Below are 57,353 nucleotides of genomic sequence, written 5' to 3'. Positions count from 1 at the left end.
CTGGCCGACGCCGTAGCCGAGCACGGTGGAACCGACGCCCGCGACCAGCGCGAGGGCCTCGGTCAGCACACCGCCCGGCGACAGTGCCCGCACCAGAGCGCTGGGCACGGTCGAGCGCAGGTAGCCGCGTTCGCTGGCCAGTGCCCGCCGCCGTCCGGCGTGGCGGGCCACCGTGGCCTTGGACAGGCCCTCCGCGTAACAGCGGGACCGGAAGTAGGACCAGGTCGCCCGGCCGCCGGGCACGTGGTGCCTGACCGCCGCAGCGGGTTCGTAGTACAGCAGCGCCCCCGGTCGGCGGTCGGCCAGCCGTAGGCACAGCTCGGTCTCCTCGCAGCCGAGCGGGCGGGTGCCCACCCGCCCGAGGTCGGTGCGGAAGCCGCCGGCGGCGAGTATCTCCGACCGCCGGAAGGACATGTTGGCGCCGATGAAGTTGCGCACCGGCGCGGGTCGTTCGGGCAGACCTCGGTAGGAGCAGCCGACCACCCAGTAGAACTCGGGCGGGAACCACCGCGGGCGGCCGGTCTCCCAGGCCGGGCGGACCAGCCCGCCCACGCCGAGCACCCGGGGGTCGCGGTACCCGGCCAGCAGCCGCTCGGTCCAGTCCGGGTCGGCCACCGCGTCGTCGTCAAGGAACGCGACCACGTCACCGTGGGCGGTGTCCGTGCCGGTGTTGCGGGCACCGGAGAGGCCCTGCCGCTCCCGGTTCTCGACGATGCGCACGCCGGTCAGCTCCGCGGCGGCGCGGGCCACCAGCTCGGGGCAGTGGTCGACGACCAGCACGATCTCGTCCGCGGGTCGCCGCTGGGCGAGGACCGATCCGATCGCGGCCCGCAGGTCGTCCCACCGGTCGAGGGTGTAGGTACAGACGATCACGGTCAGGCTGGGCTCGGTCGCGGTCCTCATCGCGGGCCCCCGGTGGCGTCGGTGCGCGGCAGCCAGCGCCGCAGCAGGAGGAGGAGCGGCACGGCGATCGCGCACTGGCCCAGCAGCCAGGCCCAGCCGACGCCGCTGACACCGAGTACCGGGATCAGGACGGCCGCCAGGACCAGCACCAGGACGCACAGGGTGCCCTGGAGCGCCACCACCCAGCCCATCCGCCGCCGGGCGCGGGCCACGTCGACGGCCACGTCCACGACCAGGTTGGGCAGGGCGGACAGGATCAGCAGCCGCAACACGGTGGTGCCGTGGTCGGCGTACTGGGCGCCGAAGAGGGACAGCAGCCAGGGCGCCACGAACACCGCCACGAAGACGGCTCCGGTGAGCAGCACGCCCGCGTGGCGCAGCACCCGGCGGCCCTGCTCGGCCACCCGCCAGGGCGCACGGGCGGCCTCCACCAGCAGCGAGCTGCCCATGTTGAGGGCCACCAGGTAGAAGGTGTAGGAGACGGACCAGGCCAGCGCGAAGTAGGCGTTCTGCTCGGCGCCGAGCTGGGAGAGCACCAGCAGCGGCACCACGCTGTACGCGGTCAGCCGGCAGAGCGAGCCGACGTAGTCCGCGACCGCGTAGCGCGCGAAGCTCCGCTGCGGCGTGCCGACCGGCTCGGCCCGCTGGTGGGCGGGCACGGCGTGCCAGAAGAGGTAGAAGTTGGTGATCACCAGGGAGATGATCAGCGCCCCGCTCCAGGAGAGCAGGATGCCGGTCTCCAGCGCCAGGAACGCGCAGCCGACCAGCAGCCCCGCCTTGGCCGCCGCGAAGAGCGCGTTCTCGATCAGCACCCACTTGGGGTGGCGCAGCCCGGTGAGCGCTCCGTCCTGGAGGACGAAGAGCGAGTAGCCGGCGGTGGCGGCGACGAACGCCGCCGCCACCACGGGGCTGCGCAGGAAGGCGAGGGAGGGTGCGATGAGCGGAATCAGGGCCAGGAAGGCCACCGCGGCCAGGGTGCTGGCCGCGATGCTCGCGACGTAGGAGCGCAGCACCAGCCGACGGGTACGCCCGGCGGCGGTCGGCAGGAAGCGCATCAGGGCGTCGCCGAGGTTGAGCTGGCCGATCCCGGACAGCAGGCTGGCGGCGGCGAGCGCGGCGGCGCTGCGGCCGACCGTGTCGGCGCTGTACCAGGCGGTGGCACCGATCCAGAAGGCCATCCCCAGGACGGCCGTGACCAGCGAACTGAGGGTCAGTACGTGTCCGTTGCGCAGGAGCGGCTCGCTGACCCGGGTGGCCCGGAGCCGGGCGCGCACCAGAGTGCGGTAGGAGCACTCGCAGGGCAGCTCCGTCGGGCAGCCGCAGCCGATCGTCCGGATGGTCGGGTCCGTTTCGGACGTGCTCACGGCCATGGCGTCATCACCTCGTCCGGGGGGTCGTCCGGCTGCGGAAGAGACTGTGGAGGTAGCCGATCGGGCCGTAGAGCAGCCCCTGGAACTCCAGCCGCGAGAGCCGCGACGAGCGGGAGCCGAGGCCGGCCGACGTCCGGCGCCCGCGGGCCCGGGAGGCGGCGTAGGCGATGCCGCGAGGCGTTCTGCGCAGCAGCTCGGGCAGCATCCGCGGTTCCCGGACGGCGGCCGCCACGAGGTAGGCGCCGAGGCCCGCGCCGTAGCCGTAGGCCTGGTTGAGCAACGCCTCCTCGGTCTGCCGGTGCCGGTGCCAGACGATGGCTTCCGGCTGGTAGACCAGCGTGTGGCCGTTGGCGATCACCTGGAAGAAGGCCAGCAGGTCGTGACCGCCGTACGCCGGGCTGCCCGTCCCGATGAGCGGGTCGAAGCCGCCGAAGGCGCGCAGGACGTCGGTACGGAACGCCATGTTCGCGCCGGAGCCGAACTTGCCCGCGGTGAACGGGAAGAGACGATCGGCGGGCGGCCTCCGCAGCGACCAGGACCTGGTCGCGAAGCCCTTGTCGAAGCTGCCGTGCTCGTGGAGAGCGGCCTGGGCCGGGGTCTCCAGCTCCGCGGGCAGGATGAGGCCGGTGACACAGCCGACCCGGTCGTCCGACCGGAAGACCTCGACGAGCGTGGAGATCCAGCGCGGGTCGACGAGGGTGTCGTCGTCGGCGATGGCGATCACCTCGCCGCGGGCGGCGGCGAGCGCCCGGTTGTGCGCCCGGGCCACGCCCGCCACCGGCTCACGCAGGTAGCGGACGCGGCCGGCGTACCCGTCCCGGATCAGTCGTTCGGCGGCGTCACTCGACGGGGCGCTGTCCACGACGATGACCTCGACGTGCGGATAGCCGTTCCGCAGGACGGAGTCGAGGCACTGCCGCAGCATGTCCTCCCGGTTGTGGGTGGCGACGACCACGCTGACCGTGATCGGGCCCGCGGGCACCCGGGCGCGGCCGACCCGACCGGGCCGCGCCGCGGGTGTCGCGGTGGACAGGGCGGGAACGGGGAGTTCCCGGTGGGCGGCGTCGACCAGCGCCCGGCGCAGCGCGGCGCTGTCGCCCGCTGTTCCGGTGGCCGTGACCAAGCCGAGCGGGTGTCCGTGCAGCCGCACCAACGCCAACACGCGGCCAACCGGGTCGACGGCGCCGAGACCACCGGGCGAGTGCAGCCCGCTCGGATCGTCCAGGTCAAGGTCGACGACACGGACGGGGGTGTAGAGCGAGTCGCGGGCGGCAGAGCGCGGGCAGGCAGCTGCGGTGCGCCGGTCGGAGCCATTCATCGTCGCTCCTCCGCGGAGGCGGCCGCCGAGGACCGGGCGCCGGGACGCTCGGTGATCAGGGTCCTCAGCACCCGGCGGCCGTCGGAGACGGCGTGCAGGTGGGATCGACCACTGCGGCGGGGGAGTTCCAGGCTCGGCACCTCGGCGATCCGCAGTCCGGAGCGCAGCGCGTGCGCGATCATCTCGGCCTCGATCTCGAAGCCGGAGGAGCGCAGGTCGAGCGCGTCCAGGAAGGAGCGGCGGAAGGCGCAGTAGCCGTAGCACAGGTCGGTGAGTCGTGCGTCGTACAGGCGGTTGACCACGGCGAGCAGGGCGCGGTTGCCGAACGAGCGGACCTTGGTGAGGTCCAGCGAGCCGCCGCCGGCGATGCACCGGGAACCCTTGACGAAGTCGAAGCCGTGGTCGAGGAAGTGGAGGAAGTGCGGGATCTCGCCGGGCCACATGGAGCCGTCGGCGTCCATCATGACGATGTACTCGCCGCTCGCCGCGGCGAAGCCGGTGCGCAGGGCGTTGCCCTTGCCGGGCCCGCTCTGCTGGACGCTGCGGACGGTCGGCAGGCAGTGCCGGGCCATCGGGACGGTGGCGTCGTCGGAGGAGCCGTCGACCAGGATGACCTCGTCGACGCAGCGAGGGATCTGCTCGAACACCCAGGGGATGTTGCGGGCCTCGTTCTGGGCCGGGACGACCAGGGTGACGCTGTGGCTACTGGCGACGCCGTCCCCGGCGCGGCGCATCGGCCGCCGGGCGGCGACCCGGTCCTCGGCGCGGCGCTGCGGCCGTCTGGCCGCGGCCCGGTCCTCGGCGCGGCGCTGCGGCCGGCCGTCGTGGTCCGCGGACGGAACGACGTGGGGGGGCAGGGTGGTGCTCATCGAGGGCGGCCTCTCGGAAGGAGGCGGCGGGCGGCGCCGGAGCACGGCGCGGCCCCTGGTGTGACGGGGCGGGCCCGGTCGCGCGACACTGGCGCGCGGGGGGCAGGGCCCCGGGAAGGAAACCCCGGAGGGGCTGCCGAAACGGTGGAGAGCGGCTGGGGTGGCCCGGGTGAGGGGTGCGCCGCCGGCTCTCGGGCGCCGAAGCGCCGGTCTGTCGAACTGGCCGAATGTGCTTCCCGTACCGGAGTACGGAGTGTGCCAGGGCCTCATCGTGCCCAGGTGACCGGCGCCACGTCAAGTGGTTTGTCCGGATTTTTCCATCTTTGATCGGCTGGGTCTTCGTCACCGGGCCCGGCCGGCGGCCGCCGCACGGCCTCCCCGGGGCCACCACCGGGCACCGTCCGCCCGCCACCGCGAACCCGCCACCGGACCCGCCCCCGGGGGCCACCCCGATCCGCCTCGGATCAGCCACCGATCAGCCGCCGACCGGCCGGCCCTCCGGCTCCTCGGCGATCCGGCGGGCGATCTCGGCCGGCCGCACCGGCCGCCCGAAGTGCCAGCCCTGCGCCCAGTCGCAGCCGATGCCGCGCAGCCGCTCGGCGTCCCGGCGGGTCTCCACGCCCTCGGCCGTGACGGTCAGGCCCAGCGCGTGCGCCATCGACACCAGCCCGCTGACGATCCGCCAGCCGGTGGCCGCGTCCTTGGTCGGATCGTGCAGGTCGCCGACGAAGGAACCGGCGATCTTCAGCCCGGAGACCGGCAGGTCACGTAGATAGGCGAGGTTGGACCAGCCGGTGCCGAAGTCGTCCACGGCGAGCGAGACGCCCTGGTCGACCAGCCCGTGCAGGGTGCGCAGCGCCTCGTCCTCCGGACCGACCACGGTGGACTCGGTGATCTCCAGCTGGAGCCGGGCCGGGTCCAGGCCGGTGGAGTCGAGGATCCGGCCGAGGTCGGTCACCAGGGCGGCGCTGCGGGCCTGACGGACCGCCAGGTTTACGTTCAGCTGCGGCGCGTCGTCGCCGAACCGCTTGATCCAGTCGGCCGCCTGGCCGCAGGCCTGCTCCAGCACCCAGCGGCCCAGCGGCATGATCAGGCCCGTCTCCTCGGCGGTGGTGACGAACTCGTCCGGGCCCAGCACGCCGAGCTGCGGGTGACGCCAGCGCACCAGCGCCTCGACGGCGGCGAGCCGGCCGTCGGCCAGCGCGTACAGCGGCTGGTAGTCGATGAAGAACTCGCCGCGGTCGAGGGCGGCCGGCATCCGGACCGAGACCGCGTACCGGCTGACCGCGCGGGCGTTCTCCTTGGGGTCGAAGAGCGTCCAGCGGCCGCGGCCGGCCTCCTTCGCCCGGTACAGCGTCAGGTCGGCGGCGCGGACGGCGGCCCCCGGCGTGGTGGTCGAGACACGCCGTTCCAGCACGCCCACGCTGGCGCCGACGGCGAGCTTGTGATCCCCGATCAGGACGGGCCCGGCGAGCGCCTTCAGCACCGTCTTGGCGGCGGCGACGGCCTCCTGCTCGCCCCGGCAGTTCTCCAGCAGCACGACGAACTCGTCGCCGCCGAGGCGGGCGACGAGGTGGCCGAGCGGGGTCAGGGCGGCCTTCAGCCGGGTGGCGACGGCGGCCAGCAGCTGGTCGCCGGTGTCGTGGCCGAGGCTGTCGTTGACCACCTTGAAGCCGTCGAGGTCGACGTAGCAGAGGCCGAACCGGGCGCCCGGATCCGGCTCCTCGAAGAGCTTCTCCAACCGCTCGAAGAAGGCGGCCCGGTTGGGCAGCCCGGTCAGCGGGTCGTGGGTGGCCTGGTGGCGCAGCCGCTCCTGGAGCCGGTAGCGGTCGGTGATGTCCTCCAGCATCGCCACCTGGTACTGCGGGTGGCCGTCGTCGTCGCGGATCAGCGAGACCGTGAGGTGGGTCCAGACCACCTCACCGTCCTGCCGGTAGTACGGCTTGTCGACCTGGAAGTAGTCCCGCTTGCCGCTGATCAGCTCCTCGTACGCCTCCCAGACGCCGGGGGTGTCCTCGGGGTGGACGAGGTCGCCGACCCGGCGGCCCCGCATGTCCTCCGGGGCGGTCCCGAACAGCTCCTGGAGCGCCTTGTTGACGGCGAGGATGTTGCCCTCGGTGTCGCCGATGCCGATGCCGATCGCCGCACTCTCGAACAGTGCGCGGAACCGGGCCTCGGAGGCGCGCAGCGCCCGCTCGGCCTCCCGGCGGGCGGTGTCGGCGGCGGTGCGGATGGCCTCCTGCTCGCGCAGGGTCCGCTCGCGCAGGGCGGCCGCCCAGCCGGCCGCGAAGGCGCCGCAGAGCGCGGGCCCGCGGTCGTCGGTGGCGGGCTGTTCGTGGAGCAGCTCGACGGCCCGGGCCAGCACCACCGGGTCGGTGAAGTGCGCGTCGACGAGTTCGGCGCCGGCCTGGGTGGCCAGCAGCGGCTCGAACGGCTCGCCCAGCTGGGCGCGGTGGAGCAGCGCGGCGGTCCGGGAGACCAGTCTGCCGAGCTGGCCGGGGTGGACCGCCGTACCGTGGTCGCCGGAGAGCAGCCGCGCCCAGTCCTCGTGGAACCGTTCGGCGGTGCCCGGTACCGGCGCTTCGTTCACGGGCGGAACCCCACGCCCGCCATCCCGGTCATCCGCTCGGGATGGCGGCCGACCGCCTCGGGCTGGTCGGGGCGCCACTGCGGCAGGTAGACCACGCCGGGTTCGACCAGCTCGAAGCCGGCGAACATCGCGGTGATCTGCTCGCGGGTGCGCATGGTCAGCGGGGTGGGCGTCATCCGGTAGAGCTTCTGGTGGTCCTCGGCCTGGTCGGGGCGGCCCTCCAGGGAGGCGTGCGAGAGGATCAGCGCGCTGCCCGGCGGGAGCGCCTCGCGCAGCACCGCGAGCAGCTTCCACGGGTCCTCGGAGTCGCTGACGAAGTGCATGACGGCGACCAGCAGCACGGCCACCGGCTCGCCGGCCGCGAGCAGCGCCGTCACCTCGGGGCGGCCGAGCAGGTCGTCGATGTCGCGGACGTCGGCCTGGACGACGGAGCAGTCCTCGTCGTCCGCCAGCAGCAGCCGGCTGTGCGCGACGGCGACCGGGTCGCGGTCGACGTAGACCACCTCGGCCTCGGGGCGGATCGCCCGGGCGATCTCGTGCACGGTGCCGAAGGTCGGGATGCCGGAGCCGATGTCCAGGAAGCGGGTGATGCCCTGCTCGGCGGCGAACTGCACCGCGCGGCGCAGGAAGGCCCGGTTGGAGCGCATGATCTGGGGCAGCTCCGGCCAGAGCGCGATGGCCTGGCGGGCCATCTCGCGGTCCACCTCGAAGTTGTGCGAACCGCCGAGGTAGTAGTCGTAGACCCGCGCGGCGTTCGGTTTGTCCAGGTCCGTGCCCTCCGGTACCCAGTTCGGTCGCCGCATCCTCGGGACTCCTTCGCTCCGGTTCCGGTAAACCAGCAGCCTTCTGGGACAGCTGGTTCTGATGAGACTACAAGCACAAAAGATCCTCCTCTGCACGCCGAACGCGTGCAAGCGGAATCGCCCGGTCCTGCCGACCGCGCACCACGGCCGGAGAATGGATCCGATGGCCGGACGCATCGAGGACTACGCCCTGATCGGCGACCTGCAGACCGCCGCCCTGGTCGGGCGCGACGGGTCGGTCGACTGGCTCTGCCTGCCCCGGTTCGACTCACCCAGCTGCTTCGCCGGCCTGCTGGGCGACCGGCAGCACGGCGCCTGGCGGCTCGCCCCCGCCGGCGCCGCGCAGTGCTCCACTCGCCGCTACCTGGGCGACAGCCTGGTCCTGGAGAGCGAGTGGCACACCGCCGGGGGCATCGTGCGGGTGACCGACTTCATGCCCCAGCGCGGCCGCGGCGGGCAGCGCTCCCCGCAGCTGATCCGGATCGTCGAAGGCGTCGAGGGCAGCGTCCCGGTCCGCGGCGAGCTGCGGCTACGGTTCAACTACGGCCGGATCGAGCCGTGGGTCCGCCGCACCGGCCGGCACCGGGTCGCCGTCGCCGGGCCCGACTCCGCCTGGCTGAGGATCCCGCCGGGGGTCCACACCTACGGGTCGGACGGCGTCACCGTCTCCGACTTCACCGTCACGGCCGGCACACGCGTCCCCTTCGTCCTCACCTGGCAGCCCTCCCACCTGCCCACCTCCCCGCGCACCGACCCCGAGGAGGCCCTGCTCGCCACCCTGCGCGACTGGCGGCTCTGGGCGGCCGGCTGCCGCTACCGCGGCGAGTGGCGGGAGGCCGTGCTGCGCTCGCTGCTCACCCTCAAGGCGCTCGCCTACGCGCCCACCGGCGGGATCGTCGCCGCGCCCACCGCCTCGCTGCCCGAACGGATCGGCGGCACCCGCAACTGGGACTACCGCTTCTGCTGGCTGCGCGACTCCTCGATGACCCTCTCCGCGCTGCTCCGCGGCGGCTTCCGCGAGGAGGCCGCGGCCTGGCGCCGCTGGCTGCTGCGCGCCATCGCCGGCGACCCGGGCGACCTGCAGACCGTCTACGGCGTCGCCGGTGAGCGCGTCCTCGGCGAGACCTCCGCCGACTGGCTGCCCGGCTACGAGGGCTCCCGGCCGGTCCGGTTCGGCAACGCCGCCGTCGACCAGCTCCAACTCGACGTCTACGGCGAGGTGGTGGACACCCTGCACCTGGCGCTGCTGGCCGGCCTGCCGATGGAGCGCCACGTCTGGACCCTGCTGCGGGCCCTGATGGAGTATCTGGAGGAGCACTGGCGCGATCCCGACGAGGGCCTCTGGGAGGTGCGCGGCGAGCGGCGCCACTTCGTCCACTCCAAGGTGATGTCCTGGGTCGCCGCCGACCGCGCGGTGCGCCTGGCCGAGGCCACCGGACTGCCCGCGCCGGTCGCCCGCTGGCGGGCGATGCGGGACGCCGTGCACGCCGACGTCTGCGCGAACGGGTACGACCGACGGCGCGGCGTCTTCGTCCAGCACTACGGCGGGCAGGGGCTGGACGCCGCCACGCTGTTCGTCGTCAAGAGCGGCTTCCTGCCGCCGGACGACCCGCGCGTGGTCCGCACCGTGGACGCCGTCCGGGACGGCCTGGACCACGGCGGCCTCGTCCTGCGCTACCGGGCGCACCGGCGCACCGACGGCCTGCCCGGAGGCGAGGGCGCCTTCCTGGCCTGTTCGTTCTGGCTCGCCGACGCGCTCGTCGCCACCGGCCGGCGGGCCGAGGCCCGCGAGCTGTTCGCCCGGGTGGTCGGACTCGCCAACGACCTCGGCCTGCTCTCCGAACAGTGGGACCCGCGCGCCCGCCGCCAACTCGGCAACACCCCGCAGGCGTTCACCCACGTCGCCCTGGTCAACACCGCCTTCGCCCTGACCGAGGCGCCGTAGTCCCGGGCTCGGGGGCGCCGGGGCCAGCGCCGCGGCGGGGCGAAGGTCGCCTGCCGCGGCACTAGAGTGCGGCCGTGGACCTCAACCACTACCGGTTCCGTGGCGGGTGGCGGCTGGCCGCGCCGCCGGCGGCCGTGTACGCCGCGCTCCAGGACGTCCCCGGCTACCCGCTCTGGTGGCCCGAGATCCGCTCGGTGCGGCAGTTCGACCCGGACACCGGCGAGGTGGTGGTGCGGGCGCTGCTGCCGTACCGGCTGGTGATCGCACTGGCCGCGGTGCGGCGCGACCCGGCGGCCGGCGTGCTGGAGGTCGCGATGCGGGGCGATCTGGTCGGCTGGTCCCGCTGGACGGTCGAGGCGGACGGCGCCGGCACCCGCGTCCGGTTCGAGGAGGACGCCCGCCCCGGCCGGGCCCTGCTCCGGCGCCTCGCCCTGCCCCTGCACCCGGTGTTCCGCGCCAACCACGCGGTGATGATGTACCGCGGCCGCCGGGGCCTGGCCGCCCACCTGGCCGCCCACCTGGCCGCCTGCACGACCGGGCCGTGACCGGCGGCGGCGACTCCCCGAACGAACCGGCAGGACCCCGCGGTCCGGCCCCGCACGACCGCCCCCGGTGAACCCACCGGATCGGACCGCCCGTTGAACGGGGCAGGGCGCACCCGGCGCCCCGTGACCCCCGGGAGTCCCCATGCGCACGATGAAGCGCACCGCTCAGAACGCAGGTCTGGCCCTCGCCGGCGGCCTGGCCCTCACCGCCTGCCTCGCCACCCTGACCGGCGGCACCGCCGCGCAGGCGTCGCAGACGTCGGTGCCGCGCGCCGGGGCGACCGCCACCAGCCATCCGACGCTCGCACCCGCGTTCACCCTGTGCTCGCGCGGCAGCTACGCGTCCTACGCGGTGTTCCCCAAGCGCGACAACCTGAGGACGGCGACCGCCGGGCCGGGCACCTGCGTCAGCCAGTCCCTCAAGGGCCAGACGCACGAGCAGGTCGTGCTGTACGGCATCCACCCCGACGGCAGCTCGTTCAAGATCGCCAGCGACTCCTTCGACACCGCCGAGGGCGAGCGCGTCAACACGCTCAACACGCCCGACGACAACGACTGGGAGACCTTCTAACCGGTCCGCGCGGGCCGGTCCGCCCGGCCGAACAGCCAGCCGCGCAGCAGGCGCGTCACCACCGGGAGGGCCGCGTACGTCATCAGCGCGCTGATCAGCGGCGCGGTGACCAGGGCCCGGACCGCCACCGGCAGGCCCGCCAGGTGTGGGGTGAGCAGCAGGTTCGCGGTGACGGTGAGCGGCGCGATCGCCACCGTGGAGGCGACCGCCATCTTCCAGCGCACCGGCGGGCGGCGCTTCGCCGCCGACCGGGTGGTGGCGAACCAGCCCTCCATGCCGAGGATCTCGCGCCGGTGAACCTCGTGGTGGTGCCCGTCCGCCGCGGCGAAGCAGGCCGCCCGGGCCGGCGAGTCCTGCCAGGAGCGGAACGCCGCGCCGTCGCGGAAGTGCAGCAGCAGGTGCCAGGGGTCGTCCGGCCCGGCCGGGCGCAGCAGTCCGGTCCCGAGGTTGCCCCGGTGCCCGGCGGCCGCGGCGAGGATCCCCTTCGCCCAGCGCTCGAACGCCTCCTCGTAGCCGGGCTCGACCCGCCGGGCCACGAACAGCGTGACCTCGTCGTCCGGCCCGCCCCCGGCCTCCGGGCCCGGCCGCGCCGCCGTGTCCGTCCGTTCGCGCAGTCCCATGAGTGCCGCCCTTCCCGGTGTCCCCGTGTGTGCCGTGCGTCCCGTGTGTGCCGTGCGTCCCCGGTCGCGGCCGTCCCGCAGCGTATGACCCCGCCGGGGGCCCGCGCCCGCGACGACCGCTCCTCGGGACGCGGTCGGGGGCGCCGGGCCGGCGGTGCCCGCGCCCTGGTGACCGGCCGGGCCCGGGCGGTTAGCGTGACCCGGGACCGACCCCACCGCCGCCCGGGAGGCCCGCCATGACGACCCCGTCGGACGATCCCGGCGCCGACCGGCCCCTCGGCCCTCCCCTCGCGCCTCGCCAGGACCGGCCCCAGGACGGACCCCGGGACCGGCCCCTCGACCGGCTCTTCGAGCAGCCCTTCGACCGGGCCGGCACCGGGAGCAGCAAGTGGGCCCGGACGTGCGGCGGCGCGGCCGGCGTGATCGCGATGGGGCTGGCGGACATGGACCTGCCCGGGCCGCCGGCCGTCGCGGCGGCGCTGCGCCGGCGGGCGGTGCACCCGGCCTACGGGTACACCGTGTGCGATCCGGCCGGACGGTCGCTGGTGGCCCGCTGGTACCGGGAGCGGCACCGGGAGGAGATCGACCCGGCGTGGGTGCTGCTGCTGCCGTTCGGGCCGCGCACCGCCGTCCGCCTCCTGCTGGAGGCGGTGCGCCCGGCCGGGCCGGTGCTGTTCCCGACGCCGGAGTGGGGCGGCTTCGCCCAGCTCTGCCGGGCCGCCGGACTGCCGTACCGGGAGCTGCCGCTGGCCCGGGACGACGCCGGCTACCGGCTGCCGCTCGACGCCTTCGCCGGGCAGCGGGCCGGGGCGGTGCTGCTGAGCAGCCCGCACAACCCGTCCGGCCGGGTCTGGACCGCGGCGGAGGTCCGCGCGCTGGCCGGGGTGGCGGCGGGGGCCGGCGGGGTGCTGATCTCGGACGAGGTGCACGGCGACCTCACCCACCCCGGCCACCGCCACCCGGTGGCCGTCGCGGTGGCCGGGCCGTACCGGGAGCGGACCGTCACGCTCAACTCGGTCGGCAAGACCTTCAACACCTCCGGCGTCCCCAGCTGCTTCGCACTCGTCCCGGACGCGGCGCTGCGCGAGCGGATCACCGGGGTGATGGCCGGGTACGGCCTGTGGGAGGGCGGGCTGCTGGAGCAGGTGGTGCAGGGCGCGGCGTTGCGCCACGGCGGCCCGTGGCTCGACGCGCTGCTGAACCACCTGGCCACCGCCCGGAACCGGTTGACCGGCCTGCTCGGCGCCGCCGTCCGCTCCGCGCCCGAGGCCTCCTACCTGCTCTGGCTGGACGCCGCCGCGCTCGGCCTGCCGCCCGCCGGCGCCCGGGCGGCGCTGCTGGAGCGGTGCGGTCTGGAAGCCTCCGACGGCGCCGATTTCGGCCCCGGCGGCGAGGGCGCGCTGCGGCTGAACTACGCGCTGCCGGAGCCGGTGCTGGCGCAGGTCCTGCACCGGCTGGAAGGGCTCCGAACGGGCCGTATCACCCCTTTGCACCGCCTCTGACCTGCGACGACATCTCTTCACAAGATGTTTGTGGAGCGCCCCGGCATGGTCCGTAGCAGACTGGGCAGGGTAGACCGGGCCGCAATCGTGATCCCGAGGATGGTGAGTCCGGTGATACCCGTTCGCCCGACCAGCCCGACCAGCCCGACCGCCCGGCGCAGCGCCGATCCGCCCCCCGGCGGGGTGACCCCGCTGACCGAATCGACGGCGCGTCGCCATATGGCCGGTGTCTGTTTCAAGATCGGACCGCCCCGACTGGTCGGTGTCGAGGTCGAGTGGTTCGTCCACGACGACCGATGTCCGACCCGCCCCGTCCTACCGGAGCGGCTGCACGCCGCACTGGAATCGCTGCCGCTGGGCGGCGCCGACGGGACGTGTCTCCCCTCCGGTGCCCGCCTCACCCTCGAACCCGGTGGACAGGTCGAGCTCAGCTCCCCGCCCGCCGACGGCCTCACCGCCTGCGTCGACGACACCCGGCGCGATCTCGCCACCCTGCGGGCCGCCTTCGCGGCCCAGGGTCTGCGGCTCACCGGAACCGGCACCGACCCGCTGGCCCGTCCTCGTGCGATGGTGCTGGACCACCCGCGCTATCTGGCGATGGAACGATTCTTCGACTCGGCCGGACCCTGGGGCCGGATCATGATGACCGGGACCGCCTCGGTACAGGTCTGCCTGGACGCGGGGACCGCCGACGGCCCGCACGCGCTGGACCGCCGCTGGCGCCTGGCCCACCGGCTGGGGCCCGTCCTGGTCGCCGCCTTCGCCAACTCCCCCCTGCTGGACGGCAAGCCGACCGGCCACCGGTCCACCCGGCAGATCGTCTGGTCCAGGATGGACCCCACCCGCACCCTCGCACCGGCCCCGGACCACGGCGATCCGCGCGAGGCCTGGACCAGGTACGTGCTGGACGCCGAGGTGCTCTGCATCCGCCGCCCCGACGGCCTGCCGTGGACGGCGCCGGCCGGGCTGACCTTCACCGACTGGCTGCGCGGCGGCGGCGAGCGCCCACCGACCCTGGCCGACCTGGACTACCACCGCACCACGCTCTTCCCGCCGGTCCGCCCGCGCGGCCACCTGGAGCTGCGGATGATCGACGCCCAGCCCGGCGACGGCTGGATCGTCCCCGCGGCCCTGGTGACCGCGCTGCTGGACGACCCGACGGCCGCCGACACCGCGCTGGCCGCGCTGGAGCCGCTGGAGTGCGCCGACGGCCCGCGCCCGCCGCGCAGCGACGCCTGGCGCCGGGCCGCCACCCTGGCGGTGGCCGACCCCGCGCTGCGCCGCGCCACCCTCGCCTGCTTCGCCGCCGCCGACGCCGCGCTGGGCCGCCTGCCCGGCGCCGAGCGGCTGCGCACCGCCGTCGCCGAGTTCGCCGAGCGCTACCCGGCGCGCGGCCGCTGCCCGGCCGACGACCAGCTGGACGCCCTGCGGTCCGGCACCCGACGCACTCCCCCGGAGGAGGCCGCACCATGATCGACGACGCCCGCCCGACCGGCTCCCGCACTCCCGGGGCGACCGGTCCCGGGGCCCCGTCCACGGCCTCCGGGGCCCCCGCCCCCACGTCGGCTCCGCTCGCGTCGGCCGCCCTCAGCGCGCCGGCGGACCTGCCGCCGGCGGTCCTGCGCGAGGCGATCGCCGCCGAACTGCTGGCCGCCCGCACCCGCACCGCCGCGCTGACCGACTGCGTCGAGGACCACGACCTCACCGCCCAGCACTCCCCGCTGATGTCCCCGCTGGTCTGGGACCTCGCCCACATCGGCAACCAGGAGGAACTCTGGCTGCTGCGCAACATCGGCGGCCGGGAGCCGATGCGCCCGGAGATCGACCCGCTCTACGACGCCTTCGAGCACCCGCGCGCCGAACGCCCGCGCCTGCCGCTGCTGCCGCCCGCCGAGGCCCGCGCCTACGCGCACGACGTCCGCGGCCGGGTCCTCGACCTGCTGGAGGCCAGCCCGCTGGAAGGCACTCCGCTGCTGGACGCCGGCTTCGCCTTCGGCATGATCGCCCAGCACGAGCAGCAGCACGACGAGACCATGCTGGTCACCCACCAGTTGCGCCGCGGCGAGCCCGCGCTGGCCGCTCCCCCGCCACCGCCCGCACCGGCGGACGCGGCCGCGCTGCCCGCCGACGTGCTCATCCCGGCCGGCCCGTTCACCATGGGGACGGACACCGAGCCCTGGGCACTGGACAACGAGCGCCCGGCGCACCGGATCGACCTGCCGGCCTTCCGGCTCGACACCACCCCCGTCACCAACGGCGCGTATCTGCGGTTCATCGCCGACGGCGGCTACGACGACCCGCGCTGGTGGACGGCGGAGGGCTGGGAGCACCGGCAGCGGGCCGAGCTGACCGCCCCGCTGTTCTGGCACCGCGAGGGCGGCCAGTGGCTGCGTCGCCGGTTCGCCGCGGTGGAGCCGGTGCCCGAGGACGAGCCGGTGCTGCACGTCAGCTGGTACGAGGCGGACGCCTACGCCCGGTGGGCCGGGCGGCGGCTGCCGACCGAGGCGGAGTGGGAGAAGGCCGCCCGGCACGACCCGGCCACCGACCGCTCCCGCCGCTACCCCTGGGGCGACGGGCCGCCCGCGCCGGAGCACGCCAACCTCGGCCAGCGCCACCTGCGCCCGGCCCCGGCGGGCAGCTACCCGGCCGGCGAGTCGCCGTACGGCGTACGGCAGTTGATGGGCGACGTCTGGGAGTGGACGGCCAGCGACTTCGACCCCTACCCCGGCTTCCGGGCCTGGCCGTACAAGGAGTACTCGGAGGTCTTCCTCGGCCCCGAGTACAAGGTGCTGCGCGGCGGCTGCTTCGCCGTGGCGCCGGTGGCCTGCCGGGGCACGTTCCGCAACTGGGACTACCCGATCCGGCGGCAGATCTTCGCCGGGTTCCGCACCGCGGCCGACGTGGCGGTCGACTGATGTGCCGCCATCTCGCCTACCTCGGCGAACCGGTGGCGCCCCGGGAGCTGCTGGTCGAGCCGCCGTTCGGGCTCCACCGGCAGTCCTGGGCCCCCCGGATCCAGCAGTACGGCACGGTCAACGTCGACGGCTTCGGCCTCGGCTGGTACGCGGACGGCGACGAGACGCCGGCCCGCTACCGGCGGGCCGGCCCGATCTGGGCGGACGCCTCGTTCGCCGACCTCGCCCGGGTGATCCGCACCCGGGCGCTGCTGGCGGCCGTCCGCTCGGCGACCGAGGGCTGTGCGGCGGGCGAGCACGCGGCCGCGCCGTTCACCGCCGGCCGCTGGCTGTTCAGCCACAACGGCGCGGTGGCCGGCTGGCCGGACAAGCTGGACGCGCTGGCCGGTCGGCTGACACCGGCCGAGCTGCTGGAGCTGCCGGCCCGGACCGACTCGGCGCTGCTCTGGGGTCTGGCCCTGCGTCGGCTGCGCGCGGGCGCCGGCCTCGGCGAGGCGCTGGCCGGCACCGTCGCGGACGTGGCCGCGCACACCACCGGCCGGCTCAATCTGCTGCTGACCGACGGCCACGCGATCGCCGCCACCGCCTGGGGCGACACCCTGCACCACCGGAGCCTGCCGGGCGCGGGCGTGCTGGTGGCCTCCGAGCCCTACGACGACCACCCGGACTGGACCGTCGTCCCGGACCGCTCGCTGCTGCTGGCCGGGCCGGACGGCGTCGCCGTCCGCCCGCTCTGAACCTCCGCCACTCCTCTCCCCTTCACTTTTTGAACAGAGGATCCATCTGTCATGAGCACCTTTGATCTCACCCGGCTGCTGCCCGCCGACCACTTCAGCACCGCCCTGCACCACGACGTGCGGCAGGGGCTGACCGCCGATCCCAAGTGGCTGCCGCCGAAGTGGTTCTACGACGCCCGGGGCAGCGAGCTGTTCGAGGAGATCACCAGGCTGCCGGAGTACTACCCGACCCGCGCCGAGCGGGCCATCCTCACCGCCCGGGCCGGCGAGATCGCCGCCGCCACCCGGGCCCGCACCCTGGTGGAGCTGGGCTCCGGCTCCTCGGAGAAGACCAGGCTGCTGCTGGACGCACTGCGCGACCTCGGCACGCTGGACAGCTACGTCCCGGTGGACGTCAGCGAGAGCGCGCTGACCGGCGCGGGCGAGTCGCTCGCCCGGGAGTACCCGGGGCTGTCCGTGCACGCGGTGCTCGCCGACTTCACCGCCCGGCTGGGCCTGCCGCCGCAGGGCGGACCGCGCCTGGTCGCCTTCCTCGGCGGCACTCTCGGGAACCTGCTCCCCGCCGAGCGGGCGGCCTTCCTGAGCGGCCTGCGCGCCGCGCTCGACCCCGGTGACTTCCTGCTGCTCGGCACCGACCTGGTCAAGGATCCGCGGGTGCTGGTGGCCGCCTACGACGACGCGGCCGGGGTGACGGCGGAGTTCAACCGCAACGTGCTCAACGTGCTGAACCGGGAGCTGTCCGCCGACTTCGACCCGACCGCGTTCGAGCACGTGGCGCTCTGGGACCCGGAGCGGGAGTGGATCGAGATGCGGCTGCGCTCGCTGCAGGAGCAGACCGTGAAGATCCCGGCGCTGGGCCTGCCGGTCCACTTCGAGAAGGGCGAGGAGCTGCGCACCGAGGTGTCGGCCAAGTTCCGCCGGGAGCGGGTGGCCGGGGAGCTGGCCGCGGCCGGCCTGCGGCTGAGCCACTGGTGGACGGACCAGGAGGGCCGGTTCGGGCTCTCCCTGGCCTCTCCGGTCGATGAGGTTTGATAGTTCACTTTACTAATAAGCAACGGGACTTGTCGGGCATCCCACGTACAACACTTGAACATTGACGCGTTACGATCGCGCTACCAAGCTCAGCGTTGAGTACCAGGAGTCAAGATCGTGAGCGTCACCCAGCAGCCCTCGGAGCCCGTGGCGGCGGAGGCCCGATCCTCCGACCGCCTCGGCTTCGTCGTCTTCATCACCGCCGCCGCGGCCCTCGGCGGGTTCCTGTTCGGCTACGACAGTTCCGTGATCAACGGCGCCGTCTCCGGCATCCAGGAGAAGTTCGGCGTCGGCGACGGCGTCACCGGCCTGATCGTCTCGTCCGCGCTGCTGGGCTCCGCGGTCGGTGCCGCGCTGGCCGGCCGGTTCGCCGACCGGTACGGCCGGATCAAGGTGATGAAGGCGGGCGCCCTGCTCTTCGCGGTGAGCGCGGTCGGCTCGATGCTGCCGTTCGCCGCCTGGGACCTCGCCTGCTGGCGCGTACTGGGCGGAGCGGCGATCGGCATCGCCTCGGTGATCGCCCCGACCTACATCGCCGAGGTCGCACCGACCCGCTACCGGGGCCGGCTGGCCTCCTTCCAGCAGGCCGCGATCGTCCTCGGCATCGCGATCTCGCAGCTGGTCAACTGGGTCCTGGCGGACGCCGCCGGCGGCGACACCCGCGGCCGGCTGCTCGGTCTGGAGGCCTGGCAGTGGATGCTCGGCATCTGCGTCGTGCCGGCCGCCGTCTACTTCGTGCTCTCCTCGATGATCCCCGAGTCCCCGCGCTACCTGATCTCGGCCGGCCGCCTGGACGAGGCCCGGGCCGTGCTCGGCGAGGTCGAGGGCGGGAACTCCGACACCGACGCCCGGATCGCCGAGATCCAGGGCCTGATCGCCTCCGACCACCGGCCGCGTTTCGGCGACCTGCTCGGCGGCCGGTTCGGCCTGCTGCCGATCGTCTGGGTCGGCATCGGCCTCTCGGTCTTCCAGCAGCTGGTCGGCATCAACGTGATCTTCTACTACTCGTCGATCCTGTGGCAGTCCGTCGGCATCGACCAGAGCAACTCGCTGCTGATCAGCTTCATCGGCTCGGTCATCAACATCCTCGGCACCGTGGTCGCGATCCTGCTGGTGGACCGGATCGGCCGCAAGCCGCTCGCCCTGATCGGCTCGGTCGGCATGGCCGTCGCCCTGGCCGCCTGCGGCTGGGCGTTCTCCTCGGCCACCGGCAGCGGCGACGACGTCTCCCTGCCGGACCTCCAGGGCACCGTCGCGCTGATCTCCGCCAACGCCTTCGTGCTCTTCTTCGCGATGTCCTGGGGCGTGGTGGTCTGGGTGATGCTCGGCGAGATGTTCCCCAACCGGATCCGCGCCGCCGCCCTCTCCGTCGCCGCCTCGGCCCAGTGGATCGCCAACTGGGCGATCACGGTGTCGTTCCCCTCGCTCTCGCGCTGGAACCTCTCCGCGACCTACCTGGTCTACGCGGCCTTCGCGGCGCTGTCGGTGGTCTTCGTCGCGAAGTACATGAAGGAGACCAAGGGCGTCCGCCTGGAGGACATGGGCTGATCCGACAGTCGGACCTTCGGCCTCCGCACCCTAGCGCTGTCGGCGCGGGTGCGGGGGCCGAATCGTTCACTCTCTGCGGCGGGGCGCACACCTCCGGTACTCCTGTTCGGCAGGAGGGATGTGTCCTTGATCTTCGACCGGCTTCGCGCCCGCAGCATCCGCAGCACCCGTCGCCCCGTGCCGGTACCGGTGGCAGCACCGGTACCGGCACCGGTCGGCGGCTGCCCGTTCGCCCACGCGCACCCGGCGGCCGGGCCGCCGCACGGGCCCGAACCCCTGTCCGCCACCGTGCCCGCCACCGTGCACGGCACCGGTGTCCGGCACCGCGTCGACGTGGGGCTCGCCGGCCCGGCGCGTCCGGTCGACCCGGACCGCCGGCTCGGTGCGGGGCCCCGCACCGAGCCGTTCACCGACCCCGCCGCGGCCGCCGACGCCGAGCACTTCACCGACCCCGACGCCGCCGCCGACTTCGTCCGCCAGTTCCACCGCGAGCAGCCCGGCGCCGGCGACCCGACCGGGCGGGTGCTGGCCGTCCTGGACGAGATCGACCTCACCGGCACCTACCAGCACACCCCCGCCGAACTCGCCTACGGCGCCAGGCTCGCCTGGCGCAACGCGGCGCGCTGCATCGGCCGGCTGTACTGGCGCAGCCTGGTGGTGCGGGACCTGCGGCACCTGAGCTCCGCCGACGACATCGCCACCGAGTGCTTCGAGCATCTGCGGGTGGCCACCAACGGCGGGCGGATCCGCCCCGTGGTCTCGGTGTTCGCCCCCGACCGCCCCGGGCGCCCGGCCGCCCGCATCCTCAACCAGCAACTGGTCCGCTACGCCGGCCACCCCACCGGGCACGGCTTCGTCGGCGACCCGGCCGGCGCGCAACTGGCCGCCCGGGCCCGGGACCTCGGCTGGAAGGGCGGCGAGGAGCGGTTCGAGGTGCTGCCGCTGCTGGTACAGGAGCGGCCCGGCGCCCGGCCCGAGTGGTACGAACTGCCCGACGACACCACCCTGGAGGTCGAGCTCACCCACCCCGACCACGCCTGGTTCGCCGAGCTGGGCCTGCGCTGGTACTCGGTGCCCGCGATCAGCGACATGACGCTGGAGATCGGCGGCGTCCGCTACCCCACCGCCCCGTTCAACGGCTGGTACATGGGCACCGAGATCGGCGCCCGCAACCTCGCCGACGCCGACCGGTACGACATGCTGGCGACCGTCGCCGACCGGCTCGGCCTGGACACCTGCAGCGACCGCACGCTCTGGCGCGACCGGGCGCTGGTGGAGCTCAACGTGGCGGTGCTGCACTCGTTCGAGGAGGCCGGGGTGACGATCGCCGACCACCACACCGAGTCGGAGCGGTTCCTGAAGCACGTCGCCCAGGAGAAGCGGCTCGGGCGGCCCACCCCCGCCGACTGGAGCTGGATCGTGCCCCCGGTCTCCGGCGGGCTGACTCCCGTCTACCACCGGTACTACGACCCGGTGGACCCGTCGCTGCGCCCCGCCTTCGTGGCGCGCGAGCCCTGGTGAGGCCGCTGCCCCGGCCCGTCCACCGTCCGCTCGTACCGCAGCCGCAACCCGTCGAGGAGCGCTTCGAGCCCGGTCTCGAAGGCGCCCTCGTCGATCGCGCCGCGGTGCTCGGCCAGCCGGTGGGCCTCGCCGAGGTGCGGGTAGTCGGCGGCGTCGTACAGCCCGGCGTCCTTGGGGAAGCCCGCCGCGAACGAGGCCAGCGCCGAACCGGTGACGAAGTACCGCATCAGCGCGCCGATCCGGGTGGCCTGCCCGCGCGGCCAGCCGGCCGCGACCAGGCAGCCGAAGACGGCGTCGGCCAGCCGCAGCGCGTTCGGGCGGCGGCCGGGGCCCTGGGCGAGCACCGGGACGATGTTGGGGTGCGCGGCCAGGGCGGCCCGGTAGGAGCGGGCCCAGTCGCGCAGCGCCTGCGGCCAGGGCGCCCCGGTGGTGAACATCGACAGGTCGACCTCGCCCATCACGCTGTCCACCACCGCGTCCAGCAGCTCGTCCTTGGTCGCGACGTGGTTGTAGAGCGAGGGTCCGCTGACCGACAGTTCGGTGGCCAGGCGGCGGGTGGAGAGCGCGTCCAGCCCCTCGGCGTCGATGAGCCGCAGCGCGGTGGCGACGATGAGCTCGCGGTTGAGCAGGGGGGTGCGCGGGCGGGCCATCGTCGCGGTTCCTCCGGTCGGGTGGGGTGAGGACCGATTCTGGCAGGCGCCTCTTCCCAGCGCGGCCCGGTCGGGTTACAGTCCCGGTAAAACTTGCAGCGCTAGTTTACCGAAGAGTCCGCCGAAACCCGACGAGGTGCCGTCATGAATCTGGAGCTGTCCGAGGAGCAGACCGCCCTCCGGGACCTCGCGGCCGCCTTCACCGAACGCGAGATCGTCCCGCACGCGGCCGCCTGGGACCGCGCCGAGTCCGTCGACCGGGCGGTCATCGGCAAGCTCGGCGCGATCGGCCTCCTCGGCCTCACCATCCCCGAGGAGTACGGCGGCAGCGGCGGCGACCACCTCGCGTACTGCCTCGCCCTGGAGGAACTGGGCCGCGGCGACTCCGCCGTGCGCGGCATCGTCTCGGTCTCGCTCGGCCTGGTCGCCAAGTCGATCAACGGTTACGGCACCGAGCAGCAGAAGCGGCACTGGCTGCCCCGGCTCACCTCCGGCGAGGCGCTCGCCTGCTTCGCCCTCACCGAGCCCGGCACCGGCTCGGACGCCGCCAACCTCACCACCCGGGCGGTCCGGGAGGGCGACGACTGGCTGATCAGCGGCGCCAAGATGTTCATCACCAACGGGACGTGGGCCGACCTCGCCCTCGTCTTCGCCCGCACCGGCGGGCCGGGGCACCAGGGCATCACCGCCTTCCTCGTCCCGACCGACCTGCCCGGCTTCAGCCGCACCGAGATCCACGGCAAACTCGGCCTGCGCGGCCAGGCCACCGCCGAGTTCGCCCTCGACGCCGTCCGCGTCCCCGACGAAGCCCGGCTCGGCGAGGTCGGCAAGGGCTTCACGGTGGCGATGGCCGCGCTGGCCAAGGGCCGGATGTCGGTCGCGGCCGGCTGCGTCGGCATCGCCCGGGCCTGCCTGGAGGCCGCCGTCCACTACGCCGGCGAGCGCGAGCAGTTCGGCCGGCCGATCGCCTCGCACCAGCTGGTGCAGGAGCTGCTCGCCGACATCGCGGTGGACGTCGAGGCCGCCCGGCTGCTCACCTGGAAGGTCGCCGACCACATCGACCGCGGCCTGCCGTTCGCCACCGAGTCCTCCGTCGCCAAGCTCTACGCGAGCGAGGCCGCCGTCCGGGCCGCCAACAACGCGCTCCAGGTCTTCGGCGGCTACGGCTTCATCGACGAGTACCCGGTCGGCAAGTACCTGCGCGACGCGCGGGTGATGACCCTCTACGAGGGCACCAGCCAGATCCACAAGCTGCTCATCGGGCGTTCGCTCACCGGCGTCAACGCCTTCTGACATCCGTCAGAGCATCCGTCCCCCCTTGGATAAGGAGCCCGACGACGTGCGTCCTGTCTACTTCGCCGCAGCCCGCCGCACACCCATCGGCCGGCTGCGCGGAGCGCTCGCCACGGTCCGCCCGGACGACCTCTCGGCCACCGTGCTGCGCGCCCTGCTCGCCGACGTCCCCACCCTCGACCCGGCCCGGATCGACGACGTCTACTGGGGCGCCGCCAACCAGGCCGGCGAGGACAACCGCAACGCCGCCCGGATGGCCGTGCTGCTCGCCGGCCTGCCCGACAGCGTCCCCGGCGCCACCGTCAACCGGCTCTGCGCCTCCGGCCTGGAGGCCGTCACCCTGGCCGCCCGGGCGATCGGCTCGGGCGAGGCCGACGTGGTGCTGGCCGGCGGCTGCGAGTCGATGACCCGCGCCCCCTTCGTGCTCCCCCGGCCCGACGAGGCACTGCCGCACCGGATCGAGACCTTCGACACCCGGCTCGGCTGGCGGCTCACCAACCCGCGGATGGCCGACCTGCACGGCGTGCTCTCGATGGGCGAGACCGCCGAGGAGGTCGCCGCCCGGTACGGCATCACCCGTGAGCGCCAGGACGCCTTCGCGCTCCGCAGCCACCGGCTGGCCGCCGCCGCACGCAAGGACGGCCACTTCGACGCCGAACTGATCCCGGTCGAGCGGCCGGACGGCGTGACCGTCCACCAGGACGAGAGCATCCGGGAGGACACCGGCCCGGAGAAGCTCGCCCGGCTGAAGCCGGCCTTCCGCCCGGGCGGCACGGTGACGGCGGGCAACGCCTCGCCGATGAACGACGGCGCGGCCGGCCTGGTGCTGGTCAGCGAGGACGTCCTGAACGAGCTGGGCCTGCGGCCGCTCGGCCGGTACGTGGCCGGCGCCTCGGCCGGGGTGCACCCGGACGTGATGGGCGTCGGACCGGTGCCCGCCACCCGCAAGGCCCTCGGCCGGGTCGGCTGGTCGGTCTCCGAGCTGGAGGAGGCCGAGCTCAACGAGGCCTTCGCCGCGCAGGTGCTCGCCAGCATCGACCAGCTGGGCCTCGACCCCGAACTGGTCAACCCGACCGGCGGGGCGATCGCGCTCGGCCACCCGCTGGGCGGCTCCGGCGCACGCATCCTCACCACCCTGCTGCACCGGATGCGCCGCAACGGCACCCGGCGCGGCCTGGCCACCATGTGCGTGGGCGTCGGCCAGGGCACCGCCGTCCTGGTCGAATCCGCCTGAACGCCGAGGCGGACACCCGGCCCCGGCGGCCGCCGACTCGCGGCCGCCGTCCCGTTCTCACCACGAAGGAGTTGCCGTGACTCGATTCACGGGGAAGGTCGCCGTCGTCACCGGTGCGGCGCAGGGCATCGGCGCGGCCACCGCCCGGCTGCTGGCCCAGGAGGGGGCAGCCGTCGCGGTGGTCGACCTGACCGCCGAGCGGGCCGCCGGGACGGTCGAGGAGATCACCGCCAAGGGCGGCACCGCGCGGGCGTACGGCTGCGACGTGGCCGACTACGACGCGGTGGAGGCGGTCTTCGCCGAGGTCGCGCGGGACCTCGGCGGAGTGCACATCCTGGTGAACAACGCCGGGATCACCCGGGACAACCTGTTCTTCAAGATGACCAAGCCCGACTGGGACGCGGTGCTGACGGTCAATCTGACCAGCGCCTACAACTGCAGCCACGTGGCGCAGAAGTACATGGTGGCGCAGAAGTACGGCAAGATCGTCTCACTCAGCTCGCGCTCGGCGCTCGGCAACCGGGGCCAGGCCAACTACGCCGCCGCCAAGGCGGGCATCCAGGGCCTGACCGCCACGCTGGCGATCGAGCTGGGCCCGTTCAACATCAACGTCAACGCCGTCGCCCCCGGCTACATCGCCACCGCGATGACCGCCGCCACCGCCGAGCGGGTCGGCGCGACGGCCGAGGACCACCAGGCGGAGGTCTCCGCACGGACGCCGCTGCGGCGGGTCGGCCGGCCGGAGGAGATCGCCTCGGTGGTAGCCTTCCTGGCCAGCGAGGACGCCTCCTACGTCAGCGGGCAGACGCTGTACGTCAACGGTGGGGCACGCTGATCATCGCTGACGTTTCGTCAGAAGGCCGTCCCCGGCCGTGGGTTACCTTCGCCTGGGACGGCCTTTACCCTTTCCGGTGGCCAGGCGCGACCATGCCCACGGGTACGAAATGACTATGGCATGATCATGCGGCTCTCGATGGGATGGCCGGACCGCCCCGACCGGACCAGGTCGGGCCCTGCGTCCCAAGGAGTCCCATGGGCAGCCCCGCCACCCTCCGCCGCGCCCTGGCCCTGCTCGCCGTCGGGGCCACCGCCCTCACGGCCGGCACGCTCGCCGTACCGGCCGCCCACCCGGCCTCCACCACCGGCCTCGCGGGCGTCCACGTCCGCCCCGCCTCGGCCGGGCACATCAGCGCCGTCGGCCGGAACGCGCCCCTGCCCACCTCGCAGTGCGTCAGCGAGATCGGCATCCACTGCTACTCCCCGCTGCAGTACCGGACCGCCTACAACCTCGACCCGCTGTACCGGGAGGGCATCACCGGCAAGGGCCGCACGATCGTCATCGTCGACTCCTTCGGCTCACCGACCATCCAGCACGACCTGGAGGTCTTCGACAAGCAGTGGGGCATCCCGGACACCCAGGTCGAGGTGGTCAAGTGGGGTGACGTCCCGGTCTTCGACCCGACCGACCCCGACCACACCGGCTGGGCCGGCGAGAGCACCCTGGACGTCGAGTACGCCCACGCCGTCGCCCCCGACGCCCACATCATCCTGGTCGAGACCGGCGTCTCCGAGACCGAGGGAACGACCGGGCTGCCCGAGATGATGGACGCCGAGAAGGCCCTCATCAAGGCCGGTCGCGCCGACGTCGTCTCGCAGAGCTTCGGCGCCACCGAGAACACCTTCCCCGGCTTCGAGAAGGGCGACTTCAGCTCCATCACCGGCCTGCGGTACGCCTTCCAGGAGGCCGCCGCGCACGACGTCACCGTCCTCGCCGCCTCCGGCGACACCGGCGCCACCGACTACCAGACCAACGGTGAGGACCTCTACCCGCACAAGGTCAACTCCTGGCCGTCCGCCGACCCGCTGGTCACCTCCGTCGGCGGCACCCAGCTCAGCCTCGACGACGCCGGCCGGCGGACCGGGCCCGACCAGGTGTGGCACGACCGCTACGGCGCGGGCGGCGGCGGAACCTCTGCCGTCTTCGACCGCCCCTGGTACCAGGCGGGCGTCGCCGGCGTCACCGGGAACCACCGCGGCACGCCCGACCTCAGCATGAGCGCGGCGGTCGACGGCGCCGCCTGGACGTACGAGTCCTACGACCCGACCTCGGTCGGCTGGCACCTCACCGGCGGCACCAGCGAGGCCACCCCGATCTTCTCCGGCGTCGTCGCCCTCGCCGACCAGCTCGCCGGCCACCGCCTCGGCCAGCTCAACTGGCGCCTCTACGGCCTCTCCCTGCTCCCGCAGCAGTGGAGCGGCCTGGTCGACGTGACGGCGGGCGACAACTCCTGGGACACCGTGACGGGTTACCGTGCCACCAAGGGCTACGACCTCGCCAGCGGCCTCGGCACCATCGACGGCGCCCGGTTCGTCCACGCCATCGCGGGCCGGTAGCAGCCCCGACCGTCCGGTGCGGCGGCGCCGCGCCGGACGGCCAGAGCCGGTCCGGGACGACGGGTTTCGGGTCAGGTGGTTTCGGGGCGCGGGGCCGCGAGTTGGGCCAGGTAGCGTTCGGCGGCGCGCAGCTTACGACCGTCCCGGCCCGGAAGGTGGGCGCGCAGCTCGATGATCTCGGGGGCGATCCGGATCGCCTCCGCCCGGTCCGCGATCGCCCGCCAGCAGGCCTCGGCGTTGGTGGCCGCCTGCTGGGTGTCCGGGTGCTCGGGGCCCTGCGAGCGCAGCAGCGTCAGGGCCACCTCGCGGTAGATGTCCGCCGCCTCGACCGACTTCCCGGCCAGGCGGCACACGTGTGCGCGCACCTGCCGGACCTGGAGGACGGGCGCTGAGACGGCGCCGTGCTCGGCGATCGCCTCCAGTTCGAGGGCGAAGGCGAGATCGGTGGCGGCGGCGTGGTCCCCGGCGTCGGCGCTGCGGACGATGCGGCCGATCACCTCGCGGTAGTCGTCGCGAGGGGGTTGGGGAGCCTCGGGGGCGGCCTCCTCGGGGGCGGTGTCCTCGGACTCCGCAGCGGGCTCGGGCTCGGGCTCTGGCTCTGGCTCGACGGCGGCGGGCTCCGCGTCGAGCACATCGACCGTCGGCTCCGCGTCCACCGGTGCCTCGGTCGGCGGCTCGTCGGTCGGCGCGACGTCCACGGGCACCGCGTCCACGGGCACCGCGTCGACGGGTGCCTCCTCGACGGGTACCGCACCCGCCGGGCGGCCCTTGCCCAGGGTCACGCCCGCTGTCGCCGACGGGCGCCAGGCGTAGGCCTTCAGCAGGTCGACCGGCCGGGCCGGGGGCGGGGGTGTGGGGGGCACGCCGGGCTTCAGCAGGTTCACCGGACCTTCGGACGGCGCTGCCGGGGCGGGCTGCGGCGCGACCGCCACGTCTGCCGGTGCCGACCCGGGCACCGGGAAGACGTCTGCGGCGGCCTTGTTCAGCGTCACGGCCGGCCGGGCGGGCGGCGCGGTGTCACGCTGGGCCGGCGGCCGGGGCAGCAGCGCGGCGGGGCGCGGGCCCTCGTACGGGACGGCGTCCGGCAGTACGCCGTCCGTTCGGCGGGCGGTATTGCGGAAGAACGGCCGGTTCGGCGCGTGGGTGGCGAGGATGACGACGTCCGGACGCAGCACCGAGTACACCTGCTGGCGCAGTTGTTCGGGCGCGAGGACGGCGTCGGCGCCCGGGCGGCCGCCGTGCAGGGCCTCGATCAACGCGCGGGTGAAGGTGCCGATCTGCTCCGGGTCCGGGCTGACCACCGCCCAGAGCGGGAGGCCGTCGGCGAGCGGCGAGACGGTGCCCTGGAGGTAGGGCCAGGCGTTCTGATCGGCACTCAGGTCGGCGATCACGAGCGTCTGCCAGTCGGCGGGCCGGTGCCGCAGCTCGGCGGCGACGGACTGCCAGGCGATGCCGTCCTGCCGGATGCTCCCCGGCTTCGAGTCCCGCAGGGTGAGGTGGAGTTGGCCGCCCCGCTTGTCGGCGAGCAGGTGGCCGCCGAGGTGGACGAGCAGCGGGCCGGGGTGACGGGCGGCGGCCCGCAGGTGGGCGAGCACGGTGTGCGGGTCGCTGGCCCCGGGGAGGTGGACGGCGTCCACCGCGTCGGCCGCGAGGAGGACCTGGGGCGAGACGGCGGCGAGCATCGCGGACAGGACGGGCGCCTGGGTGGGCCCGCCGCGCCCCCAGGTACGCCGGCCGGAGTTGCCGTAGCCGCCCTCGACCACCAGGATCCGCCCGCGCGGCGCGGCGCCGAGGCCGCCCGGGCCGGCGGTGAAGCCGTGGGCCGGGGTGCTGCCGGGCGTCGGGGTGGTGCCGTGGGCGGGGGTGCTGCCCGGGACGGTGAACGGGAGTGGTGTGGCGGAGGGCGGCGGGGCGACGAAGGACATCCCGGTGACGGTCCATCCGGTGGGCGGCGCCATCGGCGCGGCCGGAGCCGGAACGGGGGTCGCGCCCGGGGCGGGGGTCGCAGCCGGAGCCGGTGCCGGGGCGGGAGCCGGAACAGGTGCCTGGAAGGGGGCCGGCGGCTCGTACAGGGCCGCGGGGCCGGGCGGGTGCTCCTCGTAGGGGTTGCGCGGCAGCCGCGGCGGTGCGGCGTCCAGGGGGCCCGGCTCCGCGACGGAATCGGGGTCTCCTGGGAGAGCTGTCGACTCCGCCATCTCTGGTCACCGCCCCGCCCCGCCGCTGAGCGGCGTCTGCTGCCCTTGCCCCGTGGCGCCTGCGACCACGTCCGTCTGCGCCACCCTACGAGATCCCGGCACACCCGAGCCAGGCCGGGTGGGCGATCACCACTCCACCGCACCGTATCGCCGCTGCTCACCCGGCCCGCCCGGCCGTCGCCCCCGCGCGGCCGCCGGCGCCCGAACAGCCGTGGGCGCGCCACGCGGCCGGGCCCCGGCAGGCTGCCGCGCTCCGTGGGCTTCTGACGGCCCGGTGGAGTGCGTGCCGCTCCCCGGCCGACGACCCCGGCCGTCGGGGCCTGCCCTTCCGGTACGGGGATCCCGTCCCGATCGCGCAGGCCCGGTGCCCCGGTGACGCGGCGTCCGGCCGGCTGCGTGCCGTCCGTGGGCCGGGTCCGCCCAGCACCTGAGCACCCGCCGGACGGCCTGGCCACAGTCCGCAGTCCGAGCCCGCAGCCCGGGCCCGCGGGTCCCTCAGGCCGGGCCCGCGGCGACGCAGAACTCGTTGCCCTCCGGGTCGGCCATCACGATGTGGTGCCCGCCGAACTCCGCCAGGACGGCTCCGCCCGCCTCCACCAGCCGCTCGGACTCCGCCCTGATCCGTGCCCACCGCTCCTCGGGACTGCCGTGTCCCGGCAGCCGGACGTCGATGTGAAGCCGGTTCTTCGCCGTCTTCGGCTCGGCGACCCTGAGGATGGAGAGCCGGGGGCCGACGCCGTCGGGATCGCAGAGCCACGCCCCGTCGTCCTCGGCGTCGTCCTCCGGCAGGTCGAACTGCGCGAGCCACTCCTCGCGGGTCTCGAAGGGAGGCGGCGGCGGCTCGTCGATGTAGCCCAGAGCCGTCTTCCAGAAACCGGCGAGGAGTTGTGCGTCCGCGCAGTCCAGGGTCAGATCGATGGTGACTGCCATGGGCAGGATCGTACGGCGCACCTCCCGCACCCACCGGCCGTCACCATCGCTCGCGATCACCCGGATTCGCCCGGACGGCGCTCACCCGGCCGCCCTTCCTGGAGCCCGCCGCCCGCTCACGCCCCCGAGAGCAGGTCCCGCAGCAGGGCCACCGTGTCGGCGTCGAGGTCCCGGCCGGTGCGGCGGCTCAGCGCGTCCAGCCGGTTGACGGCGCGCAGGAGTTGGTCCCGGGCGCCGGCGGAGGCATAGGCGTAGAAGAGGTCGCGGTGCAGGAGCTCGACGTCCGGGGCGACCGCGAGGCCGCGGAAGACGGCGGCCTCGGCGCTGCGGTGGTCGCCGTACTGGAGGCGGCGGGCGGCGAGTTCGTGGGCGGTGTCGACGATCGCCGCGATCATGTCCTGCCGCTCCGCCTCGGCCCAGCCGTACGCGGCGGGCGGGGCCTCCGCGAACGGAGCTCCCCGGACCAGGGCGAGGGCGTGGGCGAGGGCGGCGTCCGCCGTGGCGCTGGTGCTGCGCATGCCGCGCCGGTAGAGGCCGCGGAACTCGTCCCAGTCGCAGGTGACGGTCGGGGCGAAGGCGTAGCCGTCGGTGGTGTCGGTGGGGAGGAAGGCCCGACCCTCGGCCGAGGTGCCGAACCAGGCGGCCAGATCGGCGAGTTTGCCGGGCAGCGGGCTCTTGGCGTCGGCGACGGTGGGATGGGTGTCCAGGTGGGCCGCGCCGGGGTGGAGGTCGTGGTCGAGCGCGGCGTGGTCGGCGCCCGAGCGCAGGGCCAGGTAGGCGGCGAGTTCGGTGAGCCGGGGCAGGGCGCCGGGCTCGACCGTGCCGTTGGCACCGGCCACGTCCACCGGGCCGAGCAGCCGGATCCGGGGGGCGGTGCGGACGGCGTGCGCCTCCGGGGAGCGGAGGATCGCCAACAGGTCGTCGCTGTCGCTGCGCACCGGGGTGGTGCGCGCCACCGGGGCGGCGGCCGGGCCGGGAGCCGGCTCCGGGGAGGGCTCGAAGGCCGGCTCCGGGGCCGGCTCGGGACGGGCCGGGACCCTCGGGTCGGCGCCGGTGGGTGCCGGGGCCGGGTCGTGCGTCGGCACCGGCTCCAGCACGGGCGCGGGCTCCGCGACCGGCTCCGGCCCGGGGGCGGCCGGGGGCAGCGGTTGGACGGGGACGACCACCTGGGCCTCGACCGCGGCCGGCAGCCGGAGGTTCTGGGTGGTCTCGTCGGCGTCGCCCTCGGCGGAGTCCCCTTCGGACCTCCCGTCGGCGGCGGCCGGGGCGGGCGTCGCCGTGGGTGGTCCGGCCGGCGGCACCGCCGGGGTGCTCGCCTGCCGACCGAGGCCGTTGACGAGGAAGCGGGAGGCCGGCCCCCCGGCGGCGCCGAGCGCGGCGGGGCCGGCAGCGGCGGCGGGCGCGGCCGGATCGGTGCCGGCGAACGGGCTGACCCCGGTGCCGATCACCCGGGCGAGCAGCCGCGGACCGGCCGCCCCGGCGCCGTCGTCCGTGCCGCCGGAGCCGCCGCCGTCGAGACCGCGGCCGTCGAAACCGTCACCGTCGAATCCGGGGTCGAGAGCGCTGTCGAAACCGCCTCCGAACGGCGTCACCGAGGCGCCCACCGCTGCCAGCACCGGGATGGGGGCCGGGAGTTCGGCCGGTTCGAGATCATTGCCGGGGCCGTCGAGGGTCCAGGCGGGGGCCGGGTGCTGGGTGCTGTCGTCGGCGGCCCGGAGCAGCTCGGAGACCTGCTCGTACTGCCCGTCGGTCAGACGCTGGAGCTCGACGGTGACGTGCAGGCCGGGAATGGTCGCCTGGCCGGTGGCGGGCAGCGTCCAGCGGGCGACCGGGCCGGTACCGCGCTCGGGCGCGCGGGTGACCACGGCGACGCAGGTCCGGGGGCGGGCGTCGAGCAGGCGGCCGAGTTCGGCCGGGATGTCGCCGCCGGGCTGCTGGGCGCAGAGCACGATCTCCGGGACCCACGACTCGTCGGCCAGGCCCCGGCTGCGGGCGTCCCGCGGGCTGGCGGACTCGGCGGCGACCAGGGTGGCGCGGGCCTTGGCGGTGCGCGGACCGAGCGCGGTGAGCGCCGCCTCCAGGGTGGGGTGCCGGTGGACCCGCTCGGCGGCCGGCCCGCTGATCGGCAACTCCTCGGCGAGGTCGACCAGATGCAGGTGGAGGCGGTCGGCCAGCGGGCTGTGGGCCAGCTCGATGGCCAGGGTCCGCAGCACGTCACGGGCGTCGTCCGGGTGACCGGAGAGGTGGAGCAGCCGGACGGTCTCCAGGTCGGCGAGGACGACCGAGCCGTCCGGTGCGGTGCCGAGGGTGACCAGCGCCGGGTAGGGCGCGGCGGTCTTGCGGGCCTGGGAGGGCGAGAGGAGTTCCCCGGCCTCGGCCGCGCACCACCAGACGTGGGCGGCGTGGGCGGCACGGAACGGCGCGATCGGGGTGGCCGGGCCGGAGAGGTGCAGTTCGACCGTGTGGCCGGGGGTGATCCGGGCCGCGACGATCGCGGGCAGGCGCTTGCCGCCGCGCACGGTGTTGCGGGCCAGGGTGCGCAGGGCACGGTCGAGCAGGTCGAGGCCGCGATCGTCCTGACGTACCTTCAGTTCGGCCTCGAACGCGGCGGCGGAGTCGGCCGGCAGTGCGATGCGGTGGCGTGGACGGCGGGCGCGCAGCTGCGTACCGCGCTTGTGGGCGACGGTGCCGACCATCATGGCGGCGAGCAGCACCCCGACGGTGGAGGCGGTGAGGGCGACGGTGTAGTCGTCGCTCCGGGCCTGTTCGGCGTGCGCGGCCGGGGCCGGGGCGTCGGTGGGCGCCTGGGTCGGCGCGGGCGTCCGGTCCGGCTCCGGGGCCTGCGTGGGAGGGGCCTGCGGGGCGGGGGCCTGGGTGGCGGGCGCCTGCGGGGCGGGGGCCTGGGTGGCGGGCGCCTGCGGGGCGGGCGCGGGGGCCTGGTCGGCCGGCGCCGGAGCGGGAGCCGGGGCCGGGGCCGGGGCAGGTTCAGGCGCGGGAGCAGGCACAGGAGCAGGTGCAGGTGCGGGCGTGGGAGCAGCCGCCCCCGGCATCGTCAGCACCATCCCCGGCACCACCACGTCCGGATCGGTCAGCCGCTCCCCGTCCGGCGCCTGGACGCCCTGGTTCGCCTCGAAGAGCTTCGGCCAGGCCTCGGCGTCCCCCAACTCCCGTTCGGCGATGGCCGACAGGCTGTCCCCGGCGGCCACCGTGACGGTACCGCGCCCGGCGTTCCCGTCGGTGCCCGTCCCCGGCGCGCTCGGTGCACTCGGCACGGGCGCGGGCGCGGGAGCGCTCTTGGCCTCGTCGGCCTTGGCGTCGCCCGGCATCAGCAGCTCCCAGCCGGGCTGGATGGGCCGTTCGGCGTCGAAGCGTACTCCCGAACCACCCATCGTCCGGCCGTCGTTGAGCTTGGCGATCTCCACCCACCGCTCCCCCGAGCCAAGTTGGCGCTCGGCGATGGACCAGAGGCTGTCGGCCGGTCGGCTGTCCCGGACGGTGTAGCTGGGCTGCTGGTCGGCGGCGGGCGCGAGCGCCGGCGCGGCCTGGGCCGCGGGCAGCGCGGCCCGCTGCACGCCGACGGCCGGCTGGGCCTGGGCCACGGCCGGCGCCCGGTCGGGGGCGGCGGCGAAGGCCGAACCGGCCACCGGCAGCAGGGCGATCACCGAGCCGACCAGGCCGGCCGCGACCCGCTGGCTCCAGCCGAACGCCGGGATCCGCCGGGCGATCCGCCCGCGCAGCTGGGCCGGGATCTCCAGCAGCACCGAGAACGCGAAGCAGAGCCAGCCCAGCCAGCCGACCACGACCAGCAACCAGAGGAAGAGCCGGCCGTCGTCGGGACTGGTCAGCAGTTGCCCGACGCCGTCCGGCGCCACCTCGCCCATCGCGGCGACCGCCCCGGTGCCGTACAGCAGCAGCGCGGGTACGCCGACCAGCAGGACGAGCAGCGCGACCAGCGCGGCGACGGCGGTGAGCAGGGCGCCGCCCCGGCCGCCGCGGCGCGGTGGCAGCGGGGCCGGCCGGCGGCGGGCTCCCGCCGAGGCTGGCACCCCCCGGGCCGGGCGTCCGGCGCGGGCTTGGTCCTTGGCACGTGGCGCGACCATCAGTCGGTCTCCGCTTTCTCGACTCCGTGGACGAGGGTGGCACTGCCCTTGCCCGTGACCTTCTGTTTGCCGAGCTCGCCCAGCAGCGCCGGCTTGTACTCGGCCTGCACCGTGACGGTGACGGACGAACCGTCGTCCGAGAACGCCACGTCGTGGACGGAGAGGTGGTACAGGGCGAGGTAGCTGTTGGCAGCGTCCTTGACGTAGTCCTGCTTGATCTTGTAGCCCTCGCCCCGGAGCACGGCGGCCTCGTCGAGCTGCTGACCGCCCACCCGGGCCGCCTCCTGGGCGTAGCCGTCGGTGCGCTCGGCGACGCGCAACCGGCCACCGGCGTCCACCACCAGGGCGATGATCAGCACCAGGAACGCCGCACAGATCGCCACGAAGATGGCGATCGCGCCGCGGTCCGACCGCTCACGGCCGCTCCGGCCGGACCACCGGCCGTCGGACCACCGCCGGACGGCCCGGCCGCCCCACCGTTCCCCCCCGGGTATGCGCACCGTCACGCCCCCTCCCGCACCTTCGTCTCCCTGGCGGCCCCACCGGGGACCGCTCCGCCTCGCCCTGCCGTCCCCCGGGAGCTCTCCGCTTGCGTCTCCCCCGCCCGGGCCGTCCCCAATCCCCGCCCGGAAGCCTCGTCGGCCGCGACCCGCCCGCTCGCCCGCGCGCCGCTCCCGTCCGGCGCCGGCGGTCGGCGCTCCCCCGCTCGCCCTCCGTGCCCGCCGGTCGGCCGGAGGGGCCCACCCTCTCGGCACCGGCGCGGCCCCTCGGCCGTCCACCTCACCGGCATCGCCCGGCTCACCCGGCCCGGTACCGGTCGACCACCGAGACGAACCGGCCTCGGAGGCTCTTCGTCCCGGGCATGCCCGGTCCGGGCAGGAGGTCGCTCAGACCCACCTCGCACCGGACCGTCACCTCGACGGTCGCCAGCGTCGCCCCGTGGCTGGTCAGCTCGCCGTGCTTCACCACGGTGTCGCTGTCCCGGCAGATGACGCCCTGCTGCCGCATCGTCTCGGCGGCGGTCTTCTTGACCAGCTCGTCCATCCCGTCCACGCTGCGCGCCAGCGAGGCCGTCCGGGCGGCCGAGCGGGCCGCCGCCTCCACCGTGCCGGCCGCGGTCTGCACCCGCCCGGCGGCGACGGCGACCAGGATCAGCGCGACGACGCCCGGGGCGACGATCGCCGCCTCGATCGCCACACCGCCGGCGTCCCGCCCGCGCGCCGACCGCCGGCGCGCCACCCGGCCGCCCCACCCGGTGGACCGGGCCGGACGTTCGGCCCGCCTCACGGCGCCGCCCTCGGCGGGACGAAGCGCTCGCGCGGCGCCTCGGCGTGCTGCGTGATGGTCGGCGGGGTGACGCCGGGGATCAGGACCGGCGGGGTGAGTTCCACCGTGACCCGGATCAGCACCGGTGAACTCCCGTCCGTCCGCACGCGGTAGCCGGGGCCGCCCTGGCGTTGCAGGAAGTCCTCGGCCTGCCGCCTGGCCGCGGCGTCCTTCACCTCGTCGCTCTGGTTCCCCTGCACGCGGCCGGCGTCCACGCCCTCGCGGGCGGCGGTGAGCGCGAGCTGGCGGTTGTACCACCACATCGAGCCCTGGACGACGATCAGGACGAGCAGCAGGACGACCGGGAAGACGATGGCCAGGCTCAGGCTCATCGCTCCTCGGTCGCGGCGGCGACGGGGTCGGTGCGTCAAGGGGTCGCCGCACCGCCCGCACCGGGCAGGTTCGGGTCCTGCTCGACCTTCTTCACGACCTTGTCCTTCAGCGCGTACAGCGCCACCGCGACGGCGCCGGCGACGAAGACCAGCGCGATGATGGCCAGGGCGAGTTCGATGCTGATCGCGCCCCGGTCGCCGCGCGCCTTGGCCGCCTTCAGCCGGCCGACCCGGAACTGGAAGAGCAGCAGGGCGAACTGGACGGGCAGCAGGGTGGGCCGGATCAGCCGGCCTGCCAGGGATTTGAGCTGGTCGGACATCGGAGGACTCCCGGGGGTTGGTGTGGTGTCAGCTGCTCGCCGGCACGAGGGTCGGTGTCAGGCGAGCATCTGGTGGAGCGCGGGGAAGACGATCAGGGCGGTCATCAGCAGGGTCAGGGCGGCCCCGGGCGCGACCATCCGCTCGCTGTCGGCGTTGGCCCGGGCGAGGTCCTCGGCGAGCAGCTCGCCCCGCAGGCCCTTGGCGCGGGCGCGCAGGGTGTCGTAGACGGCGGCGCCGTCGGTGCCGGACAGCCGCATGATGTCGGCGACGTCCTGCAACGGGGTCAGGCCGAGCTCGGCGGCGAGCGCGTCCAGCCCCGCCCAGGGCGGCAGCCGGTCGGTCGCGGCGCGGTCCAGGGCGTCCCGGATCCGGCGGAAGACGGGGCCGCGGCCGACCGAGGCGGCGCGGCGCAGCGCCTCGGCGGGCCCGAGGTCGGCGGCCCGTTCCAGCGCGACCAGTTCCAGGTAGGCGGCGATGCCGTGCAGGTACTCCGTCCGCGCCTCCTTGGCCTCGCCACGCACGATGGCGTCCGGGACGAACCAGAGCAGCCCGGCGAGCAGCGGCCCGACCACCAGCGGCAGCGCGAACGGCAGCCCCATGTCGAGCAGCACCGCCATCGCCGCCAGATAGGCCGGCAGCACCAGGCCGATCACGGCGAACAGCAGCTTGTGCGCCATGAACCGGGCCGGGGTCCGGCCGATCAGCGACAGCTCGCGCTGCGGAATGCGCACCCCGCGCAGCCCGATCGAGCTCTCACCGATCCGGTCGTACCAGCTCGGCCGCTCGTCCGGATCGGGCGCCCGGTCCGCGGGCGTGCGGTGCAACCGGTCCAGGGCCTGGCTCAGGTCGGGCGGTGCGGGCCGGAGTTCGGAGATCAGCAGGGCGACGCCGCCGGCCGCGACCGCGCCGGCCAGCACGGACCAGGGAGAGATCACCGGACCTCCCCGAGGAGTCGCTGGTCGTCACCGGTGTCCTGCGGCTCGCCGCCGGCCGGCCGGCCGGTGCCGCGCCGCCGGCCGCCGCTGCGGCTGCGCCGGTCGGCCACCAGCAGGCGCGGCACCGGCGGGTGCGCGGCGAGCGCGCGCATCCAGGCGATGATCGCCACGAAGAGCGCGGCGACCACGGCGAGCACGATCTGGCCCAGCGCGGTGCTGTAGGGCCTGGTGTAGTCGGTGTTGAACGAGCCGATCACGACGACCAGCACGATGATGCCGACCAGCCAGCGGATGGTGGTGCGGTGCTTGGCCCGGTCGGCCTCGATCGCCCGGCGCTGGCGGACCTCCTCGCGGACCGAGTCGGCCATGTCCGCGAGCGCCCGGGCCAGGCCGGGGCCGCTGTCCCCGGCACGCAGCAGCAGTGCGGCGAGCACCTTGTCGGCGGTGGCGTCGGCGAGGCTGTCGGCGAAGGCGCGCAGGGCCTCCTCCGGCCGCCAGCGGGCCTGCAGCCGGGCGGCCAGCTCGCCGATCTCGTCCTCCAGGGCGGCGGGCGCGGTGCGGCGGCTGGTGACGATCGCCTGGTTGAGGCCGACGCCCAGCAGCAGCACGTCGGCGATGCGCTGGGTCCACTCGGAGAGCGCTTCCAGCCGTTCGATCCGGTGGGTGTCCGAGCGGGTGGTGTCGAAGAGCCAGGGCAGGCCGAAGACGGCCAGCGGCACCAGCAGGGCGGTGAGCGGGATGCCGGTGAACAGCCAGCCCAGCGGCGCGGCGATCAGTGCGACCGGCAGCTGGATCCGGCGCAGGCGCACCGTCCGGGCGGAGGCGGCGCCCGGCCCGCCGTACCAGAACACCTGTCCGCGAGCGGCCAGCGGGCCGAGGCCGGACCGGCCGTCCTCCGCCGGGTCCCCGGTCTCCTCGCTGCCGCGGGCCCAGGCCACCAGGGTCACCAGGCCGGCCGTGACCAGCAGGCCGCAGAGGACGAAGAGCAGCGTCATCGCGCCCCACCGCCGATCCGCAACTGCAGCGGCCGGCCCCAGCTGCCGTACCGCGAGCCGAGCAGCGCGGCGTCGAAACCGGCCCGGCGCAGGTCGTCCAGGCAGTTCGGCGGGGTGTGCGGGACGGCGCGCGGCTCGCCGAGTTCGGGGCGCGGGCCGAACACGGTGTTCAGCGCGGGCCGGCCGGTCTCCCCGAGGCCGGCGACCTCCAGGACGTGCGAGACGAAGCGGTGGCGCCGGCCGCCGAGGGCCGTCTCGTCGACCATCGAGACGTGCACGATGAGGTCCACGGCGTTGGCGGTGAGCCGGTAGGCGAGCGTGTCGGTCATGTGCGAGCCGTACTCCAGGCAGAGTTCGGCGATCCGGTCGACGACCATGTGCGGGCCGCGGGCGTGCAGGGTGCACATCGAGCCGCCCTCGCCGTTGGTCATCACGCGCAGCATCGGGACGACCTCGCCGGAGCGGACCTCGCCGACGATGATCCGGGAGAGCGTCATCCGCAGTGCGGCGGGGATGAGGTCGCCGATGCTCAACTCGCCCGCCGGACGGCCCTCGACGCGCTCGCCGTTGCCCTCCCGCGCCTCCATCGGGACGACCTGGCGCAGGTGCCCGAGGGTGTGCAGCCAGAGCTCGAACTCCGACTCCAGGGTGCCGATCCGCTCGTCCGGCGGGATCTCGGCGGCCATCGCGCGCAGCAGGCTGGTCTTGCCGACGCCCTGCGTGCCGGTGATCATCACGTTCTTCCGGGCCCGGATCGCCGCGGCCAGGAAGGCGGCCAGGGTGGTGTCCAGGGTGCCGAGTTGGACCATCTCGGGCAGCGTCGCCGAGGCCACCCGGTGGCGGCGGATCGCGACGTACGGGCGCGGGGTCACCTCGGTGAGCGCCTGGAGGCGCATCCCGCCCTCCAGCCGGAGCGCGAGGGTCGGGCTGGCGGTGGAGAGGCTGCGCTCGCCACCGCCGTGCTGGCGGGCGAGGTCCTGGAGCAGCTCGATCAGCTCGGCGTCGCTGTCGGCCACCGGCGGGACCTGGCGCAGGGGTTGGTGGACCCGGGAGATCCAGACGTCGTCGCAGCCGTTGATCAGGATGTTCTCGATGTCCGGGTCGTCCAGGTAGGGCTGGAGCCGCCCGGCCCGGAAGAGCAGGTCGAAGACAGCCTCGGCGAGCGCGCGGTCCTGCTCGCGGGTCGGCGGGATGCCGTGGGTCTGCGCGTACGCGTCGGACCAGCGGGCGACCGCCTCCTCGATCAGGGCCCGCCCGCGCTGGCGGCGGGTGGCGCGGTCCGGCTCGACGCCGGAGGTCGCGGTCAACCGGGCGATCTGCTGGTGCAGTTCGGCCGCCACCTGGCGCTTCAGCTCACGCGCGACCTGCGGGTCGACGGCCGGCCGGGTGCCGGCGCCGCGCAGGTCGAGCGCGGGCAGCTGGGAGGGGACGGCGGTGGGGGTCGCGGCGCCGCCCTGGTCCGCGCCCGGCCGGGGCGCGACGGGCGCGACCGGGCCGACCGGGCCGGGGGTCACCGGCCCCGGCTGGGGCGCCTGTTGGGGCGCCGTCCAGGGCAGTGCGGCCGGGTCGGCCGCCGGATGCTGGTGCAGGGGGCTACCGCGCACGGAGCACCTCCCCGTAGGCGATGTGGGACTCCGGACCGGCGGGCGGCTGCTGCGGTCCCTGGGCGGAGGGCGGCTGCGGCTGCCCGTAGGGCCCGGCCTGCTCCGGCGGGACCTGGCCGTACCGCGCCGAATCGCCGTACTGTGCCTGGTCGTACTGTGCCGACCCGCCGTACTGCGCCTGCCCGTACTGCGCCTGGCCGTACTGCTCCGACCCGCCGTACTGCGCCTGCCCGTACTGCGCCTGGCCGTACTGCTCCGACCCGCCGTACTGCGCCTGCCCGTACTGCTCCGGCCCGTACTGCTCCGGCCCGCCGGACTGCGCCGAGGCGTCGGACTGCGGCGACGGCCCCTGCTGCTGCGGGTGGACGTGCGCCGGGAACGGTGCGGGCGCGGCCGGCTGCGGTGCCAACCCGGCCAGCGGGGCCACCGGACCGGTGGTGATCACCGGAGCCGGCGGCACCGCCCCGTACGGCGGGGGCGCCGGCGCGTACCCGAGCTCCTGCCCCTCCCCCTCCGGAGCGGGCCCCGGCCCGACCTGGGCAGGCGCCGCCGAGGGCGCCAGCCGCTGCCGGCGGCGGCGCACCAGCGACTGCATCTCGTCCGCCGCCGACCGGGCGGTCCGCATCAGCTCGGAACGGATGAACCGCCGGTCGGTGACGTCGCCGCCGTCCGAGAGGACTCGCGCGGTGCGGGCCGCGTACGGCAGCAGGCCGAGCACCGGCAGACCGTACTCGCGCGAGACCTCCGCGCCCGAGTACGGGCCCTCGGTGACCAGCAGCAGCCCCAGCGCGTCGGCCCCGGTGCCGGCGGTCGCGAGGTCCTCCGCCAGCGCGGACAGCCGCGGCCGGGCCGCGCTCAGCCCGCGCAGGGTGGTCCGCACGGTCATCGCCACCACGTCCGCCCGGCGGGCCAGGACGGCGCTCGCCCCACCGGCCCCGGAGCGCCCGAGGTCCAGGATGACGTCGTAGCCCTGCGGTTCCAGCCCGTGCAGCACCTCCATCAGCGGCTCCCAGGTGTAGGCGAGCCCGGGGGCCTGGGTCGGGTCGGTCAGGCCGGGCAGCAGCAGCCGCTCGGCGTTGCCTTCCGGCGAGAGGTCGATCAGCTGCTCCCAGAGCGTCTGGGCGAGCAGCCCGCGCCGGTCCGCGACCGCCAGGTTGCGCAGCCCGTAGACCGCTTCGACCCGGCCCTCCAGGGCGCCGGCCAGGACGGCGCCGCCGTCCGGGTCGCACTCCACCAGGACGATCCGGCGCCCGGGCGGGAGCGGCCAGGCCAGCAGCAGCGCCAGGGCCGTCGTGGTCGCGCCCGGCGCCCCCGGGCCGCCGACCACCGCGATCACCGCCATCTCAGCCCCCACCCGCCCCGGACGGCGCGGCGGAGCCTGCCGACGCGGTGGGAGCGGTCGGCGCCGCGGTGCCCGAGGGTGCCCCCGACGGGGCGGCCGTCCCGGACGGCGTGGGTGCGCCGCCCGCCGCGCCGCGCGGCGCCAGCACCACCTGGATCCGCCCGCTCGCGACCCACGAGGCCAGCCGGGGGGCGTCGGCCGCGGCCACCGCCACGTCCACTACCTGGCTGCCGTCGGTGTCCACCCGGCCGACCGTGACGACGAGTGCGGACAGCGACTCCGGCCGGCCGCTGTCGGGCGTGTAGACCACGACGATCGACACGCCGGGCTGCAGCCGGGCCGCCGGCAGCTGGGTGCGCTTGGCCGACACGCCCACCACCAACTGGCCCGGTTGGACGGCCAGGTTCGGGGCGACGTCGGCGCTCAGCAGCAGCGCGCCGCGCCTGAGGTCGGTGGTGGCCCGCTGCCCGACCGCCTTCTTGCGGTCCTCGGCCGACAGCGGTTTCAGCGCCGGGTCGGTGGCGATCCGGGCCACCACCAGGTCGGCGTCGGTCACCACCTGTCCGAACGGCACGTCACGGGCCAGTGCCAGCACGGCGACCCGCTGGCCGGTGCTGTTGTAGAGCACCGCGCCGCCCAGCCCGCCGGCGGCTATCAGGGCCACCGCCATGGCCAGCACGGCCGGCCGTCGGCGTCGTGCCCGCAGGTTCCGCCCGGGGGCGTGCGGCGCGCCGCGCCCCTGCTCCGGCACCGCCACGGACACCGCCGCGGCCCCGGTCCCGGCCGCGCCGGACCCAGGCGTCGCAAATGTACGGTTCTCCACCGGGTTCCGGCCTTCCCACGTCGTTCGGACACGTTCTGCGCTCAGGTTGTGCGTTCTCGTTGATGCGTTGATGCGTTGATGCGTGCGCGTTGCCACGAGCGGGTTGACGCGCGTTCGCGGGTGCGCGGCGGGAGGGTGCTCCCGCCGCACGCCCGTCAGTTGAGGACCTGCACCTCGCCCACCCTGAGCTCCAGCGGAGTGAAGGTGAGCGGGACATTGATCGGATCGACCTTCTGGGTGCTGCCGGTGACGGTCACCACGCCCACCCAGTTGGCCTTGACGCTCCCCACGAAGGTGCCGTCGGGCTTGCCGGCCGAGCCGGTCGTGAACTCGTGGCCGCAGGTGGGCGACTTCGCGGAGCCGTACTTCGCCTCGTAGGGCGTGCCGGCCGCGGCACCCTCCCTGGCGCAGGTCTCCGGCCGGCCGTCCCCGAGGTCCCACACCACGGACTGCAGGTGCGGGGTGACGGTGATCGTGATGCCGCCGCCGCTCACCGACTTCGGCGCCGGCGCCTTGGCGTTCTCCAGCCAGAGCCAGACCGGCAGCCCGACCACGGCCGTGCCCTTGGGCGCGACGCCCGGCTCGGGGAACGGCAGGACGATGCTGTCCATGATCTTGCGGGCCTCCGCCACCGGGTTGAGCGGCGGCGGCCCGGCGGGAGCCTGGGCGAAGAACTTCGGCGCGGCCGTGCCGATGGAGCCGTCGGTGAAGCGGCAGGTCTCGGCGTAGACCGTGCCCTCCGAAGGCTGGTGACCGCCCCAGGCCGGCGAACCCGCCTCGGGCTGCGGGCTCAGCTCGCGGTAGTAGCAGCCGGTCGAGCTGCTGAACCAGCCGAGCTCCGGGTCGTGGCAGGGCCACTCCTGCCCGTTCCAACTGCACAGCTGCGGACCGCTGGAGCTCCCGCCACCGCCCGACCCGCCACCGCCCGGGGACGGCGTGCCGCCGGGCGTGGTGTGCTCCTCGCAGATGACGTTCACCTGGCAGTGCGTGACGCCCCCGCCGATCGGTGGTTCGTCCGCCATCGCGGGCGCGGCCGGGGATAACAGCAATCCCGCGACCAACAGCACGCGGATCACGAATCGCCGTACCGGTTTCAGCATGTTCGGTCCACCTCCCGCTTGAACTCGTGGATCAGCCAACGCGCTTGGAACTGTCGCAGGGAAACGGTCGCGATGTACCGGGTGAACCGCCGCGGTGGATCCTTTACGGCGCGGGTGGTGGCATCGGCCTGGTGCCAGTCGGTCACATCGAGGCAGTCCTCGATGACGGCGGTCTGCGGGTCCGCCTTCAGATCGACGGTCTTCACCACGGGTGAATTCCGCGGGCTGCCGATCATCACCAGTTTGGCGTCATGGAGCTGACGGAGATTTACGAGGGCGTCGCCCAGCGCCTTCCCGGAGGAGTAGGTCTCGAACGGGGAGCCGTCCGAATCGGTCCGGCCGAACTCCGTCACCTGGGTCTGCCACCAGTCCTGATAGGTGCTCAGCGCCAGGCGGCCGACGGCGCCCTCGGGTCCGTCGGTCGGCGCGATCCCGACGTTTGCGGAACCACCCGAAGGAGTTACCGGGTTCACTCCCGCACCAGTGGGCACTGCCGTCCCGAGACGATCGACGGAACCGGCGCCACCACTGCTCGCACAAGCGCTCAGAAGCATCGCCAAAACCAGCCCAGCGACCCCAACCGCCCCAGGGCGCAATACATTTCCGCGCCGCCGCATCGCCCCACCTCGTCGCGACCGACCCCATCCGTGGTCTGTGGTCGCCAGAAGAATTCCGCTGCCCCGCCGGTGTTGCCGCGAGAGCATCGATTCTTCGCCAACCCGCCCCTTCACGGCAACACCCCGGGCCACCTGACCTTACGCGGAAGGAGGATCCGTCGGGGCACTTTCGCGCCACAGGACGGCCAACAGTTCTTCGGAAAGCGACAATCCGGCCAATGCGCCCCGGACCGCGGCCCGATTGCGCATCAACAGGCGCCCGCCCTGCGGCGGTACGAGCAGGCGCGCGCCCGGCGCACCGGCCGGATCACCGCCGTCGAGCAGGCCGGCGACGGCCGGCTGGAGGTCGAGCGGGGCGACGGCGGCCGGCGCTCCGGGCAGCCCCTGACCGAGCACGGTGGTCAGGGCCCGGCTGAACGACCCCTCACCGCCCGGCAGTACGGCGTCCCGCCCGCGTCTGCCGGGGGTGTAGCGGCCGATCCGGCCCCAGAGCGGGACGCGCGGGTAGCTGAGCAGCTCGCCGGCGCCGTCCTCGCCGCCACCGCGTTCGAGCGCCGCCCAGGTGTCGCGGTCCACGACGGCGTCGACCAGCAGCAGCGCCTCCTCCTGGTCACCGTGGACCATCGCGCTGACCACCCAGTCCCAGGCGAGCCCGCGCCGGTACGCGTTGTCGGCGGTACTGCCGCCGGTGACCAGGGCCAGCCGCCGGCCGCGCGGGTCCGCCACCAGCTGGCCGACCAGGCAGACCAGCAGCCACCGGCCCGGCCGCCCGGCCGCCTCCCGCACCGCCGTGAGCATGGTGTTGGCGTCCGCGCCCGGCTCCACCACGGCGACCCGGCAGCCGCCCGAGCCGGCGTCGAAGCACATGCCGGGCAGGACGTCGGCGAGCAGCCGGGCGCCGTCCGCCGCGTGCGCCGAACCGCCGAAGCCGCGGTCCGGCCCGCCGTCCGCCCCGATCACCACAAGGTCGACCCCACTGACCACCCGCACCGCCCCCTCCTCGCCGGCCCCGGGATCCCGGAACCGCCCGCCGCGCCTGCGTACCGCCGCGCCCCTGCCCTGACCTGCCTTGCCCTGCCCTGCCCTGTGCTGCGCTGCCCTGCCTGCCCTGCCCTGCCGTGCCCCGTGACCTGCCCCGCACCCCGGCCGTCCCGGAGCCGGGCCGCGCGGACCCCCGGTACCGCCCGTGCCGGCGGCACGTTCCACCGCGCCGCCCGACAAGCTACCGCCCCGGGCCCCGCCGACGGGGCTCCCGGCCCGGCTGCTCCAGGACCATGGGCCCTATCGGCCGCGCACCGGCGGGGGGACGATCGGAGCCATGGATCGTGACGACCGGGCGGAGACCCTGTGCGAGGCCGAGTGCCTGCGGCTGCTCAGCACCGTGCCCGTCGGACGCGTGGTGTACACCGAGCACGCGCTGCCCGCCGTCCTGCCGGTCTCCTTCGACGTCACCGCGGACGGGCGCCTGCTGCTGGCGGTGCGCCGGAGCAGCAGCACCGCGCGCGGGCTGGACGGCACCGTCGTCGCCTTCCAGGCCGACCAGCTGGACCCGCTCACCCGGACCGGCTGGAGCGTCCTGGTCCACGGCCGGGCGGAGGTGGTGCGCGAGCCGGAACTGGTCCGCCGGGCGCTGCGCACCGGACTGCGCCCCTGGGTCGGCGATCCGGACCCGATGTTCGTCGCCGTGGTGCCGGAGCTGGTCGGCGGCCGCCGACTGCTGCCCGCCGGCCGCCGTGCAGCGCTCCTGACCGCCGCGGCCGGCGGACCACCCCCTGGCAGGTGACCGGCCGGTAGGCATACTCTCCCCCGAGTTCCCACCCCCGCCTGCCACCAGGAGCGCACCGTGACGACCTTCGCCTCCCTCGCCGACCTGACCGCCGCCGTCGGCACCGAGCTCGGCACCAGCCGGTGGCACACCGTCGATCAGGAGCGGATCGACCTGTTCGCCGAGGCCACCGGCGACCACCAGTGGATCCACGTGGACCCGGAGCGGGCGAAGGAGAGCCGGTTCGGCTCGACCATCGCGCACGGCTACCTCACGCTGTCGATGATCCCGGTGCTGGCCAAGGAGTGTTACAGCGTCGAGGGCGTCCGGATGGCGCTGAACTACGGCTCGGAGAAGGTGCGCTTCCCGGCTCCCGTGCCGGTCGGCACGGCGCTGCGGGCCACCGCCGAGCTGGTCTCCGCGACCGAGGTGCCCGGCGGGGTCCAGGCGGTGGTCCGGTTCACCATCACCAGCGCGGCGAGCGAGAAGCCGCACTGCGTCGCGGAGACGATCACCCGCTTCTACGCCTGAGCCCGGCGGGCCGCCCCGGGCACGGCACCCCGGGCCGCCGCCGGGCGTGCCCGCGTGTGCCCTGCCCGCCCCCGGCCGCCCGCAGGCCCGCCCTCGCCGCCTCCGGGCGTGGCCGCGCGCGCCGTTCACCCGGCCCGGTCGGCCCGACGTACGCCGAACGGCACGCGCCGGGCCGTCCACCGGGTCCGGACAGCCCAGTACGAGTAACCTCCGACGAGATGGTTGTCGTACCGCCTAGGTCTCGCCGCCGTGGGTACGCGCCCCGGCATGCCCGGTAGCCGTAGCCGTCCTTGGAGGTGCCGTGCCCCGCCCCGTCCCGTGGTTCTCCCGCATCGCCGGTCTGGCCTCGCAGTTCTCCACTCCCACCGCGACCGGAACGACCCCGGGCCTGGCCGGACTGCCCCGCGCGGCCTGGCACCGGGTCCGGACGGACGCCTTCGGCGCCGACCCCCGGGGCGAGCGGCTGGCGCGGATCCACCACTCGCCGCAGTTCGCCGACGGCGCCTTCCGCAACCCGCTGCCGACCCGCCGGCTGGTCTACGAGCGCAGCCCGCTGGAGATCACCCGCGCCCAGCTCGCCGCCGACAAGATCCGCCGGATGCCCACCGCCGCCGTGCCGCTGCACCGGCTGCTCCCGGTCGACCTGGCCCGGCCCGCCGCCTCCGGGCTGCGGCTGACCTGGCTCGGCCACGCCACCGTGCTGGCCGAGATCGGCGGCCGCCGGGTGCTCTTCGACCCGGTCTGGGGCGAGCGCTGCTCACCGTTCGGCTGGACCGGCCCCAAGCGGCTGCACCCGGTGCCGCTGCCGCTCGCCGAACTCGGCCCGGTGGACGTCGTGGTGGTCTCGCACGACCACTACGACCACCTGGAGATGGCCGCGGTCCGCGCGCTGACCGCCACCGGGGCGGTCTTCGCCGTCCCGCTCGGGGTCGGCGCGCACCTGGAGCACTGGGGCGTGCCCGCCGACCGGATCGTGGAGCTGGACTGGTGGGAGTCGGCCGAGGTCGCCGGCCTGACCCTGACCGCCACCCCGGCCCGGCACTACTGCAGCCGCGGTCCGCGCACCAGCTCGCTGTTCCTCTGGGCGTCCTGGGTGGTGTCCGGCGGCGGACACCGGCTCTTCCACAGCGGCGACACCGGCTACTTCCCCGGATTCGCCGAGATCGGCCGTCGACTCGGCCCCTTCGACGCGACGATGATGCAGGTCGGCGCGTACAGCGACTTCTGGCCCGAGGTGCACATGACGCCCGAGGAGGGCGTCCGGGCCCATCTCGACCTCGGTGGCGAGCTCCTGCTGCCGATCCACTGGTGCACCTTCAACCTGGCGCCGCACCCGTGGGAGGAGCCCGCCGAACGGGTGGTGGCCGCGGCCCAGGCGCTCGGCGCCCGGCTGGCGGTACCCCGCCCCGGCAAACCCTTCGAGCCGGTGGAGCCGCCCGCCCTGCGGCTCTGGTGGCGTGCCGTCGCGGCGCTGCCCCAGGGCGGCCGGGAGCTGCTCGTCCCGGACGGTCTGGCCGCCGCGGTCGGCGGCCCGGATCCGGCGGCCGGCGGTCCGGTCCGCCCCAAGGACGCCGCCGAGGACGACGGCGTCACCGTCTGAGCGGACACCGGCCGCGCGCCCGTCCCGCGGCGTCGGCCCCGGTGCGCGGCGGCCCCGGTGCGCGTCGGCGCCGTCAGCCCGCCGCCTCCTGCTTCGCCCGGCGACGGATCATCCGCCAGGCGCCCTGCTGCACCAGCAGCGTCAGCACCCCCGCCAGCACGATCCCCAGCAGGTTCAGCAGCAGCTGCACGCTGGAGCCCCGGAACTGGTCCAGGTCGCCGTAGCCGAGGGCGACCGCCGCGTTGGCGGCCGCCGGCACGGTGGTCACCGAGATCGCCACGCCGACCAGCATCCCGGCCTTGGCCGAGGTCAGCGAGAGCAGGCCGGCGACACCCGCGAGGAACGCCACCACGAAGGAGGTCGCGTCCGGCTGCCAGATGAACGAGGTGTTCGGCCGCACACCGTCGAACCTCACCCGGCTGAACAGCCCGAACTCGTCCATCAGCAGGGAGAACAGGACGGTCATCGCCATCGCGACCGCGAATCCGGCCACCAGGGCGGTCAGCGACCGCAGGGCGGGGCTGGCGCGCCGCTGGACCAGTGCGACGCAGAGCCCGGCCAGCGGCCCGAACTCCGGCCCGACGGCCATCGCGCCGACCACCAGGACCGCACTGTCCAGCACCGCGCCGCAGGCCGCCAGCATGGTCGCGACGGTGAGGAAGGCGAGGTAGACGGCGGTGAGGGTGGACTCCTCGTGGGTGATCTCGGAGACCGCCTCCCAGACCAGCGCGTCGGCCCCCTCCCCCGGCGCGAGCCGCTCGGCCTCGTCGGCGGCGGCCGAGAGGGTCAGCGCGACCTCCTCGGCGCTGATCGCCCCGCGTTCGGTCAGCCCGGTCGCCCGCAGCGTGGCCAGCACCTCGTCGGCCGACTCCCGGGCCACGTCGCAGAGCACCACGTCCCCGGCGGGCCGGACGGCGGCATCCGGCAGCAGCACCACATGGGTCACGCCGACGGAGTCGTCCAGACCGCCGAGGACGGCGTCACGCAGGTCGGGGGGGACGATCAGGCGCAGATGCAGCACGGGTGCTCCGGGCGGGGGTTCGACGGCGACGGGGACGGGCTCACCCTAGGCCCTGCCGCCCCGGTCACTGCGGCCCGCGCCCGGCCGAACCCCCGCCGCCACCGACCCCGGGCCCGCGCCGCCACCGACCCCGACCGCTCGGCCGACCCCGCGGCCGGCCTCACCCGGCCAGGACGTCGCGCAGGGCCCGCGCCTCCTTCACCAGCCGGCTCGCGCCCGGCCCGGCCGCCGCCTCCCCCACCTCGGCGATCGGGCCCCGGGCCGCGCTGCGGCGGGCGCAGTCCGCCGCCACCGCGACCAGATCCGCGGTGCCGCGGACCGGCGCGCCCGGCAGCACGGCCGGCAGCGCGGGCGCCAGCACCGACCAGACCGTGCCGTACGCGCCGGTGGCGGCGGCGACGGCCAGCGCCTGGGCGAGCCGGCTCGGCTTCACCGTGCCCTCGGTGACCAGCACACCCAGCTCGCGGCCGAGCAGCGCGCCGTCGAGGTCGCCGCGGGCGGCGAGGACGAGCAGGGCGTCCACGGCGGCCGTGCGGTCCTCGGGGAAGCGGGCGCCCAGCCCGTACGCCAGCGCCAGGTGCAGCGCCGGTCCGGCCGGGCCGCCGGCCTCGGCGAGGACGGGCACCAGCCCGGCCGCGCCGCGCCGCTCGCGGTCGGCGGAGTCGGCGAACCAGTCCAGCCAGCGGGCGGCCAGCTCCTCCCGGTGGTGCGGCAGGACCGCGGCCCAGTGCGCGGTCGGCTGCCAGAGCCACTCGTTCTGCTGCCGGGCCCGCGCCACGCTGGGCTCGGTGCCCTCCAGCAGGGCCCGGAAGTCGGCGCCCAGCCGCTCGCCCGCCGGGCCCCGCGGACCACCGCCGAGGCCGGGCTGGGCGACGCAGATCCGCTTCAGGTCCTCCCACCAGTGCTCCTGGTGGAGGGCGCGGCTCCCGGTACCCCGGCCTGGCGCGAAGCGCACCCGATCGGAGGGCTGGCCGGGCAGGCCGCCCTCGCGCAGCCAGCGGGCCGTCCAGCGCCCGGCCGGCGAGGTCAGCCGGTCGGCGGCGGCCAGGACGGCCTGGTCGGTGGTCACCGTGAGCCGCAGCAGGGCCGCGTGCAGATCGGCCTCCCCCGGCTCGACGCCCGCCGCCTGATAGCCGGCCAGCCGGTCGACGAGCGTGGCCGCCGCGAGCGCGCCGGTGGCATCGGTGGGGGTGGCGAGCAGCAGCGGCGGCCGGTCGGCCGTGACCCGCTCGGCCGCCTCGGTCAGCCGGGCGGCGAACACGTTGCCGTACCGCGTGTTGTGCTGGCCGCGCAGCGGGGACCGGCCCTTGGCCCGGAAGACGGTGCCCCGCTGGTGCGGGTCGACCTGGCCGGCGACGGCGGCCGCGACGTAGAGGATGTCCCTCGGACCGCAGTCGTGCCATCGGCCGACGCCGTTCCAGGGGTGCACCCGCAGCACCGGCGCCAGTGCCTCGGCGAGTGCCGCGCGGTCGAGACGGGCGTGCCGGACGAGGCCGTCCAGGGTGCGCTCGAAGACCGCGACCCCGGGCCGGTCGGCGGCCAGCAGCGCGGACAGCTCCTCGGCGACCTCGGCCGGCGTGGCGATCGGCTCCGCCAGGGGCGCCGGCGCCGGGGCCGGCGGGAGCAGCTCGCTCCACCCGGTATCCGGGTCGTCGCCCCCGACCGGCGCCCCCAACAGCTCGCCCGCGCGGGCGTGGTGGGCCGGGTTCAGCCCCTCGGCGGCGGACCGCAGCTCGGGCAGGACGGCCTCGCCGGCCGCCTTGAGGTGACGGGCCACCACGGCGAGGGCTCGCTCCTGGAGCGCGGTGTCGGGGTGGCCGAAGGCCTCGGCGGCCGCCAGCACCACCGGTCCGGCGCGCTCGGGCGAGCGCCGCGCCGCCTTGTCCAGCCAGCCCAGCTGGGCCTTCACCAGCTTCTTCTCGGTCCGGAACAGCACCACCGCCGAGGCCTGCGCCAGCACCTCGGGCTCGACCAGCGCGGCGGCGTCCAGCTCGGCGAGCACCTGCTGGGCGTGGCCCGCGACCACCGAGAGCCCGTCCAGCAGCGCGACCAGGCTCCGGACCTGCTTCGCGTACGCGTCCGGGGTGGGCGCCAGCGCCACCAGGACGGCGAGGAACGCCCGCTGGTCGCCGGGCTTGCCACCGCGCACCAGCCGGGCCAGGCAGCGGTCGATCAGGTCGGCGCCGTCCAGCACACCGCACTGCGCCAGCCCGGCCAGCGCGGCGGGCCAGGAGTCCCCGGGCCGGTCGGTGCGCCGCTGCTCGAACCGCCAACCGACGTCGGCGAGCTCGAACACCCGGGGCAGCAGCACCGGGGTGAAGGCGTCCTCGCGCAGGCTTTCCAGCAGCGTCCTGGCCCAGCCGTGGCGGCCGTCCCCCGCCGCGAGCTGGTCCAGCCACTCGGTGGTGAAGGCATCGGTGGCCGGCACCGGGCAGCCCGTCCGCCGGACCACCCGCTCGATCAGCGGGTAGAGCTCCCAGCCCCAGCCCGAGCCGCGGCGCTCCGCCAGCCGGGTGACCACCTCGATCTGCCACTCGACCGGCTGGGCCGCGACCACCTCGCCGAGCGCGGGGTGGCGGGCCCAGGAGCGGCCGGTGAAGTCCCGTCCGCCGATCCAGGTGGCGGCGCCGGCCGGCCCGGCGTGGCAGCCGGCCCCGGCCACCAGCAGTGCCCCGAGCCGGGCGTTCGCCGCCTTCGACCACTCGCCCCGGGTCTGCTTGCGCAGCTCCTTGAGCGCCGGCAGGCAGGCCCGGCGCTCGGCCGGACCGAGCGCCGCGACCAGCGCCGGCACCTGCGGTGTCCGTCCCTCGCGCACCGCCTCCAGCAGGTCCTCGACGCCGCTCACGCGCCCGCCCCCGGTCCGCCCAGGGCCCGCTCCCGGACGACGGCGACCGCCAGCGCGTGTTTGCACGGCCCCCGCCCGCCCCGGTACTTGGCCCACCAGAGGCAGGTGCAGCTGACCCGGCCCGCCTCGTCGGTGCGCACCCGCTGGAAGTGGTCGTCCACCGTGACCTCGGCGAGGGCACCGCCCGCCGCCAGCCGTACCGCACCCGCCGCGACCAGCGCGTGCGCGGCCCGCAGCCGCGGGTTCCGCGCCTCGGCGCGGTCGGCGTCGTACGGCAGCTGACGGTGGAAGTACGCGGCCTCGGCGGTGTCGTAGCCGATCTGCCCGGCGGTGCCGAGCCTGGTGAGCGCGGCCCGGACGCGGGCCGGGGTGAGCCCGGACTGCTCGGCCAGCTCGGCGACGTCGATCCGCGGCTCCCAGGCCAGCAGCACCGCGACCAGTTCGGCGTCCTGCTCGGCGGTGCCGGTGGCCAGTGCGCCGAGGACCCCGCCCTCACCCGAGAAGCCCCGCGAGGCGTCGGGCGACAGGGTGAGCGTCAGGCGCATGCCGGGCAGCACCACCTCCCAGGCCGAGGCCGCCGGGCCGTCGCCCGCCACCGGGCCGTACACCCGCAGGGCCAGCGCGTGCCGCAGCACCCGCTGGAGCGCCGCCAGCCGCTCCGGGCCGGGCAGGCAGACCGCGCCGGGGACGGGGCGAGTGGTCGGGCGCAGCGTCCGGCCGGCCGGCACGACCCACCCGGCGGCGGCCCGGGCCCGGCCGCCGCCGCGCGGCAGCGAGCGCAGGAAGCGGACCGCCTCGGCGGCGGGGAGTTCGGCGCGCAGGTCGAAGGAGGCGGCCGTCACCTGGGTCTCGGCGAAGCCGCGCACCCACCGCTCGGGCAGCGGGACCTTCTTCTCGACGACCGGCCCGTCGAAGAGGGTGACCTCCAGTGCGTCGGGCCCGACGGCCAGGTGCAGCGGCTCGGCCGGGCCGATCCGGGTGAGCGCCTCCCGCAGCGGGTTGTTGACGTCGACGTTGGTGGTGCCGTGGCCGATGTCGTCGCCGTCGAGCCCGTCCCGGAGCACGTCGAGCCGGGCGTAGACGCCGCAGCAGCCGGAGAAGGACTCGAAGCGCAGCCGGTCCCCGTTGGCGGTGACCACCGGGTCGAGCGAGGCGCGCAGCTGCGGCTGGTGGTAGCGGGCGGCGGCGACGTCGGCGACCGCGAGCAGCGCGGCGGCGGCCGGGGCCGGGTCGGTCAGGAAGCCCGCGAAGAAGCGCGGGTTGGCCACCGCCCCGAGCGGCGTGGTGCCGCCGGAGGTCTCCAGGGCGAGATGCGGGCCGTCGGTGCCGTCGAGAACGGCGGACGGGCGCAGATAGGCGTACGCGTGTGCGGCTTGCGTCATGCGGAGCACGCTAGGAGGGGCTACTGACAATCCGTCGGCCGCCGGGCCCGCCGAAGCCGGTACTGGAACAGGTTCTACCGCACACCCTCCCCGGTCGGGTTACCCAGGTCACACCGCCGGACGGCGGCTTCTGCCACTATGTCCCTGTGACAGACCTGACCGAGAAGGAGAGACGGGCCGTCGACACCGCCGGCTCGTTCGCCGAGCTGCTGCGGATCGAGCGGCTGGACGAGAACACGTTCCGGGGCCGCTGCCACGCCGGGGCCCCGATGCGCGCCTTCGGCGGCCAGGTGGCCGCGCAGGCACTGACGGCCGCCGGGCACACCGTCGACGACGGCCGCGACGTGCACTCCCTGCACAGCTACTTCCTGCTCCCCGGCGACCCGGCCCGCCCGATCCGCTACGAGGTCGACCGGGTCCGCCAGGGCATGTCCTACGCCACCCGCCGGGTGACCGCCGTCCAGGGCAGCGAGGCGATCTTCACGCTCTCCGCCTCCTTCAAGCGGCCCGAGCCCGCCGCCGACCGCCACCGGGAGATGCCGCCCCTGCCCGGCCCCGAGGAGCTGCCGGACGCGCTGGCCGGCTGGGACGCGGCGGCCCGCGCCGAGCTGACCCGCACGGGCGGCTTCGGCTCGCTGGACCTGCGGTTCGTCCCCGCGGACGCACCCGGGGTGCCGCCGGCCGTCCCGGGCATGCCGCAGCAGTTCGTCTGGCTGCGCACCGCCTCCCCGCTGCCCGCCGGGGACCGGCTGCTGCACGTCTGCGCGCTCACCTACCTCTCGGACCTCACACTGGCCTCGACGGCCGGGCTGCACGTCCAGCCGAACTTCTTCCAGCGCACCGAGCCGCCCCGGCTGATCATGGCCTCGCTGGACCACGCGATGTGGTTCCACCGCCCGTTCCGGGCCGACGAGTGGCTGCTGTTCGCCCAGCGCAGCCCCTCCTCCTCGGACGGCCGGGGGTTGTCGCTCGGCGAGTTCTACGACCGCGGCGGCCGGCTGGTCGCGTCCGCCGTCCAGGAGGCCCTGATCCGCGACCGGTCGCCCCGGCCGCACTGACCGGCTCCGGGCCCCGCGCGCGTTCGCCCGGGGGCGCCGGCCGGTGGACGCCGGGCGAAGGCGGGGCGACCGGTCGGCGTCATACTCCTGAGCGGTCCCGAGCCGTATCATGGTGCGGGTGACCAAGGTTGACCTGTCACCACGACCGGTGGAGGCGATGTCTCCACGTCAGCTCGAACGCCGCGAGTCCCTGATCGCGGCCGCGCTCGCCCTGGTGAACGAGATCGGTGTCGAGCGGCTGCAGATGAAGCAGGTCTGCGAGCGGTCCGGAGTCGCCCTGGGGACGGCGTACCGCTACTTCTCCTCCAAGGACCACCTGTTGGCCGCGGCCATCGCCGAGTGGCACCGGCTGTTGCTGGCCGACCTGGTGGCGGAGCTACGGGGGCCGCGGGCCGGGCTGGGGGCCACCGACCGGGTGGTGCGTTTCGTGCGCGGAGGCATGCGCGCCTACCAGCGCCAGCCCGAACTGGCCCGGCTCCGGGTGGCCGTCGCCGCCTCCACCGACCCATTCGCCAGCGAGGCGCTGCAGGGCATGGCCCGGGCCGACAGCACCGCGCTCCAGGCGGTGATGGCCGAGGTGCCGGCCGCCGCCAGCGATCTGGTGCGGCACATCGTCGGCCACGCCTGGCAGGGCGAGCTGACCGCGTGGGTGACCGGGCGCACCACGCTCGGCGACGCCCGGCGGCGGCTGGAGGACGTGGTGCGGCTGGTGCTGACCCCGTACGAGACGCCGTACCCGGCCCCGTACGAGGTCCGGCCCACCGTCTGAGGCACCTCGGGCCCCGCCGTCGCCGGGCGTCGCCGAGCGTGGTGCGCCCGGTCACCCGCACGGTCGCGCACGGCCGTCCCGGGCCGGGTGGCGCCGTGGCGGTCGGGCGTGCGCGCCCGCGCCGACCGGTTGCCACGGCCACTGGACACCACCCGCCCGGGTGAGCCGGGCCGGAACGGCTCCGCCCGACCGGCCGCCCCACCCCCGTCCGGGGTGGGGCGGGCCCCGGACCCACGGGCCCTGTCGGCACGAACCGACGCCCAGCCCCCATCCGGACTTCACCCGCGCGTAGCGCTCGTTCACGCCGCACTGGAACGCTCTCTGACATGAACGCCAACCCTCCGGCGACCCTCCAGGAACCGCGCTTCCCGCTCCCCCAGCGCCACCGCCGCTTCCTGGCCTGTGCCGCCGTCCTCGCCTCCGTCGCCCTCGGCGCCCTGGGCGTGGGAGCCACCGTCGAAACCGTCCAGCACGGCCCCCTCACGACGGCCACCGCCAGACGGTGACGTGACCGGCGCCACACCGACCGGCTGAACGTCGCCCTGTCGATGACCTCGACTTCGCGGGCCCGCCCCGAGGCGCACACCGCCTCCGGCCGTCAGGCCCGCTGCTCCGCCCGGGGACCGGCCGGCCCGGGGACGGCCACCGGACCCTCCCGGCGGGAGTGCCGGCCCGTCCCGGGGGCCGGGCGCAGGTTGGGAGCGGGCGCGTAGCGGGCGGCGGGGGCGCGGAGCAGCCAGCCCGGCGGGCGGGTGCCACGGGGGGTGGGGGCGATCAGGCCCATCCGGTGCAGCAGGTCGAGGGCCTCGCGGCGCAGCGCGGTGCGGTCGGCGAGGTAGTCGCGCCGCCAGCCGGCCGGGAGACCGTACTCGTCCGCGATGTCCCCGAGGACGCCGTCGATCAGCGCGTCCGGGATCGGGACGTCCGCGCCGGTGACCTCGCCCGGCAGCGGGCGGACCTCCTCGACCAGGCGCTCGACCAGCAGCAGGGCGGCCTGGGCGAGGGTGCCCGTCCCGGGCAGGGCGAGGTCGGTGAGCTCGTCGGCGGGGTCGAGCAGGGCGACACCCTCCGCCCGCAGTTCGACCTCCAGGCCGAGGAACTCGGCGAGCGCGGCCGGGCCGGTCCGGCGGTGGAGGTCGAGCCAGTCGCGCTGCTCCCGGGGCAGGTCGACGGCGAGCACGGCCGGGGTCTCGGCGAGGCGGCGGCGGACGGCGGTGCCGGGCTCGGCCTCGGCGGCGCGGTGGATCAGGTCGGCTGCGTCACCGGCCAGGCCGGGCGGCCCGGCGGGGACGGCGCGGGCGAGGTCCCGGTCCACCGTCAGGACGACGCCCTCCTCGGTCCGGTCGGCGGGTATCCCGCCGAGCACCTGCCAGTCGGCCAGCGCGGCGAGGGCCATGGCGAGGTCGGCGGGCGCGGCGGCCGGACCGGGGGTGGCGTCCCGCATCGCCGCCAGCAGGCGGCCGAGCGGGAGGTGCTCGGGGGCGTCCACCAGCAGGGCCAGCGCGAGGGCGAGCTGGGTGTACCCGCCGGGGGTGAACGGGGCGCCGGTGCCGGGGTGTTCGAGGCGGCGGGCGGCGCCGGGGCCCAGCCCGGCCTTGCAGAGGCGGGCGTGCCAGGGGCCGACCACCAGCCGGTAGCCCAGCAGGGTGTCGAACTGGCCGGTCAGCCAGTCGCGGTGACGCCGGATCAGCGGGAACCCGTCGGCGTGCGGCCCGGAGGCCGTGACCAGCGGGTGGGCGAGCAGCAGGCGGGCGGCGATCCGGCGCTCGGCGGCGGCGGAACGATCCTGCGGACCGGCGGCCGAGCGGTCCGGCTCGGGCTTGCGGTGCTTTCCGGGCAGGCCCGGCTTGGCACCTGAGAGGACGACGGGCAGCGACCCCTCGCTCTGCCGGGCCCGCCGCTGGCGGCGCGCCGGCCGCGGCTCGCGCACGCGCAGCGCGGCTGGGGCGTGCGCGGTGGGGCCGTGCCACCAGCTGACCACGGTGTCACCCGCCGCGGCCTCCGGGCCGGCCGGCGGCTCGGCGGGGACGCCGAAGTGGCGGGCCGGGTAGAGGCCGAACGAGGCGACACAGAGGTCGTCGGCGGTGACGGGATCGGCCTCGGCGAACCAGTGGGCGAGCCGGAGCAGCCCCGGGTCGGGCGAGAGTGCGACGGCGGCCGCGGCGGACTCCTGGGGAACGTCAGGACCGGCTTCGCGTACGGCGACGACGGCGACGGTGGTGCCCTGCCCCGCCCCGCCCGTGTGCCCGTCCGACGTGCCGCCGGCCACCCGCGTGGTGCCGGCCGCGTCCTCCTGCTGCTCCATGTCGTGGACCAGACTAGACGGTGGGCGCGGCCCCCGGTGGCAGCAACCGGACCTCACGGCGAATTGGCCGGCGCTCCCCCCGCCCCGGCGCACCCCGGCACCGGCCGGCGGCCGCCGCCGGTCGGCCGCCCCCGGGGCTACGCGCGGGTAACCAGCCCTTTCGCCCGACGGTCCCGGTCGCCTAGGGTGCGGACGAACGCCCCCACCCCCCGGAGGAAACCGCCGCATGAGCGTCCGTACGACCACCCGTGCCGTTCTCCGCGGGCGCCTGCGCACCGCCACCGGGCTGCTCACCGGCTTCGCCGCCACCTCGGCGGCCCACCTGGGCGCGATCCTCACCGACACGCCCGTCCTGCGGCACGCCACCAAGCCGGCCCTGATGCCGCTGCTGGCCGCGCACAGCGTCACGGCCGCCACCGCAGCCGGCCGGGAGGCACCGAAGCTGCTGGCGCCCGCGCTGCTGCTCAGCGGCGGCGGGGACGTCCTGCTCCAGCTCGGCGACGACACCGCGTTCCTGGCCGGCATGGGCTCCTTCGCGGCGGCGCACGTCTGCTACGTGACGATGTTCGTCCGGCAGGGGGCGCTGACGGACCGACGGCGGGCGCTGGTGGTGGCGGCCGCGTACGCGACGGCCTGGGCGGTGATGGTGAGCCGGCTCTGGCCGGACCTCGGGAACCTCCAGGCCCCGGTCGCCGGGTACAGCCTGCTGCTCGCCTCGACCGCGGTCACCTCGGCCGGCCTGGGGTGGCGGACCGGCCTGGGCGGGGCACTCTTCCTGCTCTCCGACACCCTGATCGCCACCAAGCTGGCGAAGTGGCGGGAGCTGCCGGGGCATCAGTTCTGGATCATGGCGACGTACATCCTGGCCCAGTACCTGCTGGCCAGCGGCCTCCTGCGCGCCGCGGAGACTCCCCAGGAGGGCCGGGTGGGCCTGGCGTCCGAGGCGTCCCAGGTGTCCACGGGCCCGGGGGGCTCGGTGACCGGGGCCGTGACGGTCTGAGACCTGCCGGTGTAGAGCAGATAGCGCGGCTCCCAGATCGGCCGGTACTTGGCGTTGGCCCGGTACAGCGATTCGATCTGCCACCAGCGCGAGAAGA

At 75.4% G+C, this 57,353-nt stretch carries 48 protein-coding genes and 1 pseudogene (1 of these 49 cut by a window edge); 21 read left to right on the top strand and 28 right to left on the bottom strand.

The features are described from left to right. From AB0J08_RS11715 to AB0J08_RS11690, 6 genes are all read right to left on the bottom strand, one after another. Positions 1–903: the 5' portion of a glycosyltransferase family 2 protein gene (locus AB0J08_RS11715; protein ID WP_360630833.1), read on the bottom strand. 39 nt of this gene lie to the left of the window's left edge; 903 of the gene's 942 nt are visible here — the first part of the coding sequence; its start codon is at positions 901–903; the stop codon falls past the left edge of the window. Next, positions 900–2,267, bottom strand: coding sequence for a hypothetical protein (locus tag AB0J08_RS11710; RefSeq protein WP_360630830.1), 1,368 nt, complete (start codon positions 2,265–2,267; stop codon positions 900–902). Before AB0J08_RS11710 ends, AB0J08_RS11715 begins: the two co-directional genes overlap by 4 nt. Positions 2,268–2,280: 13 nt before the next feature. Beyond that, complete coding sequence (locus AB0J08_RS11705) at positions 2,281–3,591, bottom strand: glycosyltransferase family 2 protein (RefSeq protein WP_360630827.1); 1,311 nt, start codon at positions 3,589–3,591, stop codon at positions 2,281–2,283. Further along, positions 3,588–4,460: a glycosyltransferase family 2 protein gene (locus AB0J08_RS11700; protein ID WP_360630824.1), complete on the bottom strand. Its 873-nt coding sequence runs from the start codon at positions 4,458–4,460 to the stop codon at positions 3,588–3,590. Before AB0J08_RS11700 ends, AB0J08_RS11705 begins: the two co-directional genes overlap by 4 nt. Before the next feature lie 475 nt (positions 4,461–4,935). Further along, complete coding sequence (locus AB0J08_RS11695; protein WP_360630821.1) at positions 4,936–7,050, bottom strand: EAL domain-containing protein; 2,115 nt, start codon at positions 7,048–7,050, stop codon at positions 4,936–4,938. Beyond that, complete coding sequence (locus AB0J08_RS11690) at positions 7,047–7,853, bottom strand: SAM-dependent methyltransferase (RefSeq protein ID WP_360630818.1); 807 nt, start codon at positions 7,851–7,853, stop codon at positions 7,047–7,049. Before AB0J08_RS11690 ends, AB0J08_RS11695 begins: the two co-directional genes overlap by 4 nt. A gap of 163 nt (positions 7,854–8,016) precedes the next feature. Here AB0J08_RS11690 and AB0J08_RS11685 point away from each other — a divergent pair, with 163 nt between their 5' ends. From AB0J08_RS11685 to AB0J08_RS11675, 3 genes are all read left to right on the top strand, one after another. After that, the gene (locus AB0J08_RS11685; RefSeq protein WP_360630815.1) at positions 8,017–9,798 is read left to right on the top strand and encodes a glycoside hydrolase family 15 protein; all 1,782 of its coding nucleotides are present in this window, start codon (positions 8,017–8,019) and stop codon (positions 9,796–9,798) included. 74 nt (positions 9,799–9,872) lie between these two features. Then, a complete protein-coding gene (locus tag AB0J08_RS11680) occupies positions 9,873–10,343 on the top strand; it encodes an SRPBCC family protein (protein ID WP_360630812.1) in 471 nt (156 codons plus the stop codon). A gap of 142 nt (positions 10,344–10,485) precedes the next feature. Next, positions 10,486–10,914 carry a hypothetical protein gene (locus AB0J08_RS11675; RefSeq protein ID WP_360630809.1) on the top strand — a complete coding sequence of 143 codons (429 nt, stop codon included), beginning with the start codon at positions 10,486–10,488 and terminating at the stop codon, positions 10,912–10,914. Here the strand turns inward: AB0J08_RS11675 and AB0J08_RS11670 are convergent. Next, positions 10,911–11,534, bottom strand: a complete 624-nt coding sequence (locus AB0J08_RS11670; protein ID WP_360630806.1) for an antibiotic biosynthesis monooxygenase — start codon at positions 11,532–11,534, stop codon at positions 10,911–10,913. The genes AB0J08_RS11675 and AB0J08_RS11670 overlap by 4 nt on opposite strands. 236 nt (positions 11,535–11,770) lie before the next feature. Between AB0J08_RS11670 and AB0J08_RS11665 the strand changes: the two genes are divergently transcribed. The 7 genes from AB0J08_RS11665 to AB0J08_RS11635 all read left to right on the top strand — a co-directional run bounded on the left by AB0J08_RS11665 (position 11,771) and on the right by AB0J08_RS11635 (position 20,789). After that, positions 11,771–13,036 carry an aminotransferase class I/II-fold pyridoxal phosphate-dependent enzyme gene (locus AB0J08_RS11665; protein ID WP_360630803.1) on the top strand — a complete coding sequence of 422 codons (1,266 nt, stop codon included), beginning with the start codon at positions 11,771–11,773 and terminating at the stop codon, positions 13,034–13,036. Between the two features lie 111 nt (positions 13,037–13,147). Next, on the top strand, positions 13,148–14,509 hold the full coding sequence (gene egtA / locus AB0J08_RS11660; protein ID WP_360630801.1) for an ergothioneine biosynthesis glutamate--cysteine ligase EgtA: 1,362 nt from the start codon (positions 13,148–13,150) through the stop codon (positions 14,507–14,509). Further along, positions 14,506–15,951, top strand: coding sequence for an ergothioneine biosynthesis protein EgtB (gene egtB, locus AB0J08_RS11655; RefSeq protein ID WP_360630798.1), 1,446 nt, complete (start codon positions 14,506–14,508; stop codon positions 15,949–15,951). Before egtA ends, egtB begins: the two co-directional genes overlap by 4 nt. Beyond that, positions 15,951–16,688, top strand: coding sequence for an ergothioneine biosynthesis protein EgtC (egtC, locus tag AB0J08_RS11650; RefSeq protein WP_360630795.1), 738 nt, complete (start codon positions 15,951–15,953; stop codon positions 16,686–16,688). The genes egtB and egtC overlap by 1 nt, the downstream gene beginning before the upstream one ends. A 51-nt stretch (positions 16,689–16,739) precedes the next feature. Then, complete coding sequence (egtD, locus tag AB0J08_RS11645) at positions 16,740–17,720, top strand: L-histidine N(alpha)-methyltransferase (protein ID WP_360630792.1); 981 nt, start codon at positions 16,740–16,742, stop codon at positions 17,718–17,720. A 117-nt stretch (positions 17,721–17,837) separates the two neighbouring features. Next, on the top strand, positions 17,838–19,268 hold the full coding sequence (locus tag AB0J08_RS11640; RefSeq protein ID WP_360630789.1) for a sugar porter family MFS transporter: 1,431 nt from the start codon (positions 17,838–17,840) through the stop codon (positions 19,266–19,268). A gap of 120 nt (positions 19,269–19,388) precedes the next feature. Beyond that, positions 19,389–20,789 carry a nitric oxide synthase oxygenase gene (locus AB0J08_RS11635; RefSeq protein WP_360630786.1) on the top strand — a complete coding sequence of 467 codons (1,401 nt, stop codon included), beginning with the start codon at positions 19,389–19,391 and terminating at the stop codon, positions 20,787–20,789. Here AB0J08_RS11635 and AB0J08_RS11630 read toward each other — a convergent pair. Beyond that, positions 20,732–21,439 carry a TetR/AcrR family transcriptional regulator C-terminal domain-containing protein gene (locus AB0J08_RS11630; RefSeq protein ID WP_360630783.1) on the bottom strand — a complete coding sequence of 236 codons (708 nt, stop codon included), beginning with the start codon at positions 21,437–21,439 and terminating at the stop codon, positions 20,732–20,734. The genes AB0J08_RS11635 and AB0J08_RS11630 overlap by 58 nt on opposite strands. Before the next feature lie 144 nt (positions 21,440–21,583). Between AB0J08_RS11630 and AB0J08_RS11625 the strand changes: the two genes are divergently transcribed. The 4 genes from AB0J08_RS11625 to AB0J08_RS11610 all read left to right on the top strand — a co-directional run bounded on the left by AB0J08_RS11625 (position 21,584) and on the right by AB0J08_RS11610 (position 26,360). Then, on the top strand, positions 21,584–22,732 hold the full coding sequence (locus tag AB0J08_RS11625) for an acyl-CoA dehydrogenase family protein (protein WP_360630780.1): 1,149 nt from the start codon (positions 21,584–21,586) through the stop codon (positions 22,730–22,732). A 46-nt stretch (positions 22,733–22,778) separates the two neighbouring features. Then, positions 22,779–23,966 carry a thiolase family protein gene (locus AB0J08_RS11620; RefSeq protein ID WP_360630777.1) on the top strand — a complete coding sequence of 396 codons (1,188 nt, stop codon included), beginning with the start codon at positions 22,779–22,781 and terminating at the stop codon, positions 23,964–23,966. Positions 23,967–24,042: 76 nt separating this feature from the next. Then, positions 24,043–24,801, top strand: a complete 759-nt coding sequence (fabG, locus tag AB0J08_RS11615) for a 3-oxoacyl-ACP reductase FabG (RefSeq protein WP_360630773.1) — start codon at positions 24,043–24,045, stop codon at positions 24,799–24,801. A gap of 197 nt (positions 24,802–24,998) precedes the next feature. Further along, entirely contained in the window at positions 24,999–26,360 is a 1,362-nt protein-coding gene (locus AB0J08_RS11610; RefSeq protein WP_360630770.1) for a S53 family peptidase, read from the top strand. A 71-nt stretch (positions 26,361–26,431) separates the two neighbouring features. Here AB0J08_RS11610 and AB0J08_RS11605 read toward each other — a convergent pair whose 3' ends face one another. The 15 genes from AB0J08_RS11605 to AB0J08_RS11535 all read right to left on the bottom strand — a co-directional run bounded on the left by AB0J08_RS11605 (position 26,432) and on the right by AB0J08_RS11535 (position 43,970). Continuing rightward, positions 26,432–28,555 carry a hypothetical protein gene (locus AB0J08_RS11605; RefSeq protein ID WP_360630767.1) on the bottom strand — a complete coding sequence of 708 codons (2,124 nt, stop codon included), beginning with the start codon at positions 28,553–28,555 and terminating at the stop codon, positions 26,432–26,434. Positions 28,556–29,050: 495 nt separating this feature from the next. Further along, positions 29,051–29,485: a VOC family protein gene (locus AB0J08_RS11600; RefSeq protein WP_360630764.1), complete on the bottom strand. Its 435-nt coding sequence runs from the start codon at positions 29,483–29,485 to the stop codon at positions 29,051–29,053. A 116-nt stretch (positions 29,486–29,601) separates the two neighbouring features. Continuing rightward, positions 29,602–33,585 (bottom strand): BTAD domain-containing putative transcriptional regulator, encoded by a 3,984-nt coding sequence (locus tag AB0J08_RS11595; RefSeq protein ID WP_360630761.1) that lies wholly within the window; start codon positions 33,583–33,585, stop codon positions 29,602–29,604. Further along, positions 33,585–34,091, bottom strand: a complete 507-nt coding sequence (locus AB0J08_RS11590) for a hypothetical protein (RefSeq protein ID WP_360630758.1) — start codon at positions 34,089–34,091, stop codon at positions 33,585–33,587. The genes AB0J08_RS11595 and AB0J08_RS11590 overlap by 1 nt, the downstream gene beginning before the upstream one ends. Before the next feature lie 292 nt (positions 34,092–34,383). Beyond that, complete coding sequence (locus AB0J08_RS11585) at positions 34,384–34,782, bottom strand: TadE/TadG family type IV pilus assembly protein (RefSeq protein ID WP_360630755.1); 399 nt, start codon at positions 34,780–34,782, stop codon at positions 34,384–34,386. A gap of 86 nt (positions 34,783–34,868) precedes the next feature. Continuing rightward, positions 34,869–35,243 (bottom strand): TadE/TadG family type IV pilus assembly protein, encoded by a 375-nt coding sequence (locus AB0J08_RS11580; protein WP_360630752.1) that lies wholly within the window; start codon positions 35,241–35,243, stop codon positions 34,869–34,871. 35 nt (positions 35,244–35,278) lie between these two features. After that, entirely contained in the window at positions 35,279–35,563 is a 285-nt protein-coding gene (locus tag AB0J08_RS11575) for a hypothetical protein (RefSeq protein WP_360630749.1), read from the bottom strand. Positions 35,564–35,620: 57 nt separating this feature from the next. Then, on the bottom strand, positions 35,621–36,499 hold the full coding sequence (locus AB0J08_RS11570; protein ID WP_360630746.1) for a hypothetical protein: 879 nt from the start codon (positions 36,497–36,499) through the stop codon (positions 35,621–35,623). Continuing rightward, on the bottom strand, positions 36,496–37,494 hold the full coding sequence (locus AB0J08_RS11565; protein ID WP_360630743.1) for a type II secretion system F family protein: 999 nt from the start codon (positions 37,492–37,494) through the stop codon (positions 36,496–36,498). Before AB0J08_RS11565 ends, AB0J08_RS11570 begins: the two co-directional genes overlap by 4 nt. After that, complete coding sequence (locus tag AB0J08_RS11560; RefSeq protein ID WP_360630740.1) at positions 37,491–39,098, bottom strand: ATPase, T2SS/T4P/T4SS family; 1,608 nt, start codon at positions 39,096–39,098, stop codon at positions 37,491–37,493. The genes AB0J08_RS11565 and AB0J08_RS11560 overlap by 4 nt, the downstream gene beginning before the upstream one ends. Further along, positions 39,088–40,440, bottom strand: a complete 1,353-nt coding sequence (locus AB0J08_RS11555; RefSeq protein ID WP_360630737.1) for a hypothetical protein — start codon at positions 40,438–40,440, stop codon at positions 39,088–39,090. Before AB0J08_RS11555 ends, AB0J08_RS11560 begins: the two co-directional genes overlap by 11 nt. Position 40,441: 1 nt before the next feature. After that, complete coding sequence (locus AB0J08_RS11550) at positions 40,442–41,191, bottom strand: SAF domain-containing protein (RefSeq protein WP_360630734.1); 750 nt, start codon at positions 41,189–41,191, stop codon at positions 40,442–40,444. A 227-nt stretch (positions 41,192–41,418) separates the two neighbouring features. Then, positions 41,419–42,363, bottom strand: coding sequence for a hypothetical protein (locus tag AB0J08_RS11545; RefSeq protein WP_360630731.1), 945 nt, complete (start codon positions 42,361–42,363; stop codon positions 41,419–41,421). Further along, a complete protein-coding gene (locus tag AB0J08_RS11540; RefSeq protein ID WP_360630728.1) occupies positions 42,357–42,854 on the bottom strand; it encodes a hypothetical protein in 498 nt (165 codons plus the stop codon). Before AB0J08_RS11540 ends, AB0J08_RS11545 begins: the two co-directional genes overlap by 7 nt. Positions 42,855–43,118: 264 nt before the next feature. Next, a complete protein-coding gene (locus AB0J08_RS11535) occupies positions 43,119–43,970 on the bottom strand; it encodes a hypothetical protein (protein ID WP_360630726.1) in 852 nt (283 codons plus the stop codon). A 328-nt stretch (positions 43,971–44,298) separates the two neighbouring features. Between AB0J08_RS11535 and AB0J08_RS11530 the strand changes: the two genes are divergently transcribed. From AB0J08_RS11530 to AB0J08_RS11520, 3 genes are all read left to right on the top strand, one after another. Next, a complete protein-coding gene (locus AB0J08_RS11530) occupies positions 44,299–44,763 on the top strand; it encodes a pyridoxamine 5'-phosphate oxidase family protein (protein ID WP_360630723.1) in 465 nt (154 codons plus the stop codon). A 60-nt stretch (positions 44,764–44,823) separates the two neighbouring features. Then, positions 44,824–45,276: a MaoC family dehydratase gene (locus AB0J08_RS11525; protein ID WP_360630720.1), complete on the top strand. Its 453-nt coding sequence runs from the start codon at positions 44,824–44,826 to the stop codon at positions 45,274–45,276. A gap of 388 nt (positions 45,277–45,664) precedes the next feature. Beyond that, positions 45,665–46,876, top strand: coding sequence for an MBL fold metallo-hydrolase (locus AB0J08_RS11520; protein ID WP_360630988.1), 1,212 nt, complete (start codon positions 45,665–45,667; stop codon positions 46,874–46,876). A 73-nt stretch (positions 46,877–46,949) separates the two neighbouring features. Here AB0J08_RS11520 and AB0J08_RS11515 read toward each other — a convergent pair whose 3' ends face one another. The 3 genes from AB0J08_RS11515 to AB0J08_RS11505 all read right to left on the bottom strand — a co-directional run bounded on the left by AB0J08_RS11515 (position 46,950) and on the right by AB0J08_RS11505 (position 52,124). Further along, entirely contained in the window at positions 46,950–47,897 is a 948-nt protein-coding gene (locus AB0J08_RS11515) for a DUF389 domain-containing protein (protein ID WP_360630717.1), read from the bottom strand. A 160-nt stretch (positions 47,898–48,057) separates the two neighbouring features. Further along, on the bottom strand, positions 48,058–50,742 hold the full coding sequence (locus AB0J08_RS11510; RefSeq protein WP_360630714.1) for a DUF6493 family protein: 2,685 nt from the start codon (positions 50,740–50,742) through the stop codon (positions 48,058–48,060). After that, positions 50,739–52,124, bottom strand: coding sequence for an SWIM zinc finger family protein (locus AB0J08_RS11505; RefSeq protein WP_360630711.1), 1,386 nt, complete (start codon positions 52,122–52,124; stop codon positions 50,739–50,741). The genes AB0J08_RS11510 and AB0J08_RS11505 overlap by 4 nt, the downstream gene beginning before the upstream one ends. Positions 52,125–52,270: 146 nt before the next feature. On the opposite strand from AB0J08_RS11505, the gene AB0J08_RS11500 reads away from it, so the two are divergent. From AB0J08_RS11500 to AB0J08_RS11490, 3 genes are all read left to right on the top strand, one after another. Then, positions 52,271–53,182 (top strand): acyl-CoA thioesterase domain-containing protein, encoded by a 912-nt coding sequence (locus AB0J08_RS11500; RefSeq protein WP_360630708.1) that lies wholly within the window; start codon positions 52,271–52,273, stop codon positions 53,180–53,182. A gap of 118 nt (positions 53,183–53,300) precedes the next feature. Then, complete coding sequence (locus AB0J08_RS11495) at positions 53,301–53,951, top strand: TetR/AcrR family transcriptional regulator (RefSeq protein ID WP_360630705.1); 651 nt, start codon at positions 53,301–53,303, stop codon at positions 53,949–53,951. Between the two features lie 326 nt (positions 53,952–54,277). After that, positions 54,278–54,457: a hypothetical protein gene (locus tag AB0J08_RS11490; protein ID WP_360630702.1), complete on the top strand. Its 180-nt coding sequence runs from the start codon at positions 54,278–54,280 to the stop codon at positions 54,455–54,457. Between the two features lie 92 nt (positions 54,458–54,549). Here AB0J08_RS11490 and AB0J08_RS11485 read toward each other — a convergent pair whose 3' ends face one another. Beyond that, the gene (locus tag AB0J08_RS11485; RefSeq protein ID WP_360630699.1) at positions 54,550–56,256 is read right to left on the bottom strand and encodes a DUF2398 family protein; all 1,707 of its coding nucleotides are present in this window, start codon (positions 56,254–56,256) and stop codon (positions 54,550–54,552) included. A gap of 226 nt (positions 56,257–56,482) precedes the next feature. Here AB0J08_RS11485 and AB0J08_RS11480 point away from each other — a divergent pair, with 226 nt between their 5' ends. After that, positions 56,483–57,256 (top strand): lysoplasmalogenase, encoded by a 774-nt coding sequence (locus AB0J08_RS11480; protein ID WP_360630696.1) that lies wholly within the window; start codon positions 56,483–56,485, stop codon positions 57,254–57,256. Positions 57,257–57,279: 23 nt separating this feature from the next. Here the strand turns inward: AB0J08_RS11480 and AB0J08_RS11475 are convergent. Continuing rightward, positions 57,280–57,353: pseudogene (locus tag AB0J08_RS11475) on the bottom strand (phosphatidylglycerol lysyltransferase domain-containing protein); the annotation flags it as partial.

It is taken from the genome of Kitasatospora sp. NPDC050463, from assembly GCF_040655255.1.
Classification (GTDB): Bacteria; Actinomycetota; Actinomycetes; order Streptomycetales; family Streptomycetaceae; genus Kitasatospora.
The sequence above is the reverse complement of the archived record's forward strand: the minus strand, read 5'-3'. Positions and strand labels throughout refer to the sequence as shown.

Excerpts from the sequence above, each read along its gene's own strand:
- AB0J08_RS11705 (WP_360630827.1), bottom strand. The coding sequence starts at position 3,591 with ATGAATGGCTCCGACCGGCGCACCGCAGCTGCCTGCCCGCGCTCTGCC.
- AB0J08_RS11700 (WP_360630824.1), bottom strand. The coding sequence starts at position 4,460 with ATGAGCACCACCCTGCCCCCCCACGTCGTTCCGTCCGCGGACCACGAC.
- AB0J08_RS11690 (WP_360630818.1), bottom strand. The coding sequence starts at position 7,853 with ATGCGGCGACCGAACTGGGTACCGGAGGGCACGGACCTGGACAAACCG.
- AB0J08_RS11685 (WP_360630815.1), top strand. The coding sequence starts at position 8,017 with ATGGCCGGACGCATCGAGGACTACGCCCTGATCGGCGACCTGCAGACC.
- AB0J08_RS11675 (WP_360630809.1), top strand. The coding sequence starts at position 10,486 with ATGCGCACGATGAAGCGCACCGCTCAGAACGCAGGTCTGGCCCTCGCC.
- AB0J08_RS11670 (WP_360630806.1), bottom strand. The coding sequence starts at position 11,534 with ATGGGACTGCGCGAACGGACGGACACGGCGGCGCGGCCGGGCCCGGAG.
- AB0J08_RS11665 (WP_360630803.1), top strand. The coding sequence starts at position 11,771 with ATGACGACCCCGTCGGACGATCCCGGCGCCGACCGGCCCCTCGGCCCT.
- egtB (WP_360630798.1), top strand. The coding sequence starts at position 14,506 with ATGATCGACGACGCCCGCCCGACCGGCTCCCGCACTCCCGGGGCGACC.
- egtC (WP_360630795.1), top strand. The coding sequence starts at position 15,951 with ATGTGCCGCCATCTCGCCTACCTCGGCGAACCGGTGGCGCCCCGGGAG.
- egtD (WP_360630792.1), top strand. The coding sequence starts at position 16,740 with ATGAGCACCTTTGATCTCACCCGGCTGCTGCCCGCCGACCACTTCAGC.
- AB0J08_RS11630 (WP_360630783.1), bottom strand. The coding sequence starts at position 21,439 with ATGGCCCGCCCGCGCACCCCCCTGCTCAACCGCGAGCTCATCGTCGCC.
- AB0J08_RS11625 (WP_360630780.1), top strand. The coding sequence starts at position 21,584 with ATGAATCTGGAGCTGTCCGAGGAGCAGACCGCCCTCCGGGACCTCGCG.
- AB0J08_RS11610 (WP_360630770.1), top strand. The coding sequence starts at position 24,999 with ATGGGCAGCCCCGCCACCCTCCGCCGCGCCCTGGCCCTGCTCGCCGTC.
- AB0J08_RS11605 (WP_360630767.1), bottom strand. The coding sequence starts at position 28,555 with ATGGCGGAGTCGACAGCTCTCCCAGGAGACCCCGATTCCGTCGCGGAG.
- AB0J08_RS11600 (WP_360630764.1), bottom strand. The coding sequence starts at position 29,485 with ATGGCAGTCACCATCGATCTGACCCTGGACTGCGCGGACGCACAACTC.
- AB0J08_RS11595 (WP_360630761.1), bottom strand. The coding sequence starts at position 33,585 with ATGGTCGCGCCACGTGCCAAGGACCAAGCCCGCGCCGGACGCCCGGCC.
- AB0J08_RS11580 (WP_360630752.1), bottom strand. The coding sequence starts at position 35,243 with ATGAGCCTGAGCCTGGCCATCGTCTTCCCGGTCGTCCTGCTGCTCGTC.
- AB0J08_RS11575 (WP_360630749.1), bottom strand. The coding sequence starts at position 35,563 with ATGTCCGACCAGCTCAAATCCCTGGCAGGCCGGCTGATCCGGCCCACC.
- AB0J08_RS11565 (WP_360630743.1), bottom strand. The coding sequence starts at position 37,494 with ATGACGCTGCTCTTCGTCCTCTGCGGCCTGCTGGTCACGGCCGGCCTG.
- AB0J08_RS11555 (WP_360630737.1), bottom strand. The coding sequence starts at position 40,440 with ATGGCGGTGATCGCGGTGGTCGGCGGCCCGGGGGCGCCGGGCGCGACC.
- AB0J08_RS11545 (WP_360630731.1), bottom strand. The coding sequence starts at position 42,363 with ATGCTGAAACCGGTACGGCGATTCGTGATCCGCGTGCTGTTGGTCGCG.
- AB0J08_RS11530 (WP_360630723.1), top strand. The coding sequence starts at position 44,299 with ATGGATCGTGACGACCGGGCGGAGACCCTGTGCGAGGCCGAGTGCCTG.
- AB0J08_RS11505 (WP_360630711.1), bottom strand. The coding sequence starts at position 52,124 with ATGACGCAAGCCGCACACGCGTACGCCTATCTGCGCCCGTCCGCCGTT.
- AB0J08_RS11490 (WP_360630702.1), top strand. The coding sequence starts at position 54,278 with ATGAACGCCAACCCTCCGGCGACCCTCCAGGAACCGCGCTTCCCGCTC.
- AB0J08_RS11485 (WP_360630699.1), bottom strand. The coding sequence starts at position 56,256 with ATGGAGCAGCAGGAGGACGCGGCCGGCACCACGCGGGTGGCCGGCGGC.
- AB0J08_RS11480 (WP_360630696.1), top strand. The coding sequence starts at position 56,483 with ATGAGCGTCCGTACGACCACCCGTGCCGTTCTCCGCGGGCGCCTGCGC.